The organism is Actinomyces naeslundii, from assembly GCF_001956585.1.
Taxonomy (GTDB): Bacteria; Actinomycetota; Actinomycetes; order Actinomycetales; family Actinomycetaceae; genus Actinomyces; species Actinomyces naeslundii.
Genome location: NZ_MSRR01000008.1, coordinates 1 through 57671, shown reverse-complemented (window position 1 = coordinate 57671; position 57671 = coordinate 1). Strand labels below are relative to the sequence as shown.

The window sequence follows — 57671 nt, the reverse complement described above, 5'->3', positions numbered from 1 at the left end:
GTGCCGGGAGGTCCTGGGTCTGTGCCTCCTGCTGAGCCTGCTGAGCCCGTTCGAGCGCACGGCGCTGACGCCTGGTCAGGGGGGCGTCTGCTCCGGGATCGGGGGTGGAGGTAGTGCTCATGCTGCGTCTTCCGTCGGTCGCCTCGCCGGTGTGGTGAACGTGTGCCGCTCACACCCCGGCGGGGAGGTCGGTTGCCGAGTGCTCCATGTTCTCCAGGAGTGCGTCGACGCGCTCATCTGCAGCACAGAAGGGATCACTCAGGGTAACAGTCGGGGAGGCGCCGTCGTCGAGTCGAAGGCTCACCCAGTCGACCGTCAGGTCTCGGCGAAGGTCCTCGGCTCTGGCGACAACCGCACCACGCAGATGCGCGCGCGTTGTGGCGGGCGGGGTGTCGATCGCACGTCGGCAGGCCTCGTCATCAACGAAACGGCGTAGCATGCCTGCGTTCTCCAGGCGTTGGCACAGCCCCTGCTCAGGTGAGACGTCGTGATAGGCCAGGGTCAGCCGGGTCACCCGCGGATCAGTGAGGTCCGTACCGTGCAGCTGACAGTAGCGGGTGACCAGCTGGTGCTTGGCCGCCCAGTCCAGCTCCGTGGCCACGAGCTCGGGCTGCTGGAGACGGACGGCCTGGAGTCCCCGCTCCCAGAGGTCCAGAGCGGCGGCGTGCAGCTCGGTGACCTCGAGGTCTCCAGCGACGTGGTTACGCAGCCGATCGAGATGCTCGGCCTGCATCTCCAGCGCCGTCATGGTTCGGCCGTCGGAGAGCTCCAGGAGCGCGCCCCCGCTCAGGTCGTGGCAGGTGTCGCGGATGGCCCGTATGGGATCGGCCAGGGTCAGGTCGCTCAGGTCTCCCCCGCTCTCCAGATAGTCCAGGAGCAGGTCCATAGCCGCCACCTTGAGCAGGGTGGATCCCTGAGCGACATTGGAGTCCCCGACGATGACGTGCATGCGCCGGTAGCGCTCGGCATCGGCGTGCGGTTCGTCACGGGTGTTGATCAGTGGCCTGGCGCGGGTCGTTGCAGAGGAGACCGCGTCCCACATCTGGTCGGCCCGCTGGGAGAAGACGTAGCCCGAGTATCCGAGACCACCGGAATGGGGCGCGCGACGGGCCTCCGCGTCCGCGGTGATGTGACCGGCACCCACGAGGATCTGCCGGGTCACCAGGTGGGGAACAAGGGTGCGCGCGTCGTTCCAGAAGTCGCCGCGACGACGCACGAGATAGTTCTCATGGCAGCCGAAGCCATTGCCCTCGGCGTCGCGGTTGTTCTTCAGCAGGTGGATCCGTCCGGGAACTCCCGCTGCGGCCAGGCGGGCGTTGGCCTGCTGGGCCAGGTCCGCCATGACCAGCTCACCGGCGCGGTCCTGGGCGAGCAGATCCGCAAGACGGTCGCACTCGGCGGTAGCGAACTCCGGGTGGGAGCCCACGTCCAAGTAAAGGCGAGCGCCCCCACGGGTGAAGACATTCGAGGAACGTGATCGCTGAACCACTGGGTCGAAGAGCTCGCGAGCGGCATGGTCGGCGTCCAGGGGCGGCAGGCCGTCACTGGTGGGGGCGCAGGTGATGCCGTACTCGGTCTCCACCCCGAAGATGCGGCGCGCCGGGGGACGTGAGCCACTCATGCTCATTGGCCGCCCTTCTGGACAAAGCCTTGAACGAAGGCCGCAGCATTGGTCTCAATGACCGAGTCGATCTCATCGAGGATGCTGTCGATGTCACTGAACTGGGCGGCTGCTGCCATCTGTGCAGACCGCGCGGAGGCCGTCGTCGTTTTGGTGGAGACCGCCTCCTCGGTGTCCTCGAGGGCGGACTCGACGCCGGCGCGACGAACCTGCCCGTAAGACTGATTGGCGTGATTCGGCGTCATGTGGTGCTCCTTCACTCGTGCTCTCGAGCAACGCGTCGCTCATGGGCGCTGTGGGACTCAGTCTCTCTCAGGTGCCGCCCGACGACCAATTTCCTCCAGGATGGTCGCCGTCTCATCCGCTCCGACGGCGACGTCCTCGGGCAGACGCAGACGCAGCAGCTCAGGGGCACCTGGGACGTCGAGGACGAGACAGGTCCAGGAGGCGCCCACGATCTGGGGGAAACGGTTGATGGCGTGACCGCGAATAGTGGCGCGAGTGCCCTCGGGAGGAGCAGTGGCGGCACGCCGGACCTCGGCCTCGGAGACCAGTCGGTGGATCCGACCGGCGGCGTCGAGCTTGTCGATCACGGAGCGTCCCGGACGCAGATCGGCCCACTGGATGTCGAGAGCAGCCAGGCGGGGATCGTCCCAGCCGGTTCCCGACCGGCGGCGCATTCCCTCACAGAGCTCGTACTTGGCGACCCACTCCACGAGCTGGGCGGCCGGACCCGATCCGTCGCGGCGCCACTGCTCCAGGGCATCGAGGGTCTGTCCCCACAGGGCCAGGGCGCGCTGCGCCTCGGCGTCACCAGTACGTCTGACAGCCGGGGTGACGGCGTCCAGGAAGGTGCGCTGGATCACCAGAGCAGTTGTGGCCCCGCCCCTGGTGTTCAGCTCGTAGGAGAGAGTGGGGTCATGGGATACGGCCCAGTGCTCCTCGACGGGGTCACCGGTGAGCACCAGGCGCTCCAGCTTGCTCAGAGCGTCTCTGAACGCACCGGTGTCCTCGGCGTGGGCCTGCTCCAGGAACCACAGGAGCAGGTCGGTGGTAGCGACCTTGAGATAGATGGGGACGTCGAAGCGGTTGGCGTCGCCGTTGATGACGTGCAGACGACGCCAGCGCGCATCATTGGCGTGCGGTTCATCGCGGGTGTTGATGATAGGGCGGTTGAAGGTGGTCTGCAGGCCGATCTCGGACTCGACGTAGTCGGCTCGCTGACTGATCTGGAAACCGGGCCGCTCACTGCGCTGACCGACGCCGACCCTGCCGGCGCCCACGACGACGGGACGGGTGACCAGGAAGGGGATCAGGACCGCGGCCAGTTCTTCGAGCGGCAGGTCTCTCCGCACGAGGTAGTTCTCGTGCGAGCCGTAGGCCGCCCCCTTGCCGTCGACATTGTTCTTGTACAGGACGATCTCCGCCGGCGCTCCCGCGCAACGGTCACCATCGCTCAGACCCTCCATAGCGTTTCTGGCCACCACTTCCCCGGCCCGGTCCCAGACGAGGGCGTCGTGGGGGGTGAGGACCTCCGGTGAGGAGTACTCGGGGTGGGCATGGTCCACATACAGGCGAGCCCCGTTGACCAGAACCGCTGTCGCGGCATGCGGCAGAGCGGCCTCCGCAGCGCTGGGCCGGGCGCGTGAGCCCCAAGGAGCCGGCGGCGGGGCGTCACCTGACGGCGCCGGACGCGTGGGGTCGTCGGTGAGCTGACTGGGGTGGGCGACGGACCGCTGAAGTCTTCCGCCGCGCAAGTCGGCCAGAGGGTCCTCCCCCTCATAGTCCCATCGCACTGCGGGTACGTCGGCAGCGGTGCAGTAGGCCTCCACGACCTGGCTGGAGAGGGCCACGGGGTTGGCATAGGGGTCGCCCGGCCGCAGGATCCCGAACTCAGTCTCCAGGCCGACGGGGCGTCTCACCGGCCCCGGTTGAAAGCCGCTGTCACTCATATTCCCTCCCTCCCGAGCCTGCGAACGCCAAGGATCTTCGAGGTACGGGCACCGATGATCCGGGCCCACCCCTCAGGGGTGGTGGCTCCGGCGATCTCCTCGTTCTGCCGGGCCTCGAGCTCAACAGCTACGCGGAGCCTGTCCGCACTCAGGCCCCCGTCTCCCCCGGAGAGCTCGTCCTTGATGGAGGCCGTCTTGGCCCGGGAGACGATGGCGGCCAGCATTGCGCCGCTGGCCAGGTCGGCCAGGTGGAGAGTGCGAGTAGCGGCACCGCCTGAGGCCGCGTGCGCCTCGGTGATCTCCAGGACGGCGGTGTCCTGGTTCCGCGCGTAAAGCGTCTTGATGACGACGCGGCGCAGGGCGCACGCGGTGGCCTCGCGGTCTCCCCCGTGAGCCGCGAGCTCAGCAGGGGCCAGAGGCAGGTCGGCGGTGAGGTGCCGGGCGAGGATCTCCTCGGCCCCGCTCTCATCGGGCCGGTTGATGCGGATCTTCATATCCAGGCGCCCGGGGCGCAGGATAGCGGGATCGATCATGTCCTCACGGTTGGAGGCGCCGATGATGACGACGTTGCGCAGGGACTCCACGCCGTCGATCTCCGCGAGGACCTGCGGCACGATCATGGTCTCGACGTCGGAGGACACGCCGGTGCCGCGGGTGCGGAAGAGTGCCTCCATCTCGTCGAAGAAGATAACCACCGGCCGGTCCTCGGCGGCGGCCTTGCGGGCCTGGTCAAAGATGGCGCGGATCTGCCGCTCGGTCTCACCGACGAACTTGCTCAGCAGCTCGGGGCCCTTGATGTTGAGGAAGGCGGCCGAGCGGCCCTGCGTCGGGGCACGTCCAGATCCGGCCAGCGAGGTGGCGACGGCCTTGGCGATGAGGGTCTTGCCGCAGCCGGGTGGACCGTAGAGCAGCAGCCCCTTGGGCGCACGCAGCCCGTAGGCCTGGAAGAGCTCCGGGTGAGTGAAGGGCAGCTCGAGGGCGTCGCGGATCTGCTCGATCTGCGGCCCCAGTCCTCCGATATCCGCCCAGGAGACATCGGGAGTCTCTGCGACGACGAGCTGCTCGACGTTGGTGCGTTCGATGAGAGTCGTAGCGATGTCCGCACGCAGGTCGGCGGCCAGGGTGTCGCCGGGCTTGAGTCCCTCTTCGGTACCGGCAACGCGGCGCAGCGAGGAGGACAGGGTCAGGATTTTCGTGCCTCCTCCGCCGGTGCTCACCAGGACACGGGAGTCGTCGAGGGACTCCTCAAGGGTGACGGCCTCGCCGGTCTGGGGCTCGGGGAGGGTGGCGACGACGAGCATCTGGTCGTTGACCGCCACAAGCCGCCCGACCTTCAGCTCGGCGTCGTCCACACCCGGGTGGACGTGCAGGAGCATCTGGCGGCCGGAGAGGCTCACGGCGACCTCGCGCTCCCGAGTGGTGTCGTCTCCGGCCCGCTCGCCGTCACCGGCGTGGGAGAGGTCCTGTGTGCCGGGAATTGCGGTGAGCAGTCCCAGGGTGACCGGGGGCCGGGTGACGGCGTCGAGCTGCTGGCCCAGCTCGGTGATGCGCTCACGGGCGGTGCCCAGGGCGGCGACGAGGCGCTCGTTCTTGGAGGCCAGGCTGACGGCCTGGGCGCGGGCCTCGCGCAGCTGGTGACTGGTGAAGTCCTTGGCGGGCATGCCCAGCGGCTGCACCGTGTCGGCGCCGGCTGAAGACGGTTCAGACATGAGCGCTGTCCTGGGTGCGGTCGGCGGTCCCGTCCTGAACGACGGTGGCGTCGGTGGGCTGTTTGGCCCGGCAGTCGCGCAGGACACGACGGACCTTCTTGTCGGTGCTGGTGCGTTCCTTGACGTCGTTGGGCAGCCAGTAGCCGCCCTCGTCGTAGGCACCGCGGGCGGGCGGGCGCTTGCGGGTCAGGGGCCGAGAGCCTGCGGCCAGGCGACGGGCGGTCAGGAGGAACCCGGTGTGCGCCACCATGCGGTGGTCTGGGCGCACGGCCAGCCCGTCGACGTTCCAGGTGCGCACCATGGACTCCCAGGACTCGGGCTCAGTGAACAGCCCGCTGTGACGCAGGGCCTCCACGGTACGAGAGAGCTGGGTGACGGTGGCGACGTAGGCCAGGAAGAGCCCGCCCGGGGCCAGGGCCGAGGAGGCGGCCTCGACGTTCTCCCAGGGCGCGAGCATGTCCAGGACCACCCGGTCGATGCTGCCCGGTTCCACCCGGGCGGCAACGACCTCGGCGAAGTCCCCGGTGCACAGCTCCCAGGCGGGGTGGTGGCGACCGAACCAGGCGTCCACGTTGGAGGCGGCGATCCGGGCGAAGTCCTCGCGGCGCTCGATGGACAGAAGGTGGCCGCTCTCCCCGATGGCGGAGAGCAGGTTCATGGTCAGTGCGCCCGAGCCGACTCCGGCCTCCAGAACACGGGCGCCGGGGAAGATGTCACCCATGGCGATGACCTGTCCGGAGTCCTTGGGGTAGACCACCTGCGCACCGCGGGGCATGGAGAGCACGTAGTCGGCCAGGAGCGGGCGCAGCAGGAGCAGCTCGTGGCCGGTGTCGGTCTCGATGACGCTGCCCTCGTCCAGACCGACGACGTCACGGTGGCGGAAGGAGCCGCGCACGGACTGGAAGTAGCCCTGGGGGTCGAGCAGGAAGGTGTTCTTGCGGCCCTTGGTGTCGGTGACCTGGATGCGTTCGCCGTAACGGAAGGGCCCGCGACGGCCGGCCTGTCCCAAGATCTCTTGGGGAGCCGGACGCTGGTGCGGCTTCTCGAGTGAGGTCGCCGTGTGCTCGGTGTGCTCAGTCTGCTCGCTCATCAGGAGCGAGTGTATGACCGGTGCGCGGCCTCAGTGCGTCAGCACGACACTCGCCTCGGAGGTGTAAGGAAGGAAGGTGAGCGTCTCTTGGAGATAGAGCTCGATTGACTCGGCATCGTGTGAGAGATATCCGATGGACAGGTCCTGGCCGAGGTGCAGCTCATAGTCGCCGCCCCGCGTACTCAGCAGAACGGCGCCCTGAATGGCGGGAGCCCATAGGACCTCACCATCCAGGAGGCGATCGATGTGCTTGCGGATCGGGTATCCGTCATCAGTGGTCTCGGCGACGGCGGTCCACAGCTCGGCGGAGAGCAGGAGGGCGTATGGACCTTCGACTCCGGCGAGGCGGAGCTCCTTGAGCGCAGCAGCTACGGCGTCAGGAAGATCCTTCGGCTGCGGGAGCGATACGACAGGGTTGGAACTTGAGGGAATCAACCCCTCAAGGCCCGCGCTCGCCAGCCCATCGAAGACAATGCCGTCCTCAGCTCTGGCGATCTGAGCAACAGCGTCCTTAACGGGTTGCCAGTCGGAGTCCTGGGCTCCCCGGTCGACGGCATCGACGGCCTCGCGGCTAACCCGGAAGGGAACCCGCAGCTCGACGATCTGCCGGACCTGACGCTGGTGGGCCTGGACACCTTCGAAGGGGATGTCAACGCGTACCTGGTGGCCGGTGCGTACTGCCGCCAGATCCTCTCCGTCGGGTCCAACCACGTCGACGACACGTCGTCCGGCGATCCAGCGGATGAAGGTGCGCCGCGCCTCTTGGTCGATCTCGCCCCAGGCGGCCTCGGAGATGGGGGCGAGCTGTCGATGCAGGTTGTTCATACTCGGCCTTTCAGGTTTCCGATCCCAAGGGATCCGTCGGACGGTGCGGCAGTGGAGCCCGCACCGTTGCTGTGATCATCTGGTGTCTGGTCACGCGGCGCTTCAGAAGACGCATTGAACCCAAGACCTCTGGCGGCGCTCAGCTCAGTGGCGGGCTGGGTTGGGTCCTCCGGCCCGGCCTCAGGTCGGACGGCATCGTGCGCGTACTGGTCGGCGTCGTCGAGGAAAGCGGCCGGCGGAGCAAAGAAGAGGCATCCTGTCAGGGGCGTGGAGAAGTCGAGAATGCGGTCGTAGTTGCCTTCGGGCTCCCCCAGGAACATACGCCTGAGCATGAGCTCGGTGACGCGTGGGTCTGCGGCGTAGCTCATGAAGAACGTGCCCTGGTCCCCGGAGGCCTCACCGAAGGCGAGATTGTCACGTACGATCTGGAGCTCGTTGCCGTCGGCGTCCTCGATGGTATTCATGGTCACGTGACTGTTGGTGGGCTGCTCATCATCAGGAAGCTGGATGTCATCGAGCTTGGTGCGACCGATGACGCGTTCCTGTTCCTCGACGCTCAACGAGTCCCAGGCGGTGAGGTTGTGGATGTACTTCTGCTCAATGATGTAGCTGCCGCCCGCCCAAGCACCTTCGTCGATGAGCGCCGCTGCGACAGCCGCTTGCCCCCGCGGACTCTCGGTACCGTCGACGAAGCCCAGAGGGTCTCGATTGTCCAGGTAGCGAAAGGCGTGGACCTCATCGTAGGTGTCGACCACGGAGCCCAGTCGGCGCATGATCTGGCGCACCAGCTCAAAGCACATGTCGAGCGTTGAGGCGCGCAGGTGGAAGAACAGGTCTCCTGGCGTCGACGGAGCACTGTGCTTTCCTCCCTGAAGTTCCGTGAAATCGTGCAGATACTCAGGTCGAGGCACGTCGAAGAGACGGTCCCACATGCCTGCCCCAATGCCGACGACGCAGCTGAGCATTGTCTCGGGGTAACGGAAACCAACGGCCCGGGTCAGCCCGGATACACCAGTCAGCAGATCGATGACCTGGGCCTCGCCCCCACTCCGTATGGTCACGGTGAGGAAGATCGATGCCTTGGCCGGCGAAGCCAGGATCTCCTGAGAAAGGTCCTGAGAGTTGACGTCGCTCATTGGTTTCACCTTAGAAGATGACGCTGATACGGATGCCCGGAAGCATTTGATCCGAACTGAAGGTTATCATCCACAGTACGTTCGGCCCCGATGAGCTTGACAATCCTTTCGCATGGTCGGGCGGCTTAGTCATTTCAGTCGCGCTGCTCCTCAGCGCGCGCCGGTGGGAACGGCTCCGCTCAGGGTCCCTGAGTCCACCAGCACCAGCCAGCGCGAGACCTCTCGGGCTCGTTTCATGGCGTCGGCAGCCGCCTGACCGGTCAGCTCAGTCGTCACCGCCGCGGCGGGCAGCACCGTGCAGACCTGACCCGCGGTCACGCCGGCGACGGATGTGGGATCCGTCGTACCTGCCGTGTCACCCAGTCCGACCTCGTCGAGAGAGGCCGCGTCAATAGCGCCCACGAGCTCGGTGCCGTCAATCACCAGGATGAGGGCAGTCCCGTCTGCGAGCGCCTCGCGTGTCTGCGACAGGGACGTATCGGGTCCGACGACGTGCACGGGCCGGGACAGCTCGCGCAGGTCCAGCTTCGAGGCGGCTCGGGCACCTCCCCCGAGCTCGAGCACCTGCCAGCTGGAGGCCACGATCGACCAGCCCACCATGACGACCAGGATGAGGTTGAATGCGCCGGGCTGGCGCCCATACAGTACGAGTGGACGCAGAATCCACCACCACATGACGCCGCCGACCACGATGAGTCCGCCCCAACCGGCGGCCTTGAGACCGAGCCGGCGATTTCCGGTCACCTGGACCACGAGCGCTGCCAAGGCATAACCGCCATCGAGGGGAAGCCCTGGAAGAGCGTTGAAAACGGCCAGGGCCAGGTTGACCAGCGTCACGGCCCATACGGTGAAGGCCACGGGAACCGAGAGGCGCGCGAATTCCTGCACCAGCGTCCCAAGGAGCCAGATGAGCAGGTTGGTGGCTGGACCGGACAGGGATGTGGCCAGATCCTTCCACGCGGTCCACTCGCGTGCCGGCCCGAAGGACGTGCGTCCGCCCCACAGGTAGAGCTCGTAACGAGTGGGACGCCGTCCCATGAGAGTACCGGTCAGCCCATGGGCCAGCTCGTGCAGCAGGACCGAGGCGGCCACGCCCAGAACCGTGGCAACCACGACCAGCAGCACTGTCATAGTCCCGAAGGCTTCCAGGGCGGCGGAGACCAGCGGGTACCAGCTGCCGGCGATGAGCAGGCCGAGCAGGAGGGATGTCGGCGAGATGACAACGGGAGCACCACCGATACGGGCGATCACCCACTCGCCGGTCGATGAGGAGGCAGGCATGGGCGCGAGCCTAGCGCCGTCGGGAGCAGCTCGCCGCATCGGCTCGGAGGCCACAGCCGGTTCCCGTACCGGCCGCGGCGCACGCTGTGGAGCAGCCGCCTTCATGTCCGACGTCCTGTCATCTCCCCGCGGTAGCGTCACCCCCATGTCCACTGAGCCGCGCACCGCCACCACCTCCTCCGCCAACCGGCGCCGCGCCGCCCTGTCACCATCGCGGGCCAAGGACTTCATGCAGTGCCCGCTCATGTTCCGCCTGCGCACGGTCGACCGTCTTCCCGAGCCCGGTTCCCTGGCCACGCACAAGGGGACCGTTGTTCATGGTGTGCTGGAGCGTCTCTACGACCTGCCGCCCTCCGATCGCCGGCCCGAGGCGGCGCTTGACCTGCTGCCCAGCCAGTGGGCCTCCCACCGGGAGAAGAACCCGGAGGTCATGGGACTGTTCGAGGGCAGCGGCCAGGTGGAGACCTGGCTGGAGGAGGCCCGCGGGCTCATCCGGACCTACTTCACCCTGGAGAACCCACAGCGCCTGGAGCCGGCCGAGCGTGAGCTCTTCGTCCAGACCGAGACCGGCGACGGCCTGCTTCTGCGAGGCTTCGTCGACCGCCTGGACGTGGCGCCCGACGGCGCCATGCGCGTGGTCGACTACAAGACCGGCCGCAGCCCCGGCACGCGTTTCATGGAGGAGGCGCTGTTCCAGATGCGCTTCTACGCCCTGGTGCTGTGGCGCCTGCGCGGACAGGCGCCGGCCCGCCTCCAGCTGGTCTATCTCAAGGACGGGCGAGTCCTGACCCACGATCCTCGTCTGGCCGAGCTGGAACGGACCGAGACCCGCCTGGCCCACCTGTGGGACGAGGTCGAGGACTGCGCTCGCTCCGGGGAGTTCCGCCCCCGCCGCTCCCGGCTGTGCGACTGGTGCGCCTTCCAGGCCCAGTGCCCGTTATTCGGCGGCACCACGCCACATATGCCCGACGACGGAGTCACCCGCCTCCTGAGTGCCCGACGCACTGCCGCCTGATCTCGACCACCGTTCAGGAATTGCCACGGCGAGAAGCAGTCGGTTACAGTCCGTGGCGGTTGACAACCGTCGCCAACCACTTCCAACGGAGAAGCACATGAACGTCGCCCAGGCTCACACCGCCCGCACCGCTTTGCGCGGAGCCGGCATGTGTATGCGCTGCCTGGTTCGGCGTTCTGAGGCGGTCTCAGACAGATCGTTCTCTCCGGCTCCCAGCGCCCCTGAGACGGCGCCCCACTAGCCGCGCCCAGCCAGGCCTCCACCTCACTCCCCTACCGGATGACGTGGCCTGTCTCTAGTTCTTCTTTCGCCTGTGCTGCGTCACCGGTCCCCATGCAGGCTGCTTGTGCCTGAGAGCAGCAGCCGGACAAGGACCACACCGTGCCATCACCCACCATCCTTACCGGACTCATCGTTGGAGCCGTTCTCGGCTTCATCCTTCAACGAGGCCGTTTCTGCATCACCGGGGCCTTCCGCGACCTGTGGGTCTCCCGCTCCTGGCGCTGGTTCACAGCCTTCCTGCTGGCCATCGCCGTTCAGGCGGTCGGAGTCGCGGTCCTCACCGGCACAGGCTCCATCACACCCGAGATCCCCAGGTTGTCGGTGGTTGCCACCGTCGTCGGATCCTTCCTCTTCGGAGTCGGGATCGTCCTGGCCGGAGGCTGCGCCACTGGCACCTACTACCGCGCCGGTGAGGGCCTGGTCGGCTCCTGGTTCGCGCTCGTGGCATACGCCACCGCTGCGGCCGCGTCGAAGACCGGAATCCTGTCGGGAGTGACCACCTGGGTCAAGGGACTATGGGTCACCAACCTCACCACCATCCCCGCCTCCATCGGTGTGCCGGACTGGATCGGCGTCGTCATCCTGGCCGGAGTCACCGGCGTAGTCGTGCACCGCTTCGTCATCCTCGGGCGCAGCCGCCCCACCCAGGTCCAGCTGCCCGCACAGCGCACGGGCCTGGCTCACCTACTGCTGGAGAAGCAGTGGAACCCGCTGGTGACGGGACTCCTCGTCGGGATCGTCGCCATCATCGCCTGGCCCACGTCCTGGGCCTCAGGGCGCCCGGACGGGCTCGGAATCACGGCGCCGTCGTCGAACCTGGTAAACCTCATCGTCATCGGTGACCCCAAGCGACTCGACTGGGGCGTGCTCCTGGTCCTAGGAATTCTGTTCGGTTCCTACATCGCGGCCAAGGCCTCCGGGGAGTTCCGCGTCCGCGTGCCCAGTGCCCAGGTCATCCAGCGCTCCATCATTGGCGGCATCCTCATGGGCATCGGCGCCGCCTGGGCCGGCGGCTGCTCGATCGGCAACGCCCTGGTGCAGACCTCGCTCCTGTCATGGCAGGGCTGGACCGCCCTCGTCTTCCAGGTCCTGGGGGTCGGGGCTGCCTCCTGGTTCCTTCTCATCCGTCCCCGGCAGCGGCGTCGCGCCGAACGCGCCACCGTCCGCGTCCCCGCCAGCGTCTGACACTCACCACAGCCCACCGACGTCACGGCAACGCACGATAACCAAGGAGATACTCATGCGCACTGTTCTGGAGACCACCGGCCAGGTCTGCCCCTTCCCAGTCATCGAGGCGGAGGAGGCCATGGAGGACCTTGACACCGGCGACGAGCTCGTCATCGGCTTCGACTGCACCCAGGGCACTCAGACTCTTCCCGCCTGGGCTGCCGACAACGGCTACACCGTCACCGAGTTCGAGCGCACCGGCGACGCGGCCTGGACCATCACCGTCCGCAAGTAGGCTGAGCCGCTACGGTTAGGCCTATGGAGCACAGGAGACTCGGCCGGACCGGCCTGCGTGTGTCCTCCGTGGGCCTGGGCACGATGACCTGGGGGCGGGACACCGACGAGCTCGAGGCCAAGGAGCAGCTCGACATCTTCCTCGACACCGGGGGAACCCTCGTGGACACCGCGGCCTCCTACGGCGAAGGCGTCAGCGAGGAGGTCATTGGAGCGCTCCTGCGTGAGCACGTGGATCGTCAGGACCTCGTCCTGGTCTCCAAGGCCGGAGTACGTACCTGGCGCACCGGAGAGCGGTCCTCGGTGGCCGATGCCTCCCGCGGTTCCCTGCTGGACACGCTCGATACCAGCCTGGCCCGACTGGGCACCGACCACCTCGACCTGCTGCTGGTTCAGGTGCCGGATCCCAGCACCTGCCTGGAGGAGACGGCCCACGCCCTGAGCATGGCCGTCTCCTCCGGGCGTACCCGCTACGTGGGTATCGCCAACCATCCGGCATGGGCCTCGGTACGTATGCACGACCTGCTCAGCGAGAACGGTCGGGGTCCGGGGCTGGCCGCCGTCGAGGTGGAGCACTCGCTCCTCTCCCGGGGAATCGAGCGCGAGCTCGTGCCCGCCTCCCAAGCTCTGGGTTTCGGCATCCTGGGGTACGCGCCCCTGGGGCGAGGGGTACTCACGGGCAAGTACCGGGCAACGATCCCACCGGACTCGCGGGCCGCCTCACCGCACCTGCGCTCCTACGTCTCCCCCTACCTGGGCGACTCGCACCGGGGTGTCGTCGAGGCCGTGGCCACTGCAGCCTCGGGACTGGACCGCAAGCCGGCCGAGGTCGCCCTGGCCTGGGCCCGTGACGCCCCCGGGGTCGCCTCCACCATCGTGGGGGCGCGTACACCGGCTCAGCTTCAAGGCGTACTCTCGGCCGACGACCTGGAGCTTCCGGTTCAGATCCGCCACGCCCTGGACGAGGTCACCTCGTTACAGCTCGGCTACCCCGAGCGCTTCTGAGACTCGGAACAGTGCGGGGCCCGCGCACCTGGCGCGGGCCCCGTTGCTGAGCGATGGACTGCGAAAAGACCTCAGTCAGTCCTCGTCGTCGTACTCCTCGTCATCGTCGTAGTCCTCGTCCTCATCGTCGTCGTACTCCTCGTCATCGGCATAGTCATCATCATCGTCGTCCTCGTCATCGCCGTCGGAGTCGAAGGCCTCGAAGGGGAGCTCGATACCGTAAGCGGTGAACAGCGAGTCGTCGTAGGTGAAGAAGGCGTCCTGGAGAGCATTCTCAGCCGCGACCACGGCCGGGGAGAGCTCATCACCGGTTGCAGCAGCATCCAGATGCGCCTCGAAGGCGGCGATGAGTCGGTTGAGCGCGGACCGCGGGTCGTTCGTCATGTAGGACACACTACCGGCTCTCCCCCGCCCAGCACACAGGCGCAACTCAACACGGGGTCGCGTCGCCTCTGATTACGCCTCCTGCTCAATCCCCAGCTCTTGACGGATGAAGCCCAGGAAGAGGTCCTCCCCCTTGATCCTGCTGGTCTCCTCAGATCCGACGACGACGCGCACTCCGTCGCGCAGGATCTGCGAGGCGCCCCCGTCGGGGCCCAGGGGCAGGATGATCCGTTCGGTTCCGGGCGTGTAGGTCGTTCCGGGCTCCCGCCCAGCGATGAGGTCGGCGATGTTGCTGGCGACGACTCGGGCGTGGGCCCGGGCGGCATCGGCGCGCTTGGACTCGCGCACGTCAGTGATGTCGCCGATGGCCCAGACACCGGGGTGGTCCACGACGCGCAGGTACTCATCAACGCGGATGGTGCCGTCGTAGTGGCGCACCTCGTCGTAGTCCTCGCTGAGGAATCCGGTGGCGGCCGCCGAGCCGTAGGCGCGGAACCACATGTCCGCCTCCAGGCGGCGTCCTCCCTGGGTGGTGACCCGGAATGGGGAGAGCACGCCGACGTCGACGGGGGGCAGGAAGCCGAGGGAGTCACCGGTGATGATCTTTACCCTGCGCTGGGCGAGCTGGTCGGCAATGGCCTCGCGGATCTCCGGTTTGTAGTCACCGGCCGGGAGGATCTTGTCAGAGGTCTCCAGCATCGTGACCGCGATGTCCGGGAAGGCGGAGGTGATCTCGCCGGCCAGCTCGATGCCGACCGCTCCGGCTCCCACGATGAGCACCCGCGAGGCCTGCTCGAGATTGGCGTGAACGCGCTCGATACGGGCCTTGGCGATGATGGAGGAGGACTCCATGTGCTTGGCCGGGAAGGGGTACGCGGTTCCGGTTGCCAGCACCAGGTAGTCGGCCTCGATCGGCCCGTGACCGGAGACCTCGACGGTGGTGCCGCGCACGGCCAGCGCCGTGCCGTGGAGGACACTCCCATTGGTCAGGAGCCGGTCGTAGGGCAGGAAGATCTTCTCCGCCCAGTCCCGGTCGACGGCCGCCCGCAGCGCCGCGGCGTGGCTGACGAAGGTGTCCTTCTGCTCCACGAGGGTGACCTCGGCGACGTCGTCGAGGGCCTTGGCGACGGTGATGCCGCCGTACCCACCGCCAACAATGGTGACGCGAGCCATATTGTGTTCCTTCCAGTGATGATGAGGTGAAGACGCGGACCGTGTCCGTCAGGTCAGTCCACGGCGCTTGAGGAGGGGCAGGATGCTGGGTTCGCGCCCGGTGAAGGCGCGGTAGGAGACCAGGGGGTCCCGGGAGTCGCCACGAGCGAGGAACTCACGGCGGAAGGCATCCCCGGCCTTGCGGTTCAGGCCGAGATCGCCGTCGATCGCGCCGTCGGTGGTGAACCAGGCGATGGCATCGGCGTCCATGACCTCGCTCCAGATGTAGGCGTAGTAGGCCGCGCTGTAACCGCCGGCGAAGACGTGGGAGAAGTAGGTGGTGCGATAGCGCGGGGGCACGAGCGCGTCGTTGATCCCGGCCTCGGCCAGAGCCTGATGCTCGAACTGCTCGACCTGGCGGACGTCCCGCGGGACCTCGTCCGGGGTGAGCGTGTGCCAGGCCTGGTCGAGCAGAGCCGCTCCCAGGTATTCCGTGGTGGCGTAACCCTGTCCGAAGGTGCCTTGGCCGCGCAGCTGCTCGGCCAGCTCTGCGGGCAGAGGCTCGCCGGTGTCCACGTGGCATGCGTAGCTGGACAGCACCTCGGGGTGAAGGGCCCATTTCTCGTTGAGCTGGCTGGGGAACTCGACGACGTCCCGAGGCACGGCCGTCCCGAAGGCTGAGGGATAGCGGGCCTCGGAGAGCAGGGCGTGCAGGGCGTGTCCGAACTCGTGGAAACAGGTGATGACCTCGTCCCAGGTCAGCAGGGCCGGACCGGAGGTGGGCTGCTCGATATTGCAGCAGTTGATGACCACTGGCCTGCGGCCGGCGAGGGCCGAGCCGGTGACGAGGCTGTCCATCCAGGCGCCTCCGGACTTACCGGCTCGGGCGTAGTAGTCACCGACGAAGAGCCCCAGAACCGGCGCCTCCGGCTCCTCGCCGTCGCGCACCTCCCAGACCCGGACACCCGGGGCATACATGTGCTCGGCCAGGTCCTCGCGCTCGTGGAAGGTGATGCCGTAGAGACGGTTCGCGGCGTAGAAGACGCCCTTGGTGACGACGTTCCACAGCTCCAGGTAGGGGGCCAGGATCTCGTCGTCGACGCCGAAGCGGTCCTTGCGCTCTGCGGCCTCGTAGAAGGGCCAGTCGGCCGGGCCGAAGGTCTCCCCCACCTGGGTCCGGGGATCGCTGTCCATGCGGGCGGCGTAGACCTGGGCGTCGCGTCGGGCATTGGCCATGGCGGGAGGAGTGAGGCGGGCCAGCATCTCGGACACCGCCTCAGTGGTTCGTGCGGCCGACTCGGCGGCCACGAGGCCGGCGTGGTGCGGGTAGCCCAGAAGGGCGGCCCGTTCGGCACGCAGCGCGGCGAGCTCCAGGACGATACCCCGGGTGTCGCCGGCGTCGTCCTGCTCGCCCAGCCCTCGGCTCATGGACCTTTCCAGAAGGGCGGCTCTGGCGCCGTGGGCTCGGGTGGTGGCGAGGGCCGGCGGAACCGTGACGTTGGTGACCTCAGCGGCATGCATGGCCTCGGTGGCCAGGACGGAGAAACGCATCTTGAGCGTGTTGACACGGGCGTTGATCGCCTTGAGCGCATGCGCGTCGGACTCATCCAGGCCGACGCCGTTGCGTTCGAACTCCTCAACGGTCAGGCGGATGAAACGGGCGGCCTCGGCGTCGATGACGGTGCCGTCGGCGTCACGCGTCTCCTCGCCATCGGGGGCAGCGGCGACAAGGTCATCAAGTGTCTTGAACCGCTCATAAAGACGTGAGTCGAGATGGTAGGCGTCGGAGTGCTCCGCCAGCTCGGGAGCGAGCGCCTCCTCGAGCTCATCGAGGTCCGGGCAGTCGGTGGCGGAGGTCAGGGCGTCCAGTACCGTCAGCGCCCGCTCCAGCAGCTCACCGGATCGCTCCAGGGCGTTGACGGTATTGGCGATCGTGGGTTCGGCCTCATTGGTGGCGATCGCCTCCCACTCCTGGCGCTCGGCGGCCATCCCGGCACGGATGGCCGGTTCGATGTCGGCGTGGTCCACAGCCGTGAAGCCGGGCAGGCCAAGGTCGAGCGGCCATGGCTTGGCGAAGACGTTCGACTCCGGGAGGTCGGTGCCGTCGGTGGTCTCGCTCATGGGCCCATCGTGCCATGTACGGATGGTCTTCTCGTTCACAACAGGCCATCAATTCTAGGACTATGGTCGCACTGGGCGTAGTCTGATGAAGTCACTCGAATGCAGGACTTCTAGGGAGAAACGCATGAATGTTGCAGAACAGCTCGTGGCCCAGCTCGTCGATGCCGGCGTCCGCAGAATTTACGGCATCGTAGGGGACTCCCTCAATCCCATCGTCGACGCCGTCCGTAAGACCGGCGGTTCTGCCAAGGGTGGGATCGATTGGGTCCACGTACGCCACGAGGAGGCCGCCGCCTTCGCTGCCGCAGCCGAGGCGCAGCTGACTGGCGAGCTCTCCGTGTGCGCCGGCTCCTGCGGTCCAGGCAACCTTCATCTCATTAATGGCCTGTACGATGCGCAACGCTCGGGCGCCCCGGTGCTGGCGATCGCCTCGCATATCCCCAGCGTTCAGATTGGCCAGTCCTACTTCCAGGAGACCCACCCGGATCGTCTGTTCAACGAGTGCTCCGTCTACTCTGAGCTCATCTCCACTCCCAAGCAGGCTCCGCGTGTGGTCAACGCAGCAATCCGCCACGCTGTCAGCCTGGGCGGCGTGAGTGTGATCACATTGCCAGGAGATGTCTCCGACGAGAAAGCCACAGCCGCCATTCCCGAGTATTCCAAGGTCCGGCCGGCCATCCTGTCACCTAACCCTGCTGACGTAGCTGAGGTGTCCGCCCTACTCAACAAATCGCGGAAGGTGGCGATCTTTGCAGGTGCCGGCGTCAAGGGTGCCCATGACGAAGTCATCGCCCTGGCCGACCTGCTCAAAGCACCGATCGGCCACTCGTTGCGCGGCAAGGACTTCATCCAGTACGACAATCCTTACGACGTCGGCATGACGGGGCTCTTGGGATACGGGGCCGCCGCCGAGGGCATGAAGGACGCCGACGTGCTGCTTCTGCTGGGTACCGACTTCCCCTACGACCAGTTCCTACCGGAGACCACCACTGTCCAGGTAGACAATCACGCCGAGAAGCTGGGACGGCGCACCGACGTCTCCCACCCGATTCACTCCGACGTCATCCCCTTCATTGAAGCTCTCCTACCGCATATTAAGAAACGTCGCTCCGACGCATTCCTCAAGGCTCAGCTCAAGAAGCACGCCAAGATCATGAAGGCGCCCATTGGCGCCTATACGCGCAAGGTGGACAGGATCAAACCCATTCACCCCGAGTATGCCGCCCACGTGCTCAACGAGGTCGCCGCCAAGGATGCGATCTTCACCGCGGATACTGGCATGTGCAACGTGTGGACCGCACGCTACATCGATCCTCTGGGTACACGCCGACTCATCGGCTCCTTCCTGCACGGCTCTATGGCAAACGCCCTTCCCCATGCCATTGGTGCGCAGGTCTCCCACCCGCACCGCCAGGTGATCTCCGTGTCCGGCGACGGCGGCCTGTCCATGCTCATGGGAGAGCTCGTGACCGCCCGTATGCACAACCTGCCGATCAAGGTCGTAGTCTTCAACAACTCGACTCTGGGCATGGTTAAACTTGAGATGCTGGTCAATGGTTTGCCAGACTTCGGTACTGATGTCCACGACGTCAACTATGCCGGAGTGGCACAGTCGATCGGCTTCCACGCCGAACGCGTTGACGATCCAAGAGACTTGCGCAGGGCATTTCAGAAGGCCTTCGACGTCAATGGCCCAGCACTGGTGGAGATCATCACCGATCCCAATGCCCTGTCGCTGCCACCGGAGATCACGGGTGAACAGTTGATCGGATTCGCCACAGCAATGAGCAAGATCGTCCTTAATCGCGGCGCGGGCGAGGCCGTGAGCATGGCGACGTCGAACATGCGTAACATCCCCCGCTTCTAGGAAAGCCTGTCACTGCTATCCACTATCCACGGGCGTGCTCACCGCGGGCCAGGGAAACGATGAGCTCGGCGATCTCGAGATCGTCGGGGTCCTGGCTGTCACTGTCAACGGCGCGGTTGGCCCACCATCCGTCCACGGCCAGCAGCGCCACGCGTTGCATGGCAGTGAGCTCACGGATCTCACCCACCCACTCCCGGCGCAGCGTGTTCCAGGTCTCCTTGAGCATCTCCGCCTCCGGCGTGGCCGAGAGCATGAAGCTGACCTCGCCGGGCAGGATCTCGCCGTCGAGGACTGAGCGAGTCAGTGCCTCGATGCGCTCAGTCCGGCTCGCCTCCTCCAGGGGCCCGCCCAGCGCAGCCAGGGCCTCAGTCCGCCACCGCTCCAGGAACGCTGCCGCGATCCCCTCCAGGAGCTCGTTCTTGGTGCGGAAGTGATAGATGACTCCGCCGCGGCTCAGACCAACGTGCTCAGCCAGGGTGTCGAAGGTGAGCGCATCGAAACCGTCACGGTGGGCGAGCTCGAGCGCCCCCGTGATGATGCGGTCCCGTTTCGAGGTTCTCATGAGCTCTCCTCACTCGCCGCTGGAACATGACGCGCAGCCATCACACCCGCGAACAGGAGGATACCGGCAGCAATCACGGCGGTGGTCTGCATGGCGCGGGTGAATGCCTCCCGGGCCTGAACCATCAGCTCGGCCTGCCCGGGGTCACTCGGATCGATGACACCCGCCAGGGTGGCCAGGGACTGCTCAGCGGCGTCGGCGACCCGCCCCGGGAGCCCCGAGGGGGCCTGTCCGAGCAGGAGCCGGTAACCGACATCCTGAATCGTGCCGAGCACCGCGATCCCCAGGGCCACTCCCAGTTCGAGTCCGGTCTCGGAGATGGCGGAGGCCGCTCCGGCGCGGTCCGCCGGTACCGCCCCCAGAACCGCTCCGGTGGAGACCGTGAAGGCCAGGCCGATGCCTGCACCGATGATGAGCAGACCGACGCAGATCACTACGATTCCGCCGTAGGACTCCCCCAGAGCGACCACAACCAGCCCCACCGCGGCCATGAGCAGGCCGCTTCCCAGCGCCCGACCGTTGCCGAGTCGGCGAACCACCGCGGCCACGACCGCGACAACGACGATGGAGGCCAGTGATGCGGGCACCTCGGTCAGGCCCGCTCGGAGCGTGGAGTAGCCCCGAACGAGCTGGAGGTACTGGGAGAAGAAGTACAGCAGACCGGCCAAGGCGAAGATCGCCAGGACAGTCGCCGCAATCGCCCAGGTGAACGCGGGGCGGCTGAAGAGCTCGACGTCGATCAGTGGTGTTTCCAGAGTGCGCTGACGCCTGACGAACAGCCATCCGGCGGCGAGGCCGCCCACCAGCGCTGCTACCGCAACGGCCGTCAGGCCGTCGTGGGCGAAGGACTTGACGGCGTAGGTGATCGGCACGATGGCCAGGACCGACAGGACCGCGGAGGCCAGATCAACCGGGGCGCCCTGCTCGTTCTTGGACTCCGGCAGGAGCCACAGGCCCGTGACGATGACGGCCGCCATGACGGGAACGTTGATGAGGAAGACGCTGCCCCACCAGAAGTGCTCGAGCAGGACTCCGCCAACCAGCGGCCCCAGGGCGGTGCCGCCGGAGCTGCCGGCGGACCAGATGGCGATGGCGGTGGTGCGGTGGCGGACATCGGGGAAGATGTTGCGTATGAGGGAGAGGGTGGAGGGCATGATTGTGGCGCCACCGACGCCCAGCAGGGCTCGAGCGGCGATGAGGGCTCCCGCGCTCGGCGCGAAGGCCGCCATGATGCTGGCGGCCCCGAAGCCGAGCGTCCCGACGAGCAGGAGGCGTCGCCGACCGATGCGATCGGCGACATTACCCATGGTGACCAGTAGGCCGGCCAGGGTGAAGGAGTAGATGTCGCCGATCCACAGCAGCTGGCTGGCCGTCGGGCTCAGGTCGGTACTCAGTGAGGGGATTGCCAGCGCCAGTACCGTGGAGTCGATGGCCAGCAGGGTCACGGCCAGGGTCAGGACGGCCAGGGCCGCCCAGGCACGAAGTCCGGGGGTACGAGTCATGGCCATAACTTTACTATACGTATAGTAAAGTTATGGCTGTGTCGATGTTCTCTTCTCAGCGCAGGCGCCGATGGCGCAGCACCTCAGCCACATCGGGTGCGAAGTAGCCCGGTCCCTTGAGCACCTTGCCGTCCTCGCGGTAGACCGGCTTGCCATCAGCACCCAACTTGGACATGTTGGAGCGCTGAACCTCGGCGAGCACGGCCGCCAGGTCGATCCCGGTCTCCAGGGCCATGCCGTAGATGACGTAGATAAGGTCCGCCAGAGCGTCGGCGGCCTCAACGGTGTCACGAGCGCCGTCATCGGCGGCCACGGCGCGGCGGTAGCCCAACTCGACCTCGGTGTGGGCCGCCTGCCCGTAGACGGCACCGACGAGCTCGGCGAACTCCTCGGCGATGAGACTCATACGCATGTTCAGGCTCTCGCGCTCAAGGCTGGCACCGTCGGTCTGGACGGGAAGTCCGTAAATGCGGTGGAAGCGGCGCACAAGAGCCTCAGGATCATCCCCCTCACGCTCTCCGACGCCGTTGTGCGCCACGAGGGGAACAACGCCGCCCGCGTCGATAGGACCATCCCAGGGGGCTTGCGGCTCACGAGGGTCTTCGGGAAGCAGGGTACCGACCCAGCCATCGTGGAGCCGTCCGTCCGTGAGCAGAAAGCGGCGTACTCGCCCCTCGCGCTGGAAGCCGAGGGACCAGGCGACCTTCCAGGAGGCCCAGTTGGGCACCGGGCCGCGGCCTGAGTCATGAATGTCGCAGCGCCACCGCAGTGCCGACAAGCCCAGAGGGCCGTCCGGATCGAAGGCGGTGTCGATGAGGACGGCGACAACGCGGGTCATGGTGCCACGCCCCCGCGCAGCCGCGGTGAGCCAGTAGCCGATCTCTCCGGTCCGAGCGCCTTCGGGGCCGCTCAGGGTAATGCTGAGCATGCCCACCAGGGCCGGCGATGCGTCGTCGTCGCCGACTTCACGTACCGCCCAGGTGAGCTCACCCCCCTCGCTCCAGCCATCAGCAACGATCCGCTCGACGAAGACCTGCGCGTCACTGCGCTGGTAGCCGCGGGGGATGACGGTCCACTCCTGGATGTCGGCCTCCTGGCAGATCTCAGCGATGCGGTCGATGTCGTCGCCGGTCGGAACCGACAGGACAAGAGCGGGCAGCCCGGCATCCGCAGGAACAGTCATCTCAAAGGGATCCATGGGAGACGATGCTAACGCCTCCCCCGTCTGCGCTCCTGATGGATTCCCCAAAATCATCTCCCAGGACGATTCCTGCCCTATGCTCACGGACGAAGCACCAAGGAGAGAAGAGCCTGCGTGAGCACCACCCCCTTGTCAGAGAACCGCCGTCACGGTCCCGCCATTCCCCGCTGGATGCTGCCCTCAGTGAGGGTGCGCAGACGCGGCGATGTCATCACGGTCGAGCAGAGGGTTCCCGCCCGCGTGGAGAGCATTCACACGAGTCGCAGGGATGACTCCGGTAGCCTCCACGACGAGTATCACACTCCGATCTATGAAGCCGGACTGGGATCACCGACATCAGTGCCACTCGTCAAGGAACGGCTGACCGTTCCAGCAAGCGAAGTGAGTGAGCAGCAGGTTCGTCAAGCCGTAGACCACGCCATCGCCGCCTACGATCCGGGCACGGCGGCGCTGTCCGTTCAGCTCAGTGGGGATGCGCTGCTGCGACTGCTGCAGACTGTCTTCTTACTGGGAATGGCGGGATTCGGTCTGCACTTTATCGTCATCCCCTTCTACCAAAGCGCCTCAAGCGCGCCTCCAGGAGACCCTTTCGCCAGCTTCCAGAAGTTCTTGACAGTCTTCCCCGGTATCTTCATCCTCGTAGCGATCACCCTCGCAGTTGTCTGTGCTCGTGCCGCATGGGCCCTGCGCACCCCGAAATTCGTGGCCGAGGAGCAGTGGGGGCTGTTGCGTCAGACCCTGACCCAGCTGGCAGGGCAGGAGCCCGGCTCGTCGCGCCCCCTGGACATTGAGGCCGGCCTGCGCCGGGATCTCATCACTCACCCGAACGGAGACTCCCTCACGCGAGGAGTCACCCGCGATGGGCGCATGGGTCCCCCATGGCCGGATGCCTACGACGTCGCCAAGCGCGTCAGGCAGGGCCGGCGCATCCTCATCGGCATGACCATCTTCGCCTCAGTCTTCCTGACCGTGGGGGTTTTGATCTTCCTGCTGTTCATCGCCGCCGGACAGCTCACACTCATTCCCCTGCTCGGCGGCGTCAGTGTCTTCGGCGCGATCCTCTCCCACACCTCCCAGCAGTGCGACCGCCTTCTCGTTTCCTATCCCAGTACGATGCCCGGAGAGGAAGAGCCGCGAGAGCTCAGCTGGAAGGATGTCGACACCGCCTCCTTGCCCGCGTGGTGCGATGCTCGCCGGCGCGAACGCTACTGGAACCTTGCTGCGATCGTGTTCCTGATTGAGTTCGTCGTGGCTATTCTCGCCATATTCGCCTTTGTGATGCTGAATCAGACTGCGTTCTCGACCAGCTCCTCGTCGCAGGAGGCTCACACTCACGCACTGATACAGAACTCGGTCCTTGCGCTGGTCGTCATCGCTTCAGCACTCGCCACCGTTGTGATCGGCAGGCGCTGGATACAGCAGAAGGACAGCGAGCTGCGCCACCAGGCAGGACTCATCTGAGTTGTGCCCACACCCCACGGAGACAAGCCCACATGAGTATGCCCAGCCCCATGCCTGAAAGTCGTCGCTATGGCCCCGAAATCGCCCGCTGGAAGCTCCCCGCCGTGCGAGTACGTCAGGAAAACGCCGTCGTCACGGTCGAGCAGAGGGTCCCGGCCCGCGTCAGCAACATCTCGGTCAGCACCACGTCTGACAGTGACGGGCACGTTCGGACCCAGCGCACGTACTACTACGAGTCCGGGCTCGGCTCCGACTCCAGGCTCCCCCTGGTTCGCGAGCGATTCACGGTGCCGGCATCCATCGCCGGCCAAGAACAGGTCGAGCAGGCGGTCAAGGCCGCCATCTCCTCCTACAATCCGGGCACTGCCACACCCGGCAAGCAGTGGGGCCCGGGAATGTGGAGCAGGTTGGCTGTGGCCGGCTTCGGAGCCGTCTTCTCCTTCATCGCGTTCTCCATCCTCATCATGGTCATTCCCGTCATGAGAATCGACGAGGAGGCTTACGGACGTTCCTTCGAATTTGGTTCCCTATTTCTGCTCCTGCCTGCTGGATTCATCGTCCTGGGCGTACTGATCATGGTCATTGGACTCCGGAGCGCCTGGATCCTGCGCACACCGGACTTCATCGCCGAGGAGCAGTGGCAGCTCCTGCGCTCAGTCCTCACCCGGATGACCGGGCAGCAGCCGGGATCGTCACGCCCGCTCGACACTGAAGCGGGGCTACGTCCCGATCTCATTACCCACCCTCATGGTGAGACACGCAGGCGAGGAGTCACCCTTGATGGCCGTATGGGGCCGGCCTGGCCCGACACCTACAGTGTCACCAAGACCATCAGAAAAGGTAGAATTAAGGTCCTCCTCACCTCTTCCCTCATCATCGTCATTCTTGGCGTTCTCTACATCTTCAGCAGAAGCGGGGCAGACTTTAACACCGATCGGATGGTCTCCGCCGTTCTGGCCTGCACAGGAATGATTGGAATATGCCTGATACCGTCGTTACAGGCCTGCGACCGGCTCCTGGCGGCTTACCCGACCCAGGTCCCCGGAGAGGACACTCCCCACCGCATAGGCCTCCGAGATGTCGATGTCGACAATCTGCCCGGTTGGTGCGCCGCGCGTCTTCGACAGGACTACTGGAATGCGGTATCTCGCGGCTTCTGGGTCCTGTGCGGGGCCGGAGGCGTTCTGCTCTTCATTCAACGTCGTTCAGAACACTCAACGGACGCTTCAGCGGCATCAGCACTCTTCCTGAGTGCCCCCGTGTACATCGGACTGACCATGATTGCCGTGGCCATGACCGTTGTGGTCAGTGTTGTCTGGGCGCGCAACCGGGACGCAGGACGACGGCGTCTCGTGGGACTGGCCTGCCTCTTGCGTTAGTCCCGCCTCGTGGCCTCGGCGGGCCTGCGGTGCAGGACCGGCCAACAGGTCACCATGACCAGACCTCCCAACAAGCCGTAGGCCAGGGCCACCCACAGTCCGTGGCCATCGGCGAGCCGGCCGACCACAGGTGGCGCCAGCAGTCCCGTGAGACGGGCCAGCCAGGACACGACAGTCAGGCCCAGCCCGGGTGGGAGCCCTTCGACGTCGTCGGCCGCGGAGTAGGTCACAGGCACGGCGACGGCGCAGCCCGCTCCGGAGATCGCCATCCCGATCAAGGTTCCGGGAACGGAGGAGAGCAGGAGGGCGATACCCATACCGAGGGTCACCAGTGCTCCGCCCCATGCGATAACCGTTCGCTGCCCGACGGCGTCAATGATCCGGTCACCCACCAGACGCCCCACAATCATCGTTCCCTGGAGCGCAACCAGTCCCAGCCCCACGCGCCCGGGGGCGGCACCCTGGTCGGACAGGAGCAGGGACGACCAGTTCATGGCGACGTCCTCGGGGAACATGGAGGCGGCGCACAGAAGTCCGACGATGCTGAGGACCATTACTGTCAGGGGCAATGAACGGGTTGACGATGCCGGTGCAGGCGATGCCTCATGAGGCTGGTCGGAGGTCCTGTGCTGGCTGGTAGCGCGTTCGGATGAGTCATGGCCGGGCAGGAACCAGCCTGCGAGCAGGGGGCCTGTCGAGAGGACGAGCAGCACCGCCGCCGTCAGCACCATGTGGGTCCCCAGCGCCACGCCGGCCCCGGCCATGGCCTGCCCCATGGCGGCTCCCAGGACCGCCCCCAGTGACCAGGCAGCGTGAAAGCTCGTCACAATCGACATACCCCAACGGCGTTGGACCCGCAGACCGTGGGCATTCTGCGCGACGTCGACGATGGCATCCGTCCCGCCCACGATCAGCAAACAGCCCGCCAGGACGATCCACGAACGGGCCAGGCCGGCGCCGAGGAGCGCCAGGGCCACCACAAGCATGCCCAGGCTGGCGACCTTGGCCGAGGTCAGGCGGGAGATGAGCCAGGACGCGGCCAGCCCTGCGACCAGAGCGCCGACACTGGCGGCGGCAACGGCCTGACCGAAGGCCGCCTTGCTCAGCCCCAGGTGAGCCACGATCTCCGGGAAACGCGGGACCAGGTTGGCAAATCCCAGGCCATTGGCAAGGAACACCAGGCAGACCCCGACGCGCGCACGTACCAGCTCAGGACTGCGCCACGCAGTGAGACGACGTCGCAATGGGGCGGCAGAGAGCATGACAACTCACTCTACCGAGGCTGCTTACCTGTGGGCCAGCATAGGGAGTACTCCCCACCACGGTAGAAAGGAACCGAGGTGACGAGTCATCCCTTCTACCCTTAGGCTGTGGCTCGTATGCCGATCTGACACCAGAAGGCGCATCAGTCCGGGTTCTCTCAGCCATGAAGGCACCCGTAATTCCCTACACCGTCCTATATGGAGGATTCATGTCCTACGGAAGCGGTCCCGCCCCCTACGACGCTCAGCCAGACCAGTCGGCCTACGGCGGTCAGGCACCCTACGGCGGCCCCGCCCCTTACCCCGGCGGCCCCGCCCCCTACGGCGCCCCCAACCAGTTCGGATTCGGGGCTCCGCCCCTGAACCCCGATATTGCCCCTCTCCCGGGTGCGAGCTTCGGCGACGCCGCTAAGCGCTACTTCCAGCGCTACGCCCAGTTCCGCGGCTACGCCTCCCCGCCCGAGTTCTGGTGGTCGTTCCTGCTGTACCAGGTAATCATCCCCACCGTTCTCGGCGTACTGGCCTTTGTCATCATTCTTGCGGGAGCAGGGACGGGTTCAGAGGACGCAGCCGCTGGAGCGCTTCTCGGCAGCGGCCTGGTTCTGCTTCTGTACAGTGTCTACGCCCTTGTGATCCTTGTACCGTCCCTCGCCGTCATGGTGCGTCGTCTTCATGACAACGGGAAGTCAGGATGGTTCGTCCTGTTGGTCCTCGTTGGACTGGGAATCGTGCCGCTCATCCTGTGCTGCTTCGAGTCCCGCCCCGACCTCTACCGTCCCGAATGGAGCTGAGCAAAGCCTCCTGACGGAAACGCGATGATCCCCGGAACCTCATGGTTCCGGGGATCATGTGTTGGTGGTGTCCGAGGGGGGACTTGAACCCCCACGCCCGTTTAATAAGGCACTAGCACCTCAAGCTAGCGCGTCTACCTATTCCGCCACTCGGACTTGTGTTGTCTCCTCCGCCTTTCAGCGGCTTCTCCGGGACCTCGTCCCGGCGACGCAGAGAAACTTAGCATGACGGCCACCGAGGCCACCAAACCACCTTCAAGTGCTTCCCATCACACTCCGGTGCTCTCGACGCTCAGTGTCACCTGCATGGACCAACTCGCCCCAGGCTCGATAGTGGGTGCGTGCTCTCGTACCGCTCCGCTCTCGACGCAGACCATGGTGGGGAACTCGTCGTCGGCCATGTCCGGCAGCGGGGCGCTATAGGTGGACCAGGGGTTCCACACGATCGTGGAAGGTGCGTTGAGCTTGTCGACGTGGATCGTGCGCTCATGACCCGGATCGGTCACGGCGACCGGCTCAGCGGAGTCGTAGATGCGGTCCACGGGGCCGGATATTTTCACATCACCATCCTGGACACGATGCGCCTCCTGGGGGCTGTGAGCCAGATTGTCACTGTAGGAGGCGCCAGCCAGACCGCTGATGAGGCTGGCGGTGACATCATGAACCGAGAGATAGGTGTGGGCGGCGGCCTCCACCGTGCGAGATGCGTTACCGTCATTGCGCAGACTGAGACCTAGGCGCAGAGTCTCACCGATTTCGACCTCATAGAGCGCCGTCAGGTGGTCACGACTGACGCTCAGAAGAGCACGGACACCGCCGTCATCCGTACTGGCGACCATCCGCAGCTGCCAGGGTGCGATACGCGCCCAGCCGTGCTTTGGCACGGCGTCGCCGTTGATGCCGACGCCGAACTCCGGCAGGCACAGGGGAATTCCCCCACGAATGGCGGTGGAGCCGTCGAAGACCGCCTGCCGTGAGGTGAAGATGACCTCCGACCCGCCGCGCGGCACCCACGAGGTGAGGGTGGCACCGTGAAGGTAGATCTCCGCAGCTCCGGCAGGGGCGTCGATGAGGAGCCGTGGTTGTCCTCCCAGTCCCGGTCCCAGCGCAGCGGTGCGCGGCAGACGCACCTGGTTCATGGCAGCGGCGGGGTGAGTCGGATTGCTGATATTCGGGGCGGTCATGGGGCCACGCTAGTAGGCTGTGTGTATTTCGTCAGCCCGATAACCAGCGAAGGACTGAACGTTCACCCCATGGCAACAACCAGCTCTCCGTCAGAGGACACCCCCGCACAGGTTCCCGAGCCCTCTGAGAACTCCGGTTCCCCTGAGTCGAGTCACACACCCGGCTCCGTCAAGAAGCCGTCCCGAGAGGTACTGAGCAGCAGCGGTCTTCTCGGGAGGATCAGAAGCGCGCGCTCGGCCCTGGACCGGGGAATCGACTGGGCCGAGAGACGCAGGCAGGCGGATCGCGACTTCCGGCTGCACTGGGAGTCCGACTCTGGAGAGGACGTTGCCACCAAGCCCACCACTCCCCCGGTATCGACCACCCACGTCCGCGTTGCACCATCAGTCTCTTTCCCGGAGACGGTCACGACCCGTTCGACGATCGTGGACTCTCTGCCCTCGTGGCTGGTGCGAGGCGGCCTGGGGGCGTGGCTCGGACTCGGCATCATCATTGTGATCGGCCTGATCTTCTACGCCACCTCCCAGGTGATCCCGGTGTTCATCGGCCTGTTCATGGCTCTGGTGTTCACCTCGATCCTCCAGCCAATGGTTAATCTCTTCGCCAGAGTCATGCCCCGCTACCCGGCGACCTTCCTGGCCCTGCTGACCACCATCGGTGCGATCGCTGGACTGGTGACCTACGTGGTCGCCTCCGTGACCAGTCAGTGGAGCTCCCTGGCATCCCAGTTCAGTGACGGTCTCGACACGATCATGGACTTCCTGGAGCATGGGCCGCTGCACCTGACGCAGCAGCAGGTCTATCACCAGCTCCAGGTGTGGTTGCGCCAGGGCCAGCACTACCTGCAGTCCAACGCCCCCTCCCTTGCCTCTGAGGTCGTCTCCAACGCGAGCGCCGTCGTCGACGTGCTCACAGTCCTGGCCCTGGCGCTGTTCGTCACGATCTTCTTCCTCGCCTCCGGGGGCAAGATGTGGCGCTGGTTCCTCAACGAGCTACCCGCCACGATGCGCGAGTCGACTCACCGGGCTGCGGGAGCCGGCTGGTACACCTTCGCCGGCTACGCGCGCGGTACCGTGCTGGTGGCGCTGACCGACGCCGTCATGGCCGGAGTCTTCCTGCAGCTGGTGGGTATCCCGTTGGCTGCGCCTCTGGCGGTGCTCGTGTTCATCGGCGCCTTCATCCCAATCATCGGCGCCCCTCTGGCAATGATTGTCGCCATGGTGGTGGCGCTGGCCTCCGGAGGCTTCGTGACCATGATCGTCGTGGGAGTGGGGGTGGCCGGTATCGGCCAGATCGAGGGGCACATTCTCCAGCCGCTGATCATGGGCCGTCAGGTCTCCCTGCATCCGGTGGTGGTGATCATCGGTGTCGCTCTGGGGACCTATGCCGCTGGCTTGCTCGGCGCGATCGTCGCGGTACCGCTGATCAGCGTGGCCTGGTCCGTCTACTCCGAGTTGCATACCAAGGACGCCCCGGTCACCGGGGAGCTGCCCGCGTACTCCACCCGCGAGGAGTAGGGGGAATGACGAATCCGGTGCTCAGCACCAGTCCCGGCTGCCGGTCGAGGGAACACCGGGGAGGGCCTGGAGGTGCTCGGCCATGAGGGCGACGACCCCGTCTCCCTTCTCCACGGTGCCGCGTACGATGAGGGCGCCGGCGCGTCTGCCGACGCTGCGGTAGCGGCGCCACATGCCGGCTCGACAGACGACGTTGAGCAGACCGGTCTCATCCTCCAGGTTGAGGAAGATCATGCCGGTGGCCGTGTGAGGCCGCTGCCGGTGGGTGACGACGCCAGCCACCCGAACCCGGCTCCCGTGCTCCTGGTCTGAGAGATCGGCCGCCCTCAGCACGCCATCGGCGGTCAGTCCGGGACGCAGTGATCTCAGAGGCGATCCCTGCGTGGACACTCCGGTCAGGTTCAAGTCGGCGGCCTGGCGCTCACGGTCGGTCATGGTCGGCAGGGTCGGGGCGACAGCGCCAACAGCGGTGCCCGGAAGCGTGGGCTGGAACCATCCTCCTGAATCCTGGCGGGATGCGCCGCGGCGTCGGCCGTGCTCGTCGGACAGGATCCCGGCAGCCCACAGTGCTCGACGGCGATCCGTCCCCAGGCTGTCGAGAGCCCCCGAGGCTGCCAGCGCCTCAAGACGGGAGCGGCTCAGGTTCACACGTCGAGCCAGGTCGGCCTGGTCCAGGTAGGGACCGTGGGCGCGACGCTCAGTGACGATGGCCTGAGCAACCCGTTTTCCCAGCCCCTTGATCGGGCTCAGACCGAGCCGCACCGCGAGGTCGTCGTGGACGTCAAGTGGTGACGGGGCAGCGGGATGCGGGGTGAGTGGTCTCCACTGCTCTGCTCGCTCCGGTGACGGCCCTGTGCCCCACTGCGCCCGCCTGCGCTCAACGGTAGCCTGTGCCAGGGAGTGGTTGACGTCTGCGGGCAGGACGCGCACACCGTGACGGCGGGCGTCGGCCACAAGGGACTGCGGGGACCAGAAGCCCATGGGCTGGGCGGCGAGGACTCCGGCGTAGAAGTCCTCGGGCTTGCGCACCTTGAGCCAGGCCGAGGCGTAGACCAGGTAGGCGAAGGAGAAGGCATGGGACTCGGGGAAGCCGAACTCGGCAAACGACCTCAGCTTGCTGTAGATCTCCTCGGCGGTCGCCTCATCGATGTCGCGGGCTCTCATGCCCGCCACGAGCCGGTCATGGAGGGCGTCCATACGTTCGAGGGATCGCTTGGCCCCCATGGCCTGGCGCAGGGTGTCGGCCTCAGCGGGGGTGAACCCGGCGGCATCGACGGCGATCTGCATGAGCTGCTCCTGGAAGAGCGGCACGCCCAGGGTCTTGGCCAGGGCGGGTTTGAGGGAGTCGTGCAGATAAGTGACCTCCTCACGCTTCAGCCTGCGGCGGATGTAGGGGTTGACGGCGTCGCCCTGAATGGGCCCTGGGCGGATGAGGGCGACCTCGACGACGATGTCGTAGAACGTCTTGGGACGCAGACGGGGCAGGGTGGCCATCTGCGCGCGCGACTCGACCTGGAAGACCCCGACCGTGTCCGCAGCAGTGAGCAGCCGGTAGACGGCAGGATCCTCCTCGGGCAGGGTGTGCAGTCCCCAGGGACGGCCGGTCTGGGTGCTGCGCAGCTCGCCTTCCTCGACGACGTCGGGAACGACCTGGCCGCGCTCGGCCAGGGTGGTGAACGCCAGGCGCAGGGCGGTGAGCGCGCCAAGGCCTAGAAGGTCGAACTTGACCAGGCCGGCCTCGGAGCAGTCGTCCTTGTCCCATTGAAGGACCGAGCGATTGTCCATGGCCGCCCAGCGCACCGGGCACACCTCAGTGACAGGACGGTCGCACAGGACCATGCCTCCGGGGTGAACCCCCAGGTGGCGGGGTAGACGCAGCAGCTTCTCGGCGATATCGAGAACCGGTTCGGGAACCTCGTCGCCCTGTCCTGTTAAACCTCCGGGGCGTACCGTGGCCCACCGGTCCATCTGCCTGGCCCAGGTGTCCTGCACGCCGGCGGGGTGGCCGAGGGCCCGGGCGGCATCCCGAACGGCGGATCGGGGTCGGTAGGAGATGACGTTGGCGACCTGGGCGGCGCAGTCACGGCCGTAGCGGGAGTAGACGTGCTGGATGACCTCTTCTCGACGACATGCCTCGATATCGAGGTCGATATCCGGGTAGCCGGCTCGCCCCGGGGACAGGAAACGCTCGAAGAGCATCTGGTGCCGGACGGCGTCGACCGCGGTGATTCCCAGGGCGTAGCAGACTGCGGAGTTGGCCGCCGATCCTCTCCCCTGGCACAGGATTCCCGACTGCCTGCAGAACTCGACGATGGAGTGCACGATGAGGAAGTAGCCGGGGAATCCCAGGGACTCGATGACCTCGAGCTCGTGGTTGAGCACCTCCCAGGCTCGGGGATGCTCCTGCGGGGTGCCGTAGCGGCGAGTAGCGCCTTGACGGGTGAGCTCGCGCAACCACGTGGCGGGTGTGTGCCCCTCCGGAACATCAGCATCAGGGAGGTCCGGAGCGATGAGAGACAGATCGAAGGCCAGGTCGGAGGCGAGGTCTGCGGCAAGGTCGACGGCGTCGGGGCGACGGCGGTGAAGCCTGGCCATGTCCTGGGCTCCCCGCAGCCAGCGGCCGATGGCGGGTAGGTGACCGCGAGCACCTTCCAGGTCAGTGACGAGTCGGGTCGAGGTGAGAACATCGGCAAGCCGGGCGTCGGCGGGGCGGGCGCAGCGCACTGCACCGGTGGCCACGAGGGGCAGCCGGTGGTCGTGAGCCAGCCGGGTCAGGACATCGGTGAGAGCGGCATCGGTGGGACCTCCATCCAGGGTGAGCTCAACGGCCAGACCGACAGCGGCGTCTCCCTCGACCTGTGGGCAACCGGTCGTGGATCCGGCGCCTAAGGGGCGACCTCGGTCAGGAGCAGCGAAGAGATCGGCGAGGTGGCCCAGGTAGGCATCTGCCGCCTTAAGGTCCCAGGTGCTGGGGCGACGGGGATCGCCCAGCGCCCGACGCAGGGGACCGTTGGCGGTACCAGTGAGGATGAGGCAGGTTCCCGCCGATCCCCCGGTCTGGTTGGTGGGGGCGGAGCGAAGAGCCGCAGCGAGAGTGGGCAGGTCGTGAGCCGGTTCTCGGCGTGCTCCTGCGTCCAGGTTGTGCTGGGAGATGGCCGATACCAGGCGACGGTAACCGATGGGGCTGCGAGCCAGGACGGGCAGGTGGGAGCCGTCGGCCAGGGTGAGCTCGGTGCCGTGAATGGTGGGCAGGCCGTGGGCACGACCCGCCTGGGCGTGCTTGACGATGCCGGGGACGCCGTCGTGATCGGTCAGGGCGAGAGCCTCCACCCCGAGCTCGACGGCGGCCGAGGCCAGCTCATCGGGCTCATTGGCTCCGTCAAGAAAGGAGTAGGCGGAGTGGGCGTGCAGCTCGGCGTAGCGGTGTCGGCTGGTCATCACTGTCCGTGGCACCTGGTGCTTCGGAAGGGTGGGGTGGGGTTGGTGGGGGGTGCTGGTTTGAGGGTGTGGGTGGCCCTTGGGTAGGGGGTGGTCTCGTGGTGTCCGGGTCTTTTGTGGGGGTGGGGGCCGTGGGTGATCGGTCGGGTACTGCCGCTGCTGGGGTGGGTGTGGTTGAGGGTGGTGTTGAGGTGGTTGATGATCTCGGGGGTGGTCTGTTTGCTCAGGTCGGTCGGGACGAGGGTGCTGGGGACGTGGGTGCGGTGGGGTCCGGTCTTGCGGGGTAGGCGGTTGATGGTGCCGTCGGGGTGGCGTTGGTAGACGGTTCTGTCGGGGGTGTGCTTGAGGTGGTGGTGGGCCTGGTACAGGGTGGCGAGGTTGTTCAGGCTGGTGGTCCTGCCCTGGCCCCAGGCGGTGAGGTGATCGAGGTCGCAGCGGGAGGCTGGGGCCTGGCAGGCGGGGAAGACGCAGGACCGGTCGCGGGCGCGCACCAGGTCGGCCAGACCCGTCGGGGGCCGGTAGCTGGTGCGGCCGACATCCACGGCGGTGCGGCTGGTCGGGTCGGTGACCAGGCGCCTCCAGGTCCCACCCGCGGCCAGGGCCCAGCCGGTCATGGCCGGTACCACCGCGCTGCGGGCCCCGATCCGTACCTCCGCGGTCTCGGCAGCCGCGGCAGTCTGGGCGGTAGGAGCACCCTGCCCGGGAGCAGGCAGACTCCTCCCGCCGGAACTGGGCAGACTCCTGCCGCTGGTCCCGGAGGACTCCCGGTCGAAGGGCTCGAGCACGGTTGCGCGGCGGCCGCCGTTTGGGCTGGTCCGGCCGGTGTCAAGGCTGTCAGGACCGTCGTCAGCGCGGTCACCGTCCCCGGGATCGCCGCTGCCGGCGGGGTCTGCCGGTGGGGCCAGGCTGGTGATGGGGACGGTGACCTGGACGTCGATGTGGATGTTCCTGGGGAGAGGCAGGTGCCCGGTTCCTGAGGGTGTCCACCACTCGCTGGCCGACCCCACCAGCCCACTCAAGGCCCCCAGGAGCCCGTCCAGGGGCACCCCGTCAGGCAGCAGACGCCCAGGGGCAGGCGACTGGTTGGTCTCAGCCGGGTCCTCGCCGCAATGCTCGACTTGTCTCGGGGTGGGCTGGTAGGCGGCCATCTGGCTGGTGCGTAGGGTCTGCAGGGTCATGGCGGTGACGGCGTCGGCCCCGAGCTGGCCCGGGGTGCGCCTCTCACCGGCGGCGCGCACGCTGGCGGCGATCGCGTCCAGGGTGGCGTCCAGCAGCAGGGCGTCCATCGTCGGCAGCAGCAGAAGGACCTGGCACAGGCCCTCGCCCACAGGCCTCGGGCGCGACACGCACCGCCTGGAGACAGTGGCCCGGGTGCGTTCGGTGTGTCCGTCGGGGTCGACCTCTATCAGGGCCCGCTCAATGTCCCACCCCACCTGGGACACGCTTCGCCGGGGTGCCTGGGGCAGGACCTGGTCCTGAACCGCCAGCGCCACCGGAACCGGTACGCCCTCCAGGCGGCGGGTCACCAGGGACGCCTTCACCGAGTCCAGCACCCCGCAACGCTCCATGGCCTCAGTGGGGCTCAAGCCAGCGCTCATCAGGGCACCGCCGTGATCCACGATCTGGCCGGCCCGAGCCCGGGAGACCCCCAGGCGGGCCGAGAGCAGGCAGGCGGTGTTGAACCTGCGCTCCTCAAACCCGACCACGGGTGAGACCTGACCACCCGGGCCCCACCGGCCAGGACGCGCCGACAGCTCACCGCACCCGGTCAAACACGCAGCGGCGAGTGACTCTCCCCAAGTAGCCCAGGCCGCCAGACGATGGCAGACCGCGGCCAGCTCCCCCAAACCCACCGCCCCCAGACCAAGCAACCCACTGCTACCAGCCTCCTCCACACCCACGACCCGAAACCCCTCGACGACAGCCACCACGGCCGCATCACCCCCAGGCTCACCACCGAACAAGCCCCCACCACCAACGCTACCGGCACCACCGGCACCATCAGCACCAGAGCCCTCAGCATCAGAGCCCTCATCGCCGGAGTCCTGAACGGTCACCAGCAGGCAAGCCAGCAACCCCTCCACCACACCAGCCAGCACCCCACCGGCGGCCAGGGACGCCAACAGACCGGCCGCATCCTCCACCGAGACCGCTGGCACCGACGCCGCCACCCCACCAGGCGCACCCAGCACCCCGACCGCACCACCAGCCAGGACACCAGGAAACACACCACCTTCGAACATACGTACACTATAGCCCCGCCCCCACCAACCGCACCACACAACCACCCCCAGAAACCGCCGCGATAACAACGAATAATCGGGAAGCTGAAACGCTCCCTCTGTCAGCCCGCCCCAGCCCGTCGGCGCTCCATGACGCACCAGAGGGAACTTGCGGCCGATAGGACGGCAACAGCAGCGATCGGAAGCCACACCGCAGCGCCGGCAAGTGCGCCGGCAACCGCTGTACCAGCTGATCCCGCCGCGATTTTCAGGGCCCCGACCCAGATGAACACCTGCCCCCGTGACTCAAGAGGCGAGTACTCGCTGCGAGCCGCTAATGTCGCAGCGAAGAACAGGGAGTTCGCAACACCGACAACAGTGAACGCAATCATCGTCAGGACGGGGTTCGACACCGATATGACGACGCCCAGCGCTACGGCGACCACTCCGGCCAGCAGCGACGTGAGCCTGTCGGCGTCTCCCTTGAGCGGCCACACCATCAACAGCACGGATCCGGCAAGACCACCACCTCCATACCCAGCAACCAGGGTGCCGGCCAGAGCAGCCCCACCAAGAGCCGGGGCGACGGCGACGGCATAGATCGGTAGCGCCGCAACCGAGAACGCGACCACGACCGTAAGCCCCAACGTGCAGCGCAGCGGCCTGGATCGCCAGATCGTCATCAGGACGCGTGCTGACGAGCTCACGGCACCCGACTCAGCAGCCGGCGCCTGCTTCGGCAGCGCGAGCACAGCCCCAGCCCCGATGAGTGTTGAGGCGGCAAGAATAAGCATCGCTCCCAGCGGACCAGTAGCAGCCGAGATCCATGCGACAACAGCGGGCCCGAGCGTGCCGCTGACGCCGTAGCTGGCGACGTCCCAACTCTGTGCGCGCCGCTGGCTCTTTTGCGACGGCCCCGCGATCGACGGCAATCGACTGCTCACTCCTCCGGTGAGCATGGGCCCGAATACTCCCGAGAGGACCAGCAGTACTGCCGGGACGACGGTCCACGCCACTGGCAGTAGTAGCCCGGCAGTCCCGAGCAGTAGTCCGTGAGCGAGGGCCGAGACGGCGATAATCCTCCTGCCGTCATCTGCAGTGTCGAGGCGGCGGGCGATGAACGGACCGAGCAGATGTGGTGCGATGATTGCCGCTCCCAGCATGCCGGACATCCATCCGGGCTTTCCTGAGGACTGGGCGAGCAGCACAACGGCGACCACCGCGCCTCCATCGGCTGAGCGTACGAGCGTGGCCGCGAACACGTACCGCGCCAGCGTCCAGTTCGTCCGACCCGACAGACCGAAATCCTCTCGACGCTCAGACAAGATCGAGCTCGGTCACCACATCGATGACCTGCACTCGCTGCAAGTCGGTGAGCCCCCGGATCGGCAGCGGCAGGCAGGACGGTGGAACGAGACCAAGGTGCTCGGCGATCGCCGCAGTCACGCGTAGGCTTCCGCCGAGTTCGGCGAACAGCTCCCACAGAGGTGCGAGTCGTCGTGACTCTACGGCAGCCTCCCGGGCCCGACCCGCCTGAGCAGCTCGGGTGATCGAAAGCGCAGGAGCTGGGAGGGTTCCCCCGATCACCGAGTACCAGGCGTCGCAGCCGGCATTCAAGCCGGTGGCTGCGAACGCGTCTCCGGACACGCCGATCGTGACGTGCTCAGGAATCGCGGCCCGAATCATCGCGACGCGCTCACGCGCTGCAGTCGGGTCGGCGGGGACGCCGGGGATCTTGATCGATGCAATGCCGGGCAACTCGGCTATACGGGCATACAGTTCCGTAGTGAACGTGAAGTGCGTGGTGCCGGGGTTGTCGTAGACGATGACCGGGCGGTCGGTGTGCTCGGTGACAGCACGGAACAGTCTGAGCACCTCGTCGTCGCTGAGGGGCTGGTAGGTCATCGGGGCCAGCAGGACACCGGCCGCACCGGCCTCCTGCGCGCTGTCCACATGGGCGAGGACGCGCGACGTGCGCAGGTCGCCGACTCCGACGAATACCGGAGTCGCTCCGGCGTGCTCGACGGCGATGCGGGCTACCCGAGCACGCTCGGCCGGCGTGAGGTACGCATAGGAACCGGTCGAACCCAAGGCGGTGATGGAATCCACCCCAGCTGCAGTGAGCCGTTCGACGAGGCCGGCGAAGGCGTGCTCATCGACGGCGTCGTCGCGAAGCGGCGTAAGGGGGAAGGCACTCAACCCGGCGAGACGGATTGAGGTAGGACCGCCCTCCTGGTGCGGTTGCTTCATGACGCGCCAATCACTCGTCGGGAGACGCTCACGTCTGAGCCAAGGGCACTGAGTGCCTGAGCGAGAGCGTCAGCAGCAGCTCTCAGCTCGGTATCGGAGACCGGGGAGAGAGCGTCGAGAATGAAGAAGACCGTCCGGGTGGCCTCGCTCAGACCGGTGCGACGGGCCTGGCGCCAGTTCCAGCGCCGGCAAGTCACTCCTGCGTCGTCGCACCACACGACCTCTCCAGGATCGGGATGCTCGACGACGACCTCACCGTCGGCAGTGGTGTCGAAGCGCTCCTGGCCGGTGGCGCGGATCAGGCGCGCTGGCCCCGCGTACAGGGCAAAGTCCTCACCGCCGAGCGGGATCTGATGCAGCACCGAGATCGCGTTGTAGATGTCGGTGAGTACATTCACCCGGGGCAGACCCTTCTGCGCACGACGGGTCAAGGCCTCGAGGCTGTTGCGGGTGCGCTGCGGCTTGGCTCCAAACGCCCGGTAGGCCTCACGCCAGGCTGCGATATGCGGCAGCTTGTCGACCGCGGACTCTGCGAGCAGGGTTCGGGCATGGTCCTCCGCCGCCTGGATAAGGCCATCTGCGACATCGTCACCTTCACACGCACCCAGGCTTGCCGAGATGCCGTCGACGACGAGTAGCTGCGCGCGGTAGTCGGAACGCAGCTCGAACACGGCCGGTTCGATGGCGCAGACATCAAGGAAGTCGTTCGGACTCATGGGGTTAGTCATTCGAGGGCTCCGTTCCGCGTACGGCTCCGACCCCCGGCTCGAAGACCGCGAGTGAGAACCGTACTGGCTCCTGGCCGGGGTTGTCATAGGAGTGGGCGACGTCTCCGTAGAACGTCAGTGCGTCTCCAGTGCGCAGCTCGTAGGCATCGTCACCAACCGTGACGAGGATCGATCCGGCCTGGACGTGTAGCAATTCGCAAGTACCAGCAGCATGTGCCTCGCTCGCATGGCGTTCTCCTGGAACGAGGGTCCAGTCCCACAGCTCAACGACATTGGGCGGCTGTGTGCCGGCGACGAGGACACCGGATCCTCCATGGTCGCCGCTCCACAAACGAGCCCCTTCACCGCGGCGCACGAGCTTGGCCGCGCGTGACATCGGGGGCTCGACGAGTGTCGGAAGCCCGATACCGAGTGCGTCCGAGAGCCGCAGCAGCGTGCCGATACTCGGATTGACCGAACCCTGCTCAACCTTCACGAGCATTCGTCGGCTCACCCCGGCGACCTCTGCGAGATGGTCGAGCGTCCAGCGGCGAGTGCTGCGCTCTTGCTTGATCCGCACACCGATCTCGTGGGCCAGCGACTCCGCACTCACTTCCATGTAGTGCATCATAGTGCACTACATGGGCACTGTCTAGCCTCCCTTTCGAAGACTTCCGGGCAGAGCCCGAGCACCGACATCCCGATTCCCCGCCCTCCCGTTCAGGAGACGTGAATGACAACAGCGCCCAGGACGGCCAGAATCCAGGAGGCGAAGGAGCCGATGAGGAACTCCTCGGCCTTCTGTCCCGCTTCATCCTTGCTGATCTCAGGGAATCGGATCACACCCTTGGCAGCAACAATTGCGGCGACAGCAGCGGGCGCCTCGACGGAGGCGAGCAGGAGAATGAGAATTCGCTCAAGCGGACCGATCCAACGACCACCGCGCATTGACGCCCCCGAATCGTCCTGTTTCTCATTCTTCTGCGAGGACTGACGAGCAACAGCAAGAATGTCGGAGACGATTCGATTAGCGGGTGCGGTCAGGAAAACGGCAACCCCGACGGCGGCAGCCACCTTGGCAGCCCTGGAACCAAGCGGCTCGGACACAAGGGCGCAGACCGCTACAACGAGAAACAGGAGAGCCGTGCAAGCAAGTCGCACAAGAGGCAGCACGTGACTCAGGTCTTCCCTGGGACCCTCGCTCCCCAGCCGGCTCTGCTGACGAGATCCCGGCAGCCTCGCCCACCATCGCTGCGGAACCAGATCCCAGCACAACCAAGCCACTGACATCAGAACGACGGCAACAACACCCCCACCACGAACATGAAGGATCGGCCATCCGACCAGGACACCAAGGACAGTCAGGACTGAGGCCGCCGCCAACAGCCCCACCGCCAACCTCAACCCCCGCAGCATCCACCCCACCCGAACACAGCTGTTGAGCACAGAAGCCACGGCAAGCAGAAGAACAAGGAGTGCCGTCATTCGCCGTCACCTCCACCACTCCACGCAGTCACTCCGTCGAAGATCTTTTGAACCTCCAGCAGGGAGGATCCAGCACCACGAGCGAACTCAGACACGGCCTGCTGACTCACCTTCTCCTGACGGGCAACCTCGACCTGGGTCGCCCCCATGAGAAGTCCGGCCATCATGCGACGCTGACGCGGTTGAAAACGGAACACTGTCTGGTCGCGCAGGATCAGCACAGAATTGACGAGCCCCTCACGCTCCCCCCTCCCCCCTCCTGATCCACTAACCGCATCCGGGTGGATACGCAGCCAGGTGCGAATGAAGGACCTGCCTTCATCCTGAAGAGCGTGAGCCCTCTCGATCGCCTCACGTGCAGCCCACCATGCCGAGCCGTCCTGGATAGGACGCGCAGCCGCGCCGTCGGAACCGCCTCCCACCGCGCCTTCGACCTCAGAGATCACTCCGGCGCCGACGCCAAAGCGCAGGCCGAGCCCTTCAGGCAGGAGCAGGTGCGTGCGCAGCGTGAGAGCGAGAGCATCGGGGAGGGTCGCCGAGACCGCCTGCAGCTCGTCGCCGACCGTGGCGTATGGGGACTGCGTCAACGCCAGGCCTTCGGCAGCGCGCTCCAGGGCCTCATAGATGACCTGCTGAGCCCGCCTGCGGTCAGGCAGCTCGCGGGAGCGGACGATATCTGCGATGAGCGCGTAGGAGACATTCACAGTTTCACGATAACGCTTGTAATACATCGAATACAAGGGATATCTCGGAATGGCTGTTGTCCCCCGCTACCCACAGCCTCGCTCAGTCGGCCTTGTACTCGCGCCAGTACAAGCACAGTCCCGGAGCCCGGCTCACTGGCCGGATAGCCTCCCACCGGCAGCGAGGTAGCACTTGCCGCACAGCGACTCATAGGTGACCTCCCCGGAGTCGATGGCCACCTGATCACCGTCGAAGACGAAGGACTCCCCCACCTTGCGGGCATTGAAGATGGCCTTGCGTCCGCAGCGGCAGATGGTCTTCAGCTCCTCCAGGGAATGGGCGATCTCCAGCAGCCTCCGCGACCCTGGGAAGCTGACCGTGCGGAAGTCGGTACGGATCCCGTAAGCCAGGACGGGCACGTCGTCGATCAGCGCGATCTCCATGAGCTGGTCCACCTGAAGGGCCGTGAGGAACTGGGCCTCGTCGATGAGCACACAGTCAAGAACCTCTCGCAGGGACACAGCCTCCCGCTGAGCACCACCCGCACCACAGACGGGCTGCGCACCGGCCAGGGCCCGCTGGCGTACCAGGGCGCGCAGGTCGTCGTCGGCATCGACGAGGAGGTCGACACGACGCGACACCCCGAGCCGGGAGACGACTGAGTCCTCGCCCTTGGTGTCGACCACCGCCTTGATGAGCAGGACTCGCTGACCGCGCTCCTCGTAGTTGTAGGCGGTCTGGAGCAGCCCCGTGGACTTACCGGAGTTCATGGCGCCGTAGCGGAAGTAGAGCTTGGCCACGCGGGTCCTCCTGGCCGGGGTGTGGACACTCGGGCCGGATGCTACCCGCCGAACGTCCTGGTCGCTGGCAATACCACTCAGCCGGCCCATGGCGCACACATAGCCTCACCCTGACTGTCGCCGATAACCTCGCGCTCATGCTCTCACTCGACCACCTGCCCGACACCTGGCGCACCAGACGTGCCTGCGCGCTGGCCGTGACCGCCGTCACCACGCTGTCGGTCTTCACCTGGCTGGCCCTGACCACGAGCGCCGGAACAGGGCTGGCGCCTTATGACCAAGGTGTCACCACCAGGGCCGTGGATGAACGCCACCCGGCTCTGACCATCGTCATGCAGGTGTTCACCGTTCTTGGCTCCACCGTGGGACTGACGGTCCTGACCGCGATCTGCGCCTCCCTCCTGCTCATGCGGGGGCACCGTGTGCGCGCCCTGGTCCTGACTGTAACGATGCTCGGCTCCAGCCTGCTGACGGTGGTTCTCAAAGAGGTCTTCGGGCGAGCACGCCCCTCGACCGACACCCTTCTGGGCTTCCCCGCCTCAACCACGTCCTTCCCCTCGGGGCACTCCTTCAACACGGCCGTCTTCGCGGGCCTGCTGGCGGGGATGGTCCTGATGACCACGGCGGCATCCCTGTACCGGGCACTGGCGATCATGGCAGCGGCAGGAGCGACCCTCCTGGTGGGCGTCTCCCGCGTCTACCTGGGCTACCACTGGATGACCGACGTCCTGGCCGGCTGGTCCCTGGGACTGGCCTGGCTGTGCCTGGTGACATTGGCGCTTCTGTGGCTGCAGGGACGACGACGCCCGGTCTGATTGTCGCAGGCGAACCAGCCGGTACAGCGTCAGGAGTACACGGCATCGAGCCACCATCCGCCTGAACGCACCAGCAGGCGGGGCGGCCCGACGTCGGTGACCACCTGGAGGTAGGCGCGACGCGAGGGCCCCTGCGGAGCCCACCAGCCCTCGTCGACCGGCCAGGGGCCGGCCCACAGGAGCACGGACTCCATCCTGACCTCACCAGCAACAGCACTGACAGCACTATCGACCACGCCGTCACCAATGCTCAGGAAGCCGGGGACGCCGTCGAGCTGACCGTGGATGTCGACACCGAGCTCGCGCCCTTGGATATCGGTGAGACGTACGGGGACCGGCCGGAGCAGGACGATGGAGGGCGAGGGCTCGGGCAGGGCGCCGCTCCAGGGGGCCGAGCCGTCACCGCCGGACTCACCCGCGTACTCCTCCCCCCAGGGAACCATGCGCACCCGCGAGCGCGGGTCGCGTCCGGGATCGATCCTGGGGACCTGGACGGTGCCGGTCCCAATGAGGGACTCCACGCGCTCGGCGGCGCGGCGGGCCCGAGCCTCATCCTGTTGGCCAGGCGCCTGCCACAGCCCTGCCTGGGCTGCTGTGGCGGGGCTCAGCTCGAGGGCCGTCAGGCTCAGGTGGGTCAGCCCGGAGGAGGGTGGGCGCCCGGAGCGTCCGGAGAGCCAGCCCTCGAGCTGCCAACGCACACGGTCGGTGAGCTCTGCGGTGGTGGGGGTGGTCTCCAGCATCCAGGTACGGACCAGCTCGGCGCCGTCGGCGCAGCGGGCCTCAATAGCGAGGCGTCCGACGGCGAGGCCTTCTGACAGGAGCCGGGCCGCCAGGGTCTCGGCGAGGTGTCGGGCAGCGAAGGCGGCGGTGTCCGCACGTTCCACGGGCGGGTCGAGGGTGGAGGTGACGACGATGTCCTGGGCCGGCCGGGTCATGGCAGGGGCCTCGTGGTGGGTGCCGGCGGCCAGGCGATGGAGCTGTTCTCCCATGGGGCCGAAGCGGGCGGCGACGTCTTTTCTGGGCAGGGAGGCCAGGTCCGCCAGGGTGCGCAGTCCGAGTCGGGCGAAGGTCTCCAGCAGGGGGCGGGCGTCACGTCGCAGGCGCCTGAGGGACAGGCAGGCCAGGAGCGAGTCCAGGGGCCAGGGGGCGAGGAAGTCGGGGGTCCGTCCCGGTTCGACGATGATCCCTTGGCGGGCGGCCAGAACCGCTCCGGACAGGGAGTCGGCGATACCGACCTGGCACTCGACGTCGGCCTCCTGGGCGACGGCCTCGACGAGGGCTGCGGCGAGGACATCTTCTCCACCAGCCCAGGCGGAGGGTCCTTTGGCTCCGGACAAGGCCAGTCCGGGGCGGGCCACGATGGGGTCTGCCAGGAGGGAGGTCAGGGCCTCCATGACGGTTTCGAAGGCACGGGCCTCGCGTTCCTCCTGGGGATGCAGGACGATGAGCCCAGGGCACAGGGATCGGGCGGTGCGCAGGCGCATGCCCGTGGTGATGCCGGCGCTGCGAGCAGGGGCGGAGGCGGCGAGGACTCCGCGAGCGCCGACGACGGCGACGGGCTCGGTGGCCGGATCCGGTAGGTGGATGCCCCCTGGACGTGCACGGTGGTGGCGGCGCTGCCGGCGGGCATCGAGGGTGAGGGCGACGACGGGCCAGTCGGGGACCCAGATGGCCACGAGCCGGGAGGCCGGCGGTCCGGGCGGCCGGTTCGGTTGCGGCCGACTCATCCGACTGCCTCCTGCAGCCTGGGGGAGGTTTGGGTATCGATGCGGGAGCCGGCCTGCAGGCCGTCGGCGGACAGGAAGAGCGTCAGGTTGCCGGTGGTTGCGGTCTGTGGGCGCTGAGCGTCGGTCAGTGTCCAGCCGAGGCGGCGCAGGTATCCGGCCGGCATCTCCATGGCTTGCGCCGGAAGGCTTGCTGCGGCCCTTCGCCCGATGGGGATGACGACGCTGTCGGTAGAGGGTTCCATCGAGGGCTCCACGGGGTACTCCACCAGGACCTGTACGGGGGATGCATCCATGGTTCCGGTGTCAGGGGTCAAGGTGTCGGCCTGGAGAGTGCGGGCCCCTTCCCAGGGGGCAGGAGTCAGGATGAGGCAGCCGCGTTCACGCGCCCGGGCCAGCAGGCGTCTGCGGTGCTGGGGTCGTAGGCGCTCGGCGACAGGGGCGCCGATGAGGAGAGTGCCGACGCCGTCGAGCAGGGCGGAGACGACGGTCAGGGCGGAGGCGTCGTCAAGGACTGATGCCGGAACGGTCAGGACCCGGTTGAGGTCGAGGCCGACCTCGGCGGCCGCGCACCAGCCCAGCTCGTCTCCCCCGACGACGGCGCACCAACCGACACTTCCCTGGCGCAGGGCGAGGGCGGCCAGGAGGAGGGTGGCGGATCCTTGCAGGTTGAGCACACCCGAGTCCTGCGTGGTCGCGAGCCCCGTGAGGGACGCCGTCTGAGGCGGGCTGGCCGCAGCAGTCGCGGCTCCCCTTGACGTGCTGGTTGTTGCCGAGGAGACGGCGCGCTGCACCTCCAGGGCCGCTGAGTCACGCAGTCCGGTGCGTTCCTCAGCCAGCCTCAGGGCGAGGCGGGCCTGGGCAAGACGATCCCGGGCTCCTACCGGTGCGCGCATGGTCACGGCTTTCATGACACCTCCCTTCAGATTGAACATGCGTTCGACGGACGGGATTCAGGATAGCGCCCCGGTGTGACATCAATCAGGACACCCGGCAACAATGCGCCCTCGAGGCAGTGACAGACTTCGTTGACCCGTCCTCAGGAGATCCACAGGGACGGGTTCGCTGAGGGCCGTCTACAGTTGTGGTCGTGCCCTCATGGAAGGCCACCGCCTCTATCCATCACCTGCCTGGAGGTACACCTATGACAGCCGACCTCACTCGCCCTCGCCCGCCGGCCCCTACCGGCCTCCTGCCCACGGCCCCCACCTTCACCCTGACCTCTGCGGATCTGACAGAGCAGGGACGGATCCCGGACATCTTCACCGGCGTCCACGACAATGTCTCCCCGGCCCTGAGCTGGTCGGGATTCCCCGAGCAGACGCAGTCCTTCGTCGTGTCCTGCTTCGACCCGGACGCTCCCACCATGTCGGGCTGGTGGCACTGGACCATCGTGGACCTGGACGCCTCGGTCACCTCGCTGGAGCGGGGTGCGGGGGCCAGCGATCTTCAGCTCGACGGCGCCGCCTTCCACCTGGCCGGAGACTCGGGAGACCATGCCTGGTTCGGCCCCTACCCGCCTGCGGGCGACGGCGACCACCGCTACGTCTTCACCGTCTCCGCCCTGGACGTGGACACCCTGGGCCTGGACGACGAGGCCAGTCCCGCCAAGGCCGCATTCACCTTGGCCCCGCACTGCATCGCCCGGGCCACGCTCACCGCCACCTACTCCGTGCCCGGGGAGCCCGGGGCCGCCGTCTTCCTCAGGGACGGCAAGTGAGCCCACAGATCGCCCAGGTCGACGCCGCGACCTCCAAGTCGGGCCGACGTCGTCGACAGGGGGAGTCCGCCCCCTTCACCCCCGCTCACGGCTTCACCCGTGCAGGCTCCGGCCGCCACCAGCGCCGCCCTATCGCCCTGATCACCGGAGCGACCTCCGGGATCGGCCTGGCCGTGGCCAGGGACCTGGCACGGGACCACAACCTCATCCTGCTGGCCCGCTCCATCAACGACCTTGAGGAGCTGGCACTCGCCCTGGAGGAGGAGTCTCAGACCGCAGTCCTTATCTGCCCGGTCGACCTGACCGACGACACGGCCCTGGCCAGACTGATCAACCGGATCGACATCGAGAGCCTCGACGTGCTGGTGCACAGCGCCGGCATGGAGGCCCCTGGTGCGGTCGACAAGATCACGCCCACGCGCTGGCGCGCGGTGCTGAACCTCAACCTGGTGGCGGCGGCGTACCTGACGAATCTGCTACTGCCCGCACTGCGGGAGGCCCGCGGGCTGACGGTGTTCATCAACTCCGGCGCCGGAGTGAACCCGCGCTCGGGCAACGCCCTCTACTCCGCCTCCAAGGCGGGGCTGAAATCCTTCGCCGACACGCTGCGCCAGGAGGAGGCGGGCAAGGTGCGGGTGACCTCGATCTACCCGGGCCGAGTGGACACCCCCATGCAGGAGCGGCTGCAGGCCTTCAACGCGGCACGCCTGCGCGCTGAGGGAATCATGGCCACTCCCGCCTACCGGGCTGCGGACCATATGGCGCCGCAGTCGGTAGCCGCGGCCGTGCGCCTGGCCGTGGACACCCCGATGGACGCGGTCGTGGAGGACCTGGCGATCCGCCCCGCCGGCATGCTCTGAGAAGGGCTGAGGCAGGGGCTCAGGCCCCACCGGCAAAGCCCAGGGACCGCCAGGCCTCGTACAGGCCGATGGCGGCGGAGTTGGCGAGGTTGAGGGAGCGGTTTCCCTCCACCATGGGGATGCGCAGGTGGGCGCTCACCCTCGGGTGGTCGAGGATCTCTTGGGGCAGGCCGGTGGGCTCGGGGCCGAACAGAAGGGCGTCGTCGTCACGCCAGTCGACCTGGGTGTAGAGGCGCTCGGTGTGGGAGGTGAAGGCGAAGATGCGCCCGGGGACCTGCTCCAGGCACTCCTGCCAGGTGGCGTGGACGCGCGTGTTGGCCAGGTCGTGGTAGTCCAGGCCGGCGCGGCGCAGCTTGGCGTCGTCCATGTCGAACAGGGGGTCCACGAGATGGAGCATGGAGCCGGTATTGGCGCTCAGGCGGATCGCGGCCCCGGTGTTGCCCGGGATGCGCGGAGAGAAGAAGATGACGTGCAGCACGGGGACAATGAGACCACATGCTGAAGCAACTCGGCGGCGACTGTGCCGCGGCTGCCATGATCGGGGCATGAGCTCGGCCCCACCGCACATTCCGCCCCCTGTTCTGTCTTCTGGCGTACTGACCGGCAGCATCGTGCGCCTGGAGCCGCTGACGCCCGATCACGTCCCCGGACTGCAGCAGGCCGCCGAGGCAGCCGCGACCAGCCCATTCGCCACGGTTCCGGCGCCGGAGACGGTCGAGGACTATGTGGCTCGCAGTCTGGCCCGTCGGGATACGGGCACCTACGCGCCTTTCGCGCAGGTGGAGGTCGCCTCCGGCCGAGTCGTCGGGCACACCGCCTACCTGACGCCGCGATGGATGCCGGACGGGAGGCTCTTCGCCGTCGAAGTCGGATCCTCATGGCTCTCGCCGGCTGTTCGCGGCACCGCCGTAAACCCGGCCGCCAAGCTCCTGCTGCTCACGCAGGCTTTTGAGGAGTGGGGCGTGGACCGCGTGGATATCAAGACCGATGCGCGTAACGAGGTGGCTCGCGGCGCGATCGCGGCGCTGGGCGCGACCTTCGAAGGAGTCCTGCGCGCCTGGCAGCCCTCACTGGCACCCGGCGAGGAGGGTCGCCCGCGCGACACGGCCATGTTCGCCATGACCCCTGAGCAGTGGCCTGAGGTCAAGGCCCGTCTGGTGGAGCGCATCGAGAGACGCTCCACGTCGTCGAGAGGATGAGAGGCATGACTGAGCTGCGTGATCCGGCTGAGGTCTTCGCCGCGGAGATCGGCTGGCAGCCGGCACTGGATCGTGCCGACCTGCTCGCCGAGCCCGTGGCCGCGGCGCTACGAGCGCTGGAGGTCTCCTCCCCCAAGGGCGCGGATCTGGCCCGTCAGGCACAGGTGGTCCCCATCGACCCGAGCCACTCCGACACCGATGCCCTTAACGCGCACTACTCCCTGGACCCCGAGGCGACCGGGAACTGCGTGCTCGTGGCCGGCAAGCGCACCGGCCAGGAGCGCATCGCAGCCTGCGTCGTGCGCGCCACCGACTTCGCCGACGTCAACCACGTCGTCAAGAAGCGCATCGACGTGCGCAAGGCCTCGTTCCTGCCGGTGGGGCGGGCCGTGGAGATGAGCGGCATGGAGTACGGCGGGATCACACCGATCGGCCTGCCCGAGGACTGGAGGCTCTTCATTGACGGCGCCGTGGCGGACCGGGCCACGGTGCTCATCGGCTCGGGCGTGCGCCACTCCAAGCTCCTGGTGCCCGGGGCGCTGCTCGTGGCGCTGCCGGGGGCCGAGCGCGTCGAGAGCCTGGGCGTTCGCCCCGCCTGAGCAGGTCATTCAGACCGTCCAGGCGGGGCCCGGCCTCAGGTTCTCAGCCCAGGGAGTCCAGGACGATGTTGAGTCCCTCGCTCATGGTGGGGTGGGTGATGACGGCATCGCGCACCTGCTGCCACGTCAGGCCACCCAGCATCGCCATCTGGATGCTGGTGACGACCTCGCTGGCCTCGGCACCGATGATGGCGGCGCCCAGGATGAGGTCGGTGCGGGCGTCGACGACGACCTTGAAGAAGCCCTCGGTGCGGCCCAAGGTCTTAGCGCGCGGGACGGCCGCCGTGGGCGTCTTGGCGACGCGCACCTCGTAGCCGGCCTGGCGGGCCTCGGCCTCGGTCAGGCCCACGTGCCCGAGCTCGGGCGTGGTGAAGACGGCCCACGGGATGAGGCGCCCGGTGGTGGAGGCCTCCTTACCGGCGAAGAGGTCGCGCAGGACGCGGAAGTCGTTCCAGGAGGCGTGGGTGAACTGGGGCGTCCCGGCCACGTCACCGGCGGCGTAGACGTTCTCCGCAGTGGTGCGCAGGTGGTCGTCGACGTGCACGAAGCCACGCTCGGTCAGCTCCACCCCCGCGGTCTCCAGGCCGAGGCCGGCAGTGACAGGAGTGCGTCCCAGGGCGACGAGCAGGTGGGAGCCGGTCGCCTCGCGCCCGTCGGCAGTGGTGACGACGACGCCCTGCCCGTCGGCCGCAGCGCTGACTCTCGAGGCGCGCGCACCGGTCAGGACCGTGACGCCCAGGGCCTCCAGGCCGGCGGTCACCTCGGCGGCGACGTCGTCGTCCTCACGGTCCAGAATGTGCTGACCGGCGTGGACGATGGTGACCGGCACGCCGAGGAGCCCCATGAGGGAGGCCATCTCGACACCGATGACGCCGCCGCCCAGGACCACGAGCCCAGTGGGCAGCTCGGGCAGGGTGAGCAGGTCCTCGCTGGTCCAGTAACGCACGTCGGCCAGGCCATCGATCGGGGGGACCGACGGCGTCGTACCGGTGTTGATGAGGACCTTGGCGCCCCGTACGCGCCGCAGGCCACCGTCGTTCAGGGTGATCTCGACGGTGCGCTCCCCCACGAAGCGGGCGGTGCCCTTGACGAAGTCCATCCCGGAGGCGGGGAACATCTTCTCGTGAGCCGCCACCATGCCGCCCACGACGGCCTCCTTGCGGGCGCGGAAGGAGGCCAGGTCGATGCGGGCCTGGGTCAGGGCGTCGGTGCCGCCGTCCTGCTCGGGCAGGGTGACGCCATAGGCACCCGAGCCCTGGACCTCATGGAGGACCCGTGCGGCGGAGATGAGGGTCTTGGTGGGAATGCAGGCGACGTTGATGCAGGTGCCGCCCACCTTGTCCCGCTCCACCATGATGACCTTGTCACCGGCCTTGGCGCGCAGCATCGCCAGGGACTTGCCCGCCTTGCCGCCTCCGACGACGAGAAGGTCGACCTCCTCGACCCGCTGGTCCCGGCTACAGGCGGGCTCGTTTGAGATAGTAGCGCTGCTGGTCATGGACGTTGCTCCTCACAAGTTGTAGCTAGTTGTTCAGCCGGTGTGGCCTACAGGGCAACGGAACACAGAAGGCTTTTATTCCACAAACATTTATAAATTCTCTACAACTCCCTGCGAGACTGCCCAGCACATGGGAGACCTGTCGAACACTGAGTTTCGCACCATGTTCGCGACGGTTTGCCCATACATTCGATGACTTGCTCATGCCCTCGGCCGAGGAAGCACCACCCCGGAGCGTCTCGACGACCAACACCTCCCAGCAGTTCCATGGCATCATTCACGCGGGCCAGCCGGCATCGGGCAGGGACAGCCCCGTGACCGTGGCCAGGGCAAGCACCAAAGCACTGACGAGCATCTTGCTGTCGGAGTAGGTGCCAACCGCGGTCGCGAGCACAGGCGCAACACAGGCCAGTACTGGTCGGTACCAGATGAAACCGAGGCGCGAGCGCCGTTGCATGTCGTCGCCATCCCCTATCGTAGGCAGCGAACACATGAACGGAGTTCCCAATGCCCGATCATCCATCCTCATATGCTCAAGGCAGCGCGCCCATCACTCCTGGCCCCTTCAAGCAAGCCACCGGCGCCCGAGGCTGGATCCTGTGCTTGGCGGCCTCAGTTATCGGCTGGCTCCTGGTGCAGCTGTTCAATCTCCTGAACCAGTCCAGCTCGCAGACCTCGAATTCGTGGAACGCGGGAACGAGGCTAGCCGTCGTCGCCCTGAGCTCGCTCAACTCCATCCTCCTCATCACCGCTATAGTTCTGTTCATCAACCATATGCACCGGGTCTATGTGGCCCATCGGAGGCGTGCAGGCCACTTCACCTTGGAAGAACGCCGTGAGATCGCACGACGCGATGATCTGTACAAGTCCTGGGATCACGCCCGCGCACTGGCGATCAGCCTCCTGTCCGATGACCCTGGTGGCAGGTTCCGGCCCTGGGACGTCGTGCTGGATCCCGGCGAGGCTGCGGTTGTGGACTGCCCGGCCGGCTACGCGCGCTTCTACGGAACCACCGTGTCCTACACGCAGTCCAGCGGTATGTTCTTTGGATCGCCAGCCTTCGTCCTGGCAGGTATGGGCGCCACCGCGATCAGCAACAGCGCCAGACGTCGAGCCGCCGAACGACTCGCGGCGGATCAGTGGCGCGAGCACCAGCAGGTGCGTTGTCTGGTCACCGAGCAGCGCATCCTGCTGCAGCGTGCGGACTACCAGTGGATCAGTTTCTACTTCTCCGCCATAGTCTCTATGCATCCTTTCCCCGCCGAGGGCCTGTTCTTCGCCGAGTTCGAGGACACGTCCCCCTTGCGCCTCGAGGGCGCGGCCGCAGTGATCGCCTCCGTGGTGACGGTGTGGTACCGCTTCGGAGCCACAGGACTACGCGATCATCCCGGATTGCAGTGCTTGCGCCTACCTCAGCAGGTCCTGACGGCAACCGAGCCAGTGGAAGGTGCCCCGCCCCCGGAGGTGACGAAACCCTAGCCTGTCCTCCCCCGTCCGCTTTATTCCGCTCCGGTGCCACTGGTGTCCCAGTGTTCCCAGTATGCCCGCCACTCGGAAGCGGCCCAGAAGATATCAGTGGTACTGAGCCACCGGTTGCGCTCCCCACCACCAGTTCCACAGGCTCGGCTCGCCCAGTGCTCGGTCGGCGAGATCCTGCCCCGTGAGGGGGGGCGGGAGGGTGCAGGCGCGCAGGACGACGTCATCCCGTCATCAACCAGTTCGGCCGCAGTGGCCAGTCCAAGCCCGGTCGAGGCGCCGGCGACCAGGACGAGTACCGTGCACGTTCCTTTTGCCGGTAAATTCGCTCGACGCCGGGCCAAGCCGGCTCAGGCGCCGACGAGCTGGCGCAGCACGTACTGCAGGATGCCGCCGTGGCGGAAGTAGTCGGCCTCGCCAGGAGTATCGATGCGCACGACGGCATCGAAGGAGATCACCGAGCCGTCGGCCTTCTCGGCCCTGACGGTGACGGTGCGCGGGGTGGTGCCCTCGTTGAGCGCCGTCAGGCCCGTGATGGAGAAGATCTCGGTGCCGTCCAGACCGAGCGACTCAGCGCTCTGCCCTGCCGGGAACTGGAGGGGCACCACGCCCATACCGATGAGGTTGGAGCGGTGGATGCGCTCGAAGGACTCGGCGATGACGGCCTTGACGCCCAGCAGCGCCGTGCCCTTGGCGGCCCAGTCGCGTGAGGATCCCGAGCCGTACTCCTTGCCGCCCAGGACCACCAGCGGGATGCCGGCCGCCTGGTAGGCCTGGGAGGCGTCGAAGATCGACTCCTGCTCGCCGGTGAGGAGGTTGCGGGTGTAGCCGCCCTCGACGCCGTCGAGCAGCCGGTTGCGCAGGCGGATGTTGGCGAAAGTACCGCGGATCATGACCTCGTGGTTGCCGCGGCGCGATCCGTAGGAGTTGAAGTCTGCGCGGGCCACGCCGTGCTCGGCCAGGTAGCGGCCGGCCGGGGAGTCCGCCTTGATGGCACCGGCCGGGGAGATGTGGTCGGTGGTCACCGAGTCGCCCAGCAGCGCGAGCACCCGAGCGCCCTCGATGTCGGTGACCGGGGTCAGCTCCATGGTCAGCCCCTCGAAGAAGGGGGCCTTGCGCACGTAGGTGGACTCCTCGTCCCAGGCGAAGGTGTCCCCCTCGGGGGTGTCCAGGCCCTGCCAGCGCTCGTCACCGGCGAAGACGTCGGCGTAGTCGCGCGTGTACATCTCGCGGTCGATGGTGGCGTCGATGACGGCCTGGACCTCGGTGGGGTCGGGCCAGATGTCGGACAGGAAGACATCGCGGCCCTCTGGGTCCTGGCCCAGCGGCTCGGTGGCGAAGTCGATGTCCATGGTCCCGGCCAGGGCGTAGGCGATGACCAGAGGCGGGGAGGCCAGGTAGTTCATCTTGACGTCGGGGTTGATGCGTCCCTCGAAGTTACGGTTGCCCGAGAGCACCGAGACCACGGCGAGGTCGGCGTCGTTGACCGCCTGGGAGACCTCGGCCGGCAGCGGCCCGGAGTTGCCGATGCAGGTGGCGCAGCCGTAGCCGACGACGTTGAAGCCCAGCTCGTTGAGGGCGGGCCACAGCCCGGCCTTCTCGTAGTAGTCGGTAACGACCTGGCTGCCGGGGGCGGTGGAGGTCTTCACCCAGGGCTTGGAGCGCAGGCCCCGGGCCACGGCGTTGCGTGCCAGCAGGCCGGCGGCCATCATCACCGAGGGGTTGGAGGTGTTGGTGCACGAGGTGATCGAGGCGATGGCGACGTGCCCGTGGTCGAGCTCGGTGGCGGTGCCGTCGGCCAGGGTCACCGGCGTCGGCTTGGAGGGCTGGGAGGCGTAGGCGGGCAGGACCTCCTGGAAGGACTCCTTGGCCCCCGACAGAATGATGCGGTCCTGGGGGCGCTTGGGGCCGGCGATCGAGGGCACCACGGTGGACAGGTCCAGCTCGAGGTACTCGGAGTAGACGGGCTCGCGAGCGGGGTCGTGCCACATGCCCTGGGCCTTGGTGTAGGCCTCCACGAGGCGCACGCGCTCCTCGGAGCGGCCGGTCAGGCGCAGGTAGTCCAGGGTCACCTCATCGATCGGGAAGATCGCGGCGGTGGATCCGAACTCGGGACTCATGTTGCCGATGGTGGCGCGGTTGGCCAGCGGCACCTCGGCGACGCCCTCTCCGTAGAACTCCACGAACTTGCCCACCACCCCGTGAGCACGCAGCATCTCGGTGATGGTCAGCACCACGTCGGTGGCGGTGGCGCCGGCGGGGATGGCTCCGGAGAGCTTGAAGCCCACGACCTTGGGGATGAGCATGGAGACGGGCTGACCCAGCATGGCGGCCTCGGCCTCGATGCCGCCCACGCCCCAGCCCAGGACGCCCAGGCCGTTGACCATGGTGGTGTGGGAGTCGGTGCCCACGCAGGTGTCTGGGTAGGCCTGGGTGACGCCGTCAGCCTCGTGGGTGAAGACGATGCGGGCCAGGTACTCGATGTTGACCTGGTGAACGATGCCGGTGCCCGGAGGAACGACGCGGAAGTTGGACAGCGCGCCCTGTCCCCAGCGCAGGAACTGGTAGCGCTCGGCGTTGCGCTCGTACTCGCGCTCCTTGTTGCGCTCCAGGGAGCCGGGCAGGCCGAAGGAGTCGATCTGGACGGAGTGGTCGATGACCATCTCCGCCGGGTTGAGGGGGTTGATGACCTCGGGGTCGCCACCGAGGTCGGCGACCGCCTCACGCATGGTGGCCAGGTCGACGATGCAGGGCACACCGGTGAAGTCCTGCATGACGACGCGGGCCGGGGTGAACTGGATCTCCGTGTCGGGCTCGGCGGCGGGGTCCCAGGCGGCCAGGGCTCGCACGTGATCAGCGGTGATGTTGGCGCCGTCCTCGGTGCGCAGCAGGTTCTCGGCCAGCACCTTGAGGCTGTAGGGCAGGCGCTCCAGGCCGGGGACGGCGTCGAGGCGGTAGATCTCGTAACCGCGGCCGTCCACGTCGAGGCTGGAGCGGGAGTGGAAGGTGTCGAGGCTTGTCAACGTCGTTCCTGTTCTGCACAAGGGGGCGGGCCGCCATGCGCCCGCGGGGTGCGGGAGCCGGCCTGCCCGATCAGGCCGCGACACACGCTAGACGACGCTCCGTCATCCCGCGTCAACATGCCGCAGGGCCTGAAGGATCCTTGGCAGGGTACCGATCGCGCTGCCGGCCCCACCGCGGAGGCGGAGCCGATTAACGTGCGGTCACCCGCACCTATCGCCGGCCTATCGCGGGCCGGGGGCTCCGCACTCACGCAGGGCCAGGCTTCCAGTGCGCCAGGTGCAGCGCGCCGGAATCGTCCAGGTCCATGACCCAGAAGGAGGATCCCTGCTCTCCCAGGGCGGAGTCAATGGCCACGACCGCGCCCGGGCGGGCCTCCAACGGAACCGACCACAGCTCCTCGCCCGAGGTGCGCTCCTCCCGGTAGCCCGCGTCGTTCAGTCTCTCCTGCGGCGCGAACGCACGGACCGCGACCGCTGTCCCGTCGTCGTCGACCACCACCCGCACCCTCTCGCCGGCCTCGGTGTCGACGACGACGAAGACCCCCTCCCGTGGCCCGATGCGACGGAAGTCCACCAGCACCAGGTTGTACGCACCGCTGTCCAGGTCGTAGCGGTCCGACAGCCCGATGGAGACCTCATTGTCCTCGTGGTCGAGAGCCAGTGACGCCGCACCCGGGTCGTCGATCCCGGTGCACCACCTCTCCGAGCAGCCACGGGACTCCAGGCAGACGAGCTCACTCCTGTCGCCGTAGCCGGGCACGACGGTCACGACGACGCCCTCACCGGCCACCAGGTTGACCGCCCGGGACACCGCCTCGGGCACCCTCCTCACCTCACCGGTCCCCAGATCCACAGCACCCGCATTGGTCCACACCAATCCACGCGACACGCCCCCGGTCACCACCCCCTGAGGAGCCTCCAACGCCACCGACCAACGCACCCGCCCATCGGCACGCTCAAGCGCACACACCCCAGCCCCCGCCTGAACCACCACACAGTCGTCATCCTCATGCACCAGCTTGGGCATCTCCGCGAAATCCTGGCGGGACGAACCGAGCCCCTCAGGACCGTCGTAGTCGAGGTAGTCCCCGCTCAAGGAACCGGTGAACCGCAGCCCCGTGTCCGTCCGCCAGCCCGCCGCCGTCACCGTCTCCCACAGACGACCGTCCACGTCATCACGATCATTGCGAATCCTGGTCTCAACCCCCGGATCCCGCCCCGGCCGAGGACAGGCGCCACCACCGTCCCGACGGAGCACCACGCCGGCACCGCCGAGCGCGACCAGCCCCGCAAGCGCACGACGACTCACCACCATGGAACTCATGGCGTCACGATGAACGCAGAACCGTACCGCGGTCTATGGAGACATCTCCCCGGCGACCGGAACCCACAGGTGGCCGCGCGGGCCCGAGAATACTGCGCACACCAAGCATCCGATCAGCAAATATACCAATACGGCAACGCAATGGTTACAAAACGTAAATTGCACTCCCCGCATTAGGGTCAGCGCCATAGTATCCCGACGAATTCCTGTACTTCCCCACAATCCAGGAATGTCACCCCATGAAGATGGAGATAACGAATGCACTTACAGCACCTCTCCGTGCGTCGCAAGTATGTAGCGACTCTGCTCGCCTGCGTACTGCTGGTCGCACTGGGTAGCTTTGTCGCGCTGGTGGCACCTCGTGCGAGCGCGAACCAGAATGCAGGGGTGAAGGTTTCCTTCAGTCCTCTCATCCTCGCGGACAAGGACGGAACGGAGTTTCCGGGCAAGCCCGCGCACCTCGAGGACCCGGTTCGCATGAAGTTCGCCTGGGACGCCTCTACCGCCAATCCGCAGCCGGACGAGTCCTTCAGCATCGGCCTTCCGGCGGAGTACCGGTACCGCGAGATCGGTCGACACGACGATCTTGTTCTCGGGAACGGCACCAAGGTGGGTGACTGCGTCACGACCACCGAGACCCTCACCTGCACCTTCAACGCCGCGATCAGCGCCGCCACCGAGCTCAAGGGCTCGGGCAACCAGATGATCGTGGCCCAGAAGGTGACCCAGGACAACAAGACCACCTTCGACGCCAACGGCACCGAGGTCGAGGTCTTCCACCCCAACAACGAGCGGATTCTCCCTATCGCATGGGTTGAGAAGGACCTTGGCAAGTACGCCAACTCCCTCAAGCGCGAGTCCAGCAGCCTGACCTGGCACATCCAGTTCAGTGGTACGACCATCGCCAACCACCTGGGAGTGGAGGCAGGTAGCGTCAACACCGTCACCTTCAACGACGTCTCCGGGGGCGGGCAGAAGCTCAACCCGGATCTCGGCTCCTGGTACGTGCGGGTCAACCCTGAGGAGTTCGGCGGTGGCGCCGACGGTTACTTCGACGTCGCCAAGGCCGATGGCACAGCCATGAACACCGACCACGGAAAGTTCACCCTGAAGCCGACCATCGGCGCCGACGGGACCACTGCGTCCATCACCCTGTCCCGTACAGACGGCAACTTCGCCAAGAACGCGAACTACGAGATCGTCTACCAGTCCCTGGCCGAGGGCGGCAAGATCGTCCCAGGCAAGGTCTACTCCAACAGCGCCACCCTGAACGGCGGTAAGAACACCACGGTGTCCGCACAGATGGCCTACAAGGACCCGATCTCCTACGACGTGCAGCTGACTCAGGGCTTCGGATCCTTCGGGGTCAAGAAGTACGTCACCGGCGCTCACCAGAACGACGTCCCTGCGGACACCAAGATCCGCGTGAACGTCGCCTACGAGCTCCCCAACGGCACGACCGAGACCGACTACCCGACCTGGGCCAATAAGCCGGCGTCGAACCCCTACACCGTTGAGGTGGCTGCGGGCCAGCAGCAGGCCGGGGACACCCTGCGCGAGTTCCCCAAGGGAACCAAGATCACGCTGACGGAGGACACGTCCGCAGCGGCCCTTCCCGGGGCCCTTGGCTGGGGAGGCAAGACCTTCTCCGTCAACGGTACTGAGACGCAGGAGACCGCGACGTTCGCGGTCGATTCCTCCGTGCAGGCTGTGGGCCTGTACAACGAGGTCATTCAGAAGACCGGTTCCTTCTCCGTCGTGAAGAAGGTCGAGGGAAGCAACAAGGAGGCCTTCTCCAAGGAGACTTTCCAGATCGCCTACACGTGTGAGAACGGCTCCGAGGGAACCCTTGACGTGAAGGGCGACGGCACGCCCGTCGACGGCCCGTCCGTACCGGTAGGTACCAACTGCGAGGTCACCGAGAAGGAGAAGCAGGCTGACGGCGGCGCTGAGCGCGAGGGCTACACGGTCGACACCAAGATCGACAACGGAGCCTTCACGATCAAGGAGGGCGCTGCCAGCGCCACCCTTGTCACGGTGACCAACACCTACACGGAGGTCCCGAAGCCCACGCCGACGCCGACCC

General features: G+C 66.9%; 48 protein-coding genes and 1 tRNA gene. 16 read left to right on the top strand and 33 right to left on the bottom strand.

The window, feature by feature from the left end:
- Positions 1-169: 169 nt before the first annotated feature.
- From pafA to BKH33_RS04590, 8 genes are all read right to left on the bottom strand, one after another.
- Positions 170-1627 (bottom strand): Pup--protein ligase, encoded by a 1458-nt coding sequence (gene pafA, locus BKH33_RS04625; protein ID WP_076074493.1) that lies wholly within the window; start codon positions 1625-1627, stop codon positions 170-172.
- Positions 1624-1866: a ubiquitin-like protein Pup gene (locus BKH33_RS04620; RefSeq protein ID WP_003779540.1), complete on the bottom strand. Its 243-nt coding sequence runs from the start codon at positions 1864-1866 to the stop codon at positions 1624-1626. Before BKH33_RS04620 ends, pafA begins: the two co-directional genes overlap by 4 nt.
- 57 nt (positions 1867-1923) lie before the next feature.
- Entirely contained in the window at positions 1924-3573 is a 1650-nt protein-coding gene (locus BKH33_RS04615; RefSeq protein ID WP_003779583.1) for a proteasome accessory factor PafA2 family protein, read from the bottom strand.
- Positions 3570-5282, bottom strand: a complete 1713-nt coding sequence (arc, locus tag BKH33_RS04610; protein WP_003779570.1) for a proteasome ATPase — start codon at positions 5280-5282, stop codon at positions 3570-3572. The genes BKH33_RS04615 and arc overlap by 4 nt, the downstream gene beginning before the upstream one ends.
- On the bottom strand, positions 5275-6372 hold the full coding sequence (locus BKH33_RS04605; protein WP_003779533.1) for a tRNA (adenine-N1)-methyltransferase: 1098 nt from the start codon (positions 6370-6372) through the stop codon (positions 5275-5277). Before BKH33_RS04605 ends, arc begins: the two co-directional genes overlap by 8 nt.
- 30 nt (positions 6373-6402) lie before the next feature.
- Positions 6403-7197, bottom strand: a complete 795-nt coding sequence (locus tag BKH33_RS04600; protein ID WP_003779548.1) for a family 1 encapsulin nanocompartment shell protein — start codon at positions 7195-7197, stop codon at positions 6403-6405.
- The gene (locus BKH33_RS04595) at positions 7194-8333 is read right to left on the bottom strand and encodes a Dyp-type peroxidase (protein ID WP_003779576.1); all 1140 of its coding nucleotides are present in this window, start codon (positions 8331-8333) and stop codon (positions 7194-7196) included. The genes BKH33_RS04600 and BKH33_RS04595 overlap by 4 nt, the downstream gene beginning before the upstream one ends.
- Positions 8334-8483: 150 nt before the next feature.
- The gene (locus tag BKH33_RS04590) at positions 8484-9614 is read right to left on the bottom strand and encodes a zinc metalloprotease (RefSeq protein ID WP_076080420.1); all 1131 of its coding nucleotides are present in this window, start codon (positions 9612-9614) and stop codon (positions 8484-8486) included.
- Here BKH33_RS04590 and BKH33_RS04585 point away from each other — a divergent pair.
- The 4 genes from BKH33_RS04585 (at position 9613) to BKH33_RS04570 (ending at position 13377) form a co-directional block, all read left to right on the top strand.
- Entirely contained in the window at positions 9613-10629 is a 1017-nt protein-coding gene (locus BKH33_RS04585; RefSeq protein ID WP_003783325.1) for a RecB family exonuclease, read from the top strand. The two genes, BKH33_RS04590 and BKH33_RS04585, sit on opposite strands and share 2 nt — an antisense overlap.
- Before the next feature lie 381 nt (positions 10630-11010).
- On the top strand, positions 11011-12096 hold the full coding sequence (locus BKH33_RS04580; RefSeq protein ID WP_076142590.1) for a YeeE/YedE family protein: 1086 nt from the start codon (positions 11011-11013) through the stop codon (positions 12094-12096).
- A gap of 55 nt (positions 12097-12151) precedes the next feature.
- Entirely contained in the window at positions 12152-12373 is a 222-nt protein-coding gene (locus tag BKH33_RS04575; RefSeq protein ID WP_003783316.1) for a sulfurtransferase TusA family protein, read from the top strand.
- A 23-nt stretch (positions 12374-12396) separates the two neighbouring features.
- Complete coding sequence (locus BKH33_RS04570) at positions 12397-13377, top strand: aldo/keto reductase (protein ID WP_043539376.1); 981 nt, start codon at positions 12397-12399, stop codon at positions 13375-13377.
- Positions 13378-13452: 75 nt separating this feature from the next.
- Here the strand turns inward: BKH33_RS04570 and BKH33_RS04565 are convergent, their stop codons facing one another.
- The 3 genes from BKH33_RS04565 to BKH33_RS04555 all read right to left on the bottom strand — a co-directional run bounded on the left by BKH33_RS04565 (position 13453) and on the right by BKH33_RS04555 (position 17034).
- Positions 13453-13761 (bottom strand): hypothetical protein, encoded by a 309-nt coding sequence (locus BKH33_RS04565; RefSeq protein ID WP_043539379.1) that lies wholly within the window; start codon positions 13759-13761, stop codon positions 13453-13455.
- 72 nt (positions 13762-13833) lie between these two features.
- Positions 13834-14934 carry an NAD(P)/FAD-dependent oxidoreductase gene (locus tag BKH33_RS04560; RefSeq protein ID WP_003783330.1) on the bottom strand — a complete coding sequence of 367 codons (1101 nt, stop codon included), beginning with the start codon at positions 14932-14934 and terminating at the stop codon, positions 13834-13836.
- A gap of 48 nt (positions 14935-14982) precedes the next feature.
- Positions 14983-17034 carry a M3 family metallopeptidase gene (locus BKH33_RS04555; protein ID WP_043539380.1) on the bottom strand — a complete coding sequence of 684 codons (2052 nt, stop codon included), beginning with the start codon at positions 17032-17034 and terminating at the stop codon, positions 14983-14985.
- Positions 17035-17158: 124 nt separating this feature from the next.
- On the opposite strand from BKH33_RS04555, the gene BKH33_RS04550 reads away from it, so the two are divergent.
- Complete coding sequence (locus BKH33_RS04550) at positions 17159-18901, top strand: pyruvate dehydrogenase (RefSeq protein ID WP_003783314.1); 1743 nt, start codon at positions 17159-17161, stop codon at positions 18899-18901.
- Positions 18902-18923: 22 nt separating this feature from the next.
- On the opposite strand, the gene BKH33_RS04545 is transcribed toward BKH33_RS04550, so the two are convergent.
- From BKH33_RS04545 to BKH33_RS04535, 3 genes are read right to left on the bottom strand one after another with little or no spacing between them, the layout of a single operon-like run.
- Positions 18924-19463 carry a TetR/AcrR family transcriptional regulator gene (locus tag BKH33_RS04545; RefSeq protein ID WP_003783324.1) on the bottom strand — a complete coding sequence of 180 codons (540 nt, stop codon included), beginning with the start codon at positions 19461-19463 and terminating at the stop codon, positions 18924-18926.
- Positions 19460-20965, bottom strand: coding sequence for an MFS transporter (locus BKH33_RS04540; RefSeq protein ID WP_081395413.1), 1506 nt, complete (start codon positions 20963-20965; stop codon positions 19460-19462). The genes BKH33_RS04545 and BKH33_RS04540 overlap by 4 nt, the downstream gene beginning before the upstream one ends.
- 55 nt (positions 20966-21020) lie before the next feature.
- Positions 21021-22163: a bifunctional GNAT family N-acetyltransferase/nucleoside triphosphate pyrophosphohydrolase family protein gene (locus BKH33_RS04535; protein ID WP_043539045.1), complete on the bottom strand. Its 1143-nt coding sequence runs from the start codon at positions 22161-22163 to the stop codon at positions 21021-21023.
- Positions 22164-22280: 117 nt separating this feature from the next.
- Between BKH33_RS04535 and BKH33_RS04530 the strand changes: the two genes are divergently transcribed.
- The gene (locus BKH33_RS04530) at positions 22281-23627 is read left to right on the top strand and encodes a hypothetical protein (protein ID WP_003781817.1); all 1347 of its coding nucleotides are present in this window, start codon (positions 22281-22283) and stop codon (positions 23625-23627) included.
- Positions 23628-23659: 32 nt separating this feature from the next.
- Entirely contained in the window at positions 23660-25006 is a 1347-nt protein-coding gene (locus BKH33_RS04525) for a hypothetical protein (RefSeq protein ID WP_244157421.1), read from the top strand.
- Here the strand turns inward: BKH33_RS04525 and BKH33_RS04520 are convergent.
- Positions 25003-26268, bottom strand: coding sequence for an MFS transporter (locus BKH33_RS04520; protein WP_003781815.1), 1266 nt, complete (start codon positions 26266-26268; stop codon positions 25003-25005). The two genes, BKH33_RS04525 and BKH33_RS04520, sit on opposite strands and share 4 nt — an antisense overlap.
- Before the next feature lie 209 nt (positions 26269-26477).
- Here BKH33_RS04520 and BKH33_RS04515 point away from each other — a divergent pair, with 209 nt between their 5' ends.
- Positions 26478-27059 (top strand): DUF805 domain-containing protein, encoded by a 582-nt coding sequence (locus BKH33_RS04515; protein WP_003781806.1) that lies wholly within the window; start codon positions 26478-26480, stop codon positions 27057-27059.
- A 65-nt stretch (positions 27060-27124) separates the two neighbouring features.
- On the opposite strand, the gene BKH33_RS04510 is transcribed toward BKH33_RS04515, so the two are convergent.
- Both BKH33_RS04510 and BKH33_RS04505 read right to left on the bottom strand, forming a co-directional pair.
- Positions 27125-27215 (bottom strand) — tRNA-Leu (locus tag BKH33_RS04510).
- Positions 27216-27328: 113 nt separating this feature from the next.
- Positions 27329-28243, bottom strand: coding sequence for a D-hexose-6-phosphate mutarotase (locus tag BKH33_RS04505; RefSeq protein ID WP_081395412.1), 915 nt, complete (start codon positions 28241-28243; stop codon positions 27329-27331).
- Between the two features lie 69 nt (positions 28244-28312).
- On the opposite strand from BKH33_RS04505, the gene BKH33_RS04500 reads away from it, so the two are divergent.
- Positions 28313-29761 carry an AI-2E family transporter gene (locus BKH33_RS04500; protein ID WP_003781812.1) on the top strand — a complete coding sequence of 483 codons (1449 nt, stop codon included), beginning with the start codon at positions 28313-28315 and terminating at the stop codon, positions 29759-29761.
- 21 nt (positions 29762-29782) lie between these two features.
- On the opposite strand, the gene BKH33_RS04495 is transcribed toward BKH33_RS04500, so the two are convergent.
- The 9 genes from BKH33_RS04495 to BKH33_RS04455 all read right to left on the bottom strand — a co-directional run bounded on the left by BKH33_RS04495 (position 29783) and on the right by BKH33_RS04455 (position 41347).
- On the bottom strand, positions 29783-33199 hold the full coding sequence (locus tag BKH33_RS04495) for an error-prone DNA polymerase (RefSeq protein WP_050998489.1): 3417 nt from the start codon (positions 33197-33199) through the stop codon (positions 29783-29785).
- Positions 33199-35427: an HNH endonuclease signature motif containing protein gene (locus BKH33_RS04490; RefSeq protein ID WP_373692778.1), complete on the bottom strand. Its 2229-nt coding sequence runs from the start codon at positions 35425-35427 to the stop codon at positions 33199-33201. Before BKH33_RS04490 ends, BKH33_RS04495 begins: the two co-directional genes overlap by 1 nt.
- Positions 35428-35543: 116 nt before the next feature.
- On the bottom strand, positions 35544-36641 hold the full coding sequence (locus BKH33_RS04485; RefSeq protein ID WP_003785578.1) for a YbfB/YjiJ family MFS transporter: 1098 nt from the start codon (positions 36639-36641) through the stop codon (positions 35544-35546).
- Between the two features lie 97 nt (positions 36642-36738).
- On the bottom strand, positions 36739-37671 hold the full coding sequence (locus tag BKH33_RS04480; RefSeq protein WP_003785550.1) for a dihydrodipicolinate synthase family protein: 933 nt from the start codon (positions 37669-37671) through the stop codon (positions 36739-36741).
- Entirely contained in the window at positions 37668-38387 is a 720-nt protein-coding gene (locus BKH33_RS04475) for a B3/B4 domain-containing protein (RefSeq protein ID WP_003785556.1), read from the bottom strand. The genes BKH33_RS04480 and BKH33_RS04475 overlap by 4 nt, the downstream gene beginning before the upstream one ends.
- A gap of 4 nt (positions 38388-38391) precedes the next feature.
- On the bottom strand, positions 38392-38997 hold the full coding sequence (locus tag BKH33_RS04470) for a helix-turn-helix domain-containing protein (protein ID WP_043539951.1): 606 nt from the start codon (positions 38995-38997) through the stop codon (positions 38392-38394).
- 101 nt (positions 38998-39098) lie between these two features.
- Positions 39099-39452 carry a hypothetical protein gene (locus tag BKH33_RS14330; RefSeq protein ID WP_309314330.1) on the bottom strand — a complete coding sequence of 118 codons (354 nt, stop codon included), beginning with the start codon at positions 39450-39452 and terminating at the stop codon, positions 39099-39101.
- 407 nt (positions 39453-39859) lie between these two features.
- Positions 39860-40567, bottom strand: coding sequence for a SatD family protein (locus BKH33_RS04460; protein ID WP_076139950.1), 708 nt, complete (start codon positions 40565-40567; stop codon positions 39860-39862).
- 132 nt (positions 40568-40699) lie between these two features.
- On the bottom strand, positions 40700-41347 hold the full coding sequence (locus BKH33_RS04455; protein ID WP_003785548.1) for a thymidine kinase: 648 nt from the start codon (positions 41345-41347) through the stop codon (positions 40700-40702).
- A 137-nt stretch (positions 41348-41484) separates the two neighbouring features.
- Here BKH33_RS04455 and BKH33_RS04450 point away from each other — a divergent pair, with 137 nt between their 5' ends.
- A complete protein-coding gene (locus BKH33_RS04450) occupies positions 41485-42162 on the top strand; it encodes a phosphatase PAP2 family protein (protein WP_003785595.1) in 678 nt (225 codons plus the stop codon).
- Between the two features lie 29 nt (positions 42163-42191).
- On the opposite strand, the gene BKH33_RS04445 is transcribed toward BKH33_RS04450, so the two are convergent.
- Positions 42192-43889: a Y-family DNA polymerase gene (locus BKH33_RS04445; RefSeq protein WP_076142583.1), complete on the bottom strand. Its 1698-nt coding sequence runs from the start codon at positions 43887-43889 to the stop codon at positions 42192-42194.
- Positions 43886-44797: a hypothetical protein gene (locus tag BKH33_RS04440; protein ID WP_043539953.1), complete on the bottom strand. Its 912-nt coding sequence runs from the start codon at positions 44795-44797 to the stop codon at positions 43886-43888. Before BKH33_RS04440 ends, BKH33_RS04445 begins: the two co-directional genes overlap by 4 nt.
- A gap of 233 nt (positions 44798-45030) precedes the next feature.
- Here BKH33_RS04440 and BKH33_RS04435 point away from each other — a divergent pair, with 233 nt between their 5' ends.
- Together BKH33_RS04435 and BKH33_RS04430 are read left to right on the top strand one after the other, a co-directional pair.
- Positions 45031-45606: a YbhB/YbcL family Raf kinase inhibitor-like protein gene (locus BKH33_RS04435; RefSeq protein WP_043539942.1), complete on the top strand. Its 576-nt coding sequence runs from the start codon at positions 45031-45033 to the stop codon at positions 45604-45606.
- Positions 45603-46466: an SDR family oxidoreductase gene (locus tag BKH33_RS04430; RefSeq protein WP_003785554.1), complete on the top strand. Its 864-nt coding sequence runs from the start codon at positions 45603-45605 to the stop codon at positions 46464-46466. The genes BKH33_RS04435 and BKH33_RS04430 overlap by 4 nt, the downstream gene beginning before the upstream one ends.
- Positions 46467-46485: 19 nt before the next feature.
- Here the strand turns inward: BKH33_RS04430 and BKH33_RS04425 are convergent, their stop codons facing one another.
- Entirely contained in the window at positions 46486-46944 is a 459-nt protein-coding gene (locus BKH33_RS04425; protein ID WP_003785599.1) for a tRNA (cytidine(34)-2'-O)-methyltransferase, read from the bottom strand.
- Positions 46945-47011: 67 nt separating this feature from the next.
- On the opposite strand from BKH33_RS04425, the gene BKH33_RS04420 reads away from it, so the two are divergent.
- Together BKH33_RS04420 and BKH33_RS04415 are read left to right on the top strand one after the other, a co-directional pair.
- Positions 47012-47665, top strand: coding sequence for a GNAT family N-acetyltransferase (locus BKH33_RS04420; RefSeq protein ID WP_003785573.1), 654 nt, complete (start codon positions 47012-47014; stop codon positions 47663-47665).
- Between the two features lie 5 nt (positions 47666-47670).
- Positions 47671-48264 (top strand): YbaK/EbsC family protein, encoded by a 594-nt coding sequence (locus BKH33_RS04415; RefSeq protein WP_076070506.1) that lies wholly within the window; start codon positions 47671-47673, stop codon positions 48262-48264.
- A gap of 43 nt (positions 48265-48307) precedes the next feature.
- On the opposite strand, the gene BKH33_RS04410 is transcribed toward BKH33_RS04415, so the two are convergent.
- Entirely contained in the window at positions 48308-49762 is a 1455-nt protein-coding gene (locus BKH33_RS04410; protein WP_003785552.1) for a dihydrolipoyl dehydrogenase family protein, read from the bottom strand.
- A gap of 277 nt (positions 49763-50039) precedes the next feature.
- Positions 50040-50219, bottom strand: coding sequence for a hypothetical protein (locus tag BKH33_RS04405; protein ID WP_003785562.1), 180 nt, complete (start codon positions 50217-50219; stop codon positions 50040-50042).
- Positions 50220-50365: 146 nt separating this feature from the next.
- On the opposite strand from BKH33_RS04405, the gene BKH33_RS04400 reads away from it, so the two are divergent.
- Entirely contained in the window at positions 50366-51241 is an 876-nt protein-coding gene (locus BKH33_RS04400; protein WP_232621443.1) for a hypothetical protein, read from the top strand.
- Positions 51242-51588: 347 nt separating this feature from the next.
- Here the strand turns inward: BKH33_RS04400 and acnA are convergent, their stop codons facing one another.
- Complete coding sequence (acnA, locus tag BKH33_RS04395; RefSeq protein WP_003785540.1) at positions 51589-54261, bottom strand: aconitate hydratase AcnA; 2673 nt, start codon at positions 54259-54261, stop codon at positions 51589-51591.
- A 247-nt stretch (positions 54262-54508) separates the two neighbouring features.
- Entirely contained in the window at positions 54509-55585 is a 1077-nt protein-coding gene (locus tag BKH33_RS04390) for a hypothetical protein (RefSeq protein WP_232621444.1), read from the bottom strand.
- 387 nt (positions 55586-55972) lie between these two features.
- Between BKH33_RS04390 and BKH33_RS04385 the strand changes: the two genes are divergently transcribed.
- The coding region (locus BKH33_RS04385; protein ID WP_244157420.1) for a DUF7926 domain-containing protein at positions 55973-57671 on the top strand (1699 nt) is incomplete at its 3' end.

What these genes read in the sequence shown, in the direction of transcription:
- pafA (WP_076074493.1), bottom strand. Translation starts at nt 1,627, where the DNA reads ATGAGCATGAGTGGCTCACGTCCCCCGGCGCGCCGCATCTTCGGGGTG.
- BKH33_RS04620 (WP_003779540.1), bottom strand. Translation starts at nt 1,866, where the DNA reads ATGACGCCGAATCACGCCAATCAGTCTTACGGGCAGGTTCGTCGCGCC.
- BKH33_RS04615 (WP_003779583.1), bottom strand. Translation starts at nt 3,573, where the DNA reads ATGAGTGACAGCGGCTTTCAACCGGGGCCGGTGAGACGCCCCGTCGGC.
- arc (WP_003779570.1), bottom strand. Translation starts at nt 5,282, where the DNA reads ATGTCTGAACCGTCTTCAGCCGGCGCCGACACGGTGCAGCCGCTGGGC.
- BKH33_RS04605 (WP_003779533.1), bottom strand. Translation starts at nt 6,372, where the DNA reads ATGAGCGAGCAGACTGAGCACACCGAGCACACGGCGACCTCACTCGAG.
- BKH33_RS04600 (WP_003779548.1), bottom strand. Translation starts at nt 7,197, where the DNA reads ATGAACAACCTGCATCGACAGCTCGCCCCCATCTCCGAGGCCGCCTGG.
- BKH33_RS04595 (WP_003779576.1), bottom strand. Translation starts at nt 8,333, where the DNA reads ATGAGCGACGTCAACTCTCAGGACCTTTCTCAGGAGATCCTGGCTTCG.
- BKH33_RS04585 (WP_003783325.1), top strand. Translation starts at nt 9,613, where the DNA reads ATGGGCGCGAGCCTAGCGCCGTCGGGAGCAGCTCGCCGCATCGGCTCG.
- BKH33_RS04590 (WP_076080420.1), bottom strand. Translation starts at nt 9,614, where the DNA reads ATGCCTGCCTCCTCATCGACCGGCGAGTGGGTGATCGCCCGTATCGGT.
- BKH33_RS04575 (WP_003783316.1), top strand. Translation starts at nt 12,152, where the DNA reads ATGCGCACTGTTCTGGAGACCACCGGCCAGGTCTGCCCCTTCCCAGTC.
- BKH33_RS04570 (WP_043539376.1), top strand. Translation starts at nt 12,397, where the DNA reads ATGGAGCACAGGAGACTCGGCCGGACCGGCCTGCGTGTGTCCTCCGTG.
- BKH33_RS04565 (WP_043539379.1), bottom strand. Translation starts at nt 13,761, where the DNA reads ATGACGAACGACCCGCGGTCCGCGCTCAACCGACTCATCGCCGCCTTC.
- BKH33_RS04560 (WP_003783330.1), bottom strand. Translation starts at nt 14,934, where the DNA reads ATGGCTCGCGTCACCATTGTTGGCGGTGGGTACGGCGGCATCACCGTC.
- BKH33_RS04555 (WP_043539380.1), bottom strand. Translation starts at nt 17,034, where the DNA reads ATGAGCGAGACCACCGACGGCACCGACCTCCCGGAGTCGAACGTCTTC.
- BKH33_RS04550 (WP_003783314.1), top strand. Translation starts at nt 17,159, where the DNA reads ATGAATGTTGCAGAACAGCTCGTGGCCCAGCTCGTCGATGCCGGCGTC.
- BKH33_RS04545 (WP_003783324.1), bottom strand. Translation starts at nt 19,463, where the DNA reads ATGAGAACCTCGAAACGGGACCGCATCATCACGGGGGCGCTCGAGCTC.
- BKH33_RS04540 (WP_081395413.1), bottom strand. Translation starts at nt 20,965, where the DNA reads ATGACTCGTACCCCCGGACTTCGTGCCTGGGCGGCCCTGGCCGTCCTG.
- BKH33_RS04535 (WP_043539045.1), bottom strand. Translation starts at nt 22,163, where the DNA reads ATGGATCCCTTTGAGATGACTGTTCCTGCGGATGCCGGGCTGCCCGCT.
- BKH33_RS04525 (WP_244157421.1), top strand. Translation starts at nt 23,660, where the DNA reads ATGAGTATGCCCAGCCCCATGCCTGAAAGTCGTCGCTATGGCCCCGAA.
- BKH33_RS04520 (WP_003781815.1), bottom strand. Translation starts at nt 26,268, where the DNA reads ATGCTCTCTGCCGCCCCATTGCGACGTCGTCTCACTGCGTGGCGCAGT.
- BKH33_RS04515 (WP_003781806.1), top strand. Translation starts at nt 26,478, where the DNA reads ATGTCCTACGGAAGCGGTCCCGCCCCCTACGACGCTCAGCCAGACCAG.
- BKH33_RS04505 (WP_081395412.1), bottom strand. Translation starts at nt 28,243, where the DNA reads ATGACCGCCCCGAATATCAGCAATCCGACTCACCCCGCCGCTGCCATG.
- BKH33_RS04500 (WP_003781812.1), top strand. Translation starts at nt 28,313, where the DNA reads ATGGCAACAACCAGCTCTCCGTCAGAGGACACCCCCGCACAGGTTCCC.
- BKH33_RS04495 (WP_050998489.1), bottom strand. Translation starts at nt 33,199, where the DNA reads ATGACCAGCCGACACCGCTACGCCGAGCTGCACGCCCACTCCGCCTAC.
- BKH33_RS04480 (WP_003785550.1), bottom strand. Translation starts at nt 37,671, where the DNA reads ATGAAGCAACCGCACCAGGAGGGCGGTCCTACCTCAATCCGTCTCGCC.
- BKH33_RS04475 (WP_003785556.1), bottom strand. Translation starts at nt 38,387, where the DNA reads ATGAGTCCGAACGACTTCCTTGATGTCTGCGCCATCGAACCGGCCGTG.
- BKH33_RS04470 (WP_043539951.1), bottom strand. Translation starts at nt 38,997, where the DNA reads ATGGAAGTGAGTGCGGAGTCGCTGGCCCACGAGATCGGTGTGCGGATC.
- BKH33_RS04450 (WP_003785595.1), top strand. Translation starts at nt 41,485, where the DNA reads ATGCTCTCACTCGACCACCTGCCCGACACCTGGCGCACCAGACGTGCC.
- BKH33_RS04445 (WP_076142583.1), bottom strand. Translation starts at nt 43,889, where the DNA reads ATGAGTCGGCCGCAACCGAACCGGCCGCCCGGACCGCCGGCCTCCCGG.
- BKH33_RS04440 (WP_043539953.1), bottom strand. Translation starts at nt 44,797, where the DNA reads ATGAAAGCCGTGACCATGCGCGCACCGGTAGGAGCCCGGGATCGTCTT.
- BKH33_RS04435 (WP_043539942.1), top strand. Translation starts at nt 45,031, where the DNA reads ATGACAGCCGACCTCACTCGCCCTCGCCCGCCGGCCCCTACCGGCCTC.
- BKH33_RS04420 (WP_003785573.1), top strand. Translation starts at nt 47,012, where the DNA reads ATGAGCTCGGCCCCACCGCACATTCCGCCCCCTGTTCTGTCTTCTGGC.
- BKH33_RS04415 (WP_076070506.1), top strand. Translation starts at nt 47,671, where the DNA reads ATGACTGAGCTGCGTGATCCGGCTGAGGTCTTCGCCGCGGAGATCGGC.
- BKH33_RS04410 (WP_003785552.1), bottom strand. Translation starts at nt 49,762, where the DNA reads ATGACCAGCAGCGCTACTATCTCAAACGAGCCCGCCTGTAGCCGGGAC.
- BKH33_RS04405 (WP_003785562.1), bottom strand. Translation starts at nt 50,219, where the DNA reads ATGCAACGGCGCTCGCGCCTCGGTTTCATCTGGTACCGACCAGTACTG.
- BKH33_RS04390 (WP_232621444.1), bottom strand. Translation starts at nt 55,585, where the DNA reads ATGAGTTCCATGGTGGTGAGTCGTCGTGCGCTTGCGGGGCTGGTCGCG.